Consider the following 57,671-nt stretch of genomic DNA (forward strand, 5'->3'; position numbering starts at 1 on the left):
GTTTAAATTTTAAGATTTATAATAAACAACTAATAAACAAATGTGATTTAATCCTTATTTTAGCTTCAGGAAGAGATACGGCCTTAATTATTCAAAATTTGAGGAAACAAGATATTGATAAGAAATGTTTTGGGTTATCTTGTAATGTGGATAGTAATCTGTTGAGTTATGGTGGACAGGCTATTGAAGGCTTTACTTTTATAAGTCCTAAAGATATTAGTACATCAAGTAATATTTATAAAAATCTTAATTATAATCTTGAAAAATATGGTAAGGATACAAGCATTATTACCATTGGAGCATATGAAGCTTATATGCTTATAAAAAAAGTTTATTGTAATGTACATAATGATACTTTTAAAAAAGAAGTGGATAAACAAAAAAGATTTATAATTCATAATCAGATTATAGAATTTAATGATTTTGGCGATTGCGTTGATAAGGAGTTTGTATTTAAAGTTAAAGGCGGTAGCTTTAGTAAAGTAGAGGATGGAATAGATGGAAAATAAACAGTTGAAAGATGTTAAAAGCACTGTTTTTAGGACTATAATTAAAAATGGATTAATGCTTGGTATTATGATTTTTACGATACTAATAATATTTGTATTTAGTGTAAGTTACCTTTTTATAGAGGATAGTGAAAAAAATATATCAAATGTTATGATAAATGATGTACATCAAAAAATTGAAAGGATTATTAGTGTTTCAAATTTTATTTTGGATATTGAGAGCAAGAAATATAGTTATGAGGAAAAAAATAGTTTAATTCAAAATACAATTACTATGGAAAATGATATATTAGGAGTGTTGATACTTGATAAGAAAGGTATAGTAACAAATGCTTTTTCTAGGGAGTTGAAAAACAGTTATTCTGAATTTAAAGATATAAATTTTAAAAGTTCAGATTTTATAGGTATAGATTTTAGTGGCAAAGAATATTATAAGCAAGTAATAAAAACTAAAAAAATATATATTACAAAGCCGTATGTACAATATTTAACGGGGAAACTATCTTTAAATATTGTAAGTCCTATAATTAAAAATAATAATATTGAAGGAATGAATGTTATTCTAGTAAATCCTGAAATAATTCAAAATAAAAAATTAAAAGATATAGAATATTATATTACTAAAGGTAATGGAAATATTATCTTTAAGAGCTTGAATGATGATAAGTATATAGAGAGTAGTATAGATATGCATACAATAGAACGATTGAAGAAAAAAGATGTAAGTATTATATTATATAAAAATCATATAAAAAATAAATATATGGTTAGTACAATTATGAAAATTGATATAGCGGATATTTATATCATAGTTGAGTATGATATATTTGGTAATAAAGATTTTTGGGTAGCTTTACTAGGAACATTAATATTTTATGCATTACTTATTATTATTATTACGTTTATACATTCTGCAAAAGCTTCTAATAATATTTCAAATGAAATAAGTATTTTCTCTAATGTAGTAGGAAGAATAGCCTCAGGAGACTATTATATTAATTGTTTAGAAAAATATAATTATAAAGAAACAAATGATATTATAGAAAGTTTGTCTAATATGGCGAATAAGATAAATGAAAGAGAACAAGAACTTCAAGCTTATAATGAAGAACTAAGGGCTGCAAATGATGAAATAAATTCAATGCTTAGTACTATAAGCAAAAATGAAAAAATGAAAAAAGATCAATATAAACAGATTATGTGGACGTTACTTAATCTTATTGAAATAAAGGATAAATATACAGCAGGACATTCTAAAAATGTTACATATTATACTAAAAAAATAGCTGAAAGAATGAATTTAGAACATAATTATCAAATAGATGTGGATAAAGTAGATGATGGAGCAATGCTTCATGATATTGGTAAAATAAGTATAAATGAGAATTTATTAAATAAGCCAGGTAAACTTACAGATGAAGAATTTGAAATAATAAAGACACATACAGAAAAAGGATATTATGCATTAAAAGATATAGAAAATTTAAAGGAAGAAAGAGAAATGGTTAAGCATCATCATGAAAGATATGATGGATGTGGTTATCCAGATGGATTAAAAGGAAAGGAAATACCACTTGGAGCAAGAATAATAGCGGTTGCAGATTCTTTTGATGCTATGGTATCTGATAGACCTTATAGAAAGGGAATGTCGCTAAATAAGGCATTAGAACAGCTGGAAAATAATAAAGGGACTCAGTTTGATGCTGATGTAGTAGATGTGTTTTTATCAATAATTAAAGAAAATAATGAAATTTATGATTCAACCAAAAAGTAAAAAGCTCAAAACTTTGAAAAAAGTTTTGAGTTTTTTATATTTATATAAGTTTAATCATAAATATTAATAATGGATTAATTTTAGGAGGTTATATTACGGAAAATAGGGATGGACTATTAAATTTACTTTTCAATGTGCCTAGTAATATTAAATCAAAAATATCACAATTTTCTCAAAATGAAGATGTTTTCAAGGGTAAAATAGAATTAATTATTTTATTTGGTGATAGAGATATTATTGTTAAAAAGAAAGTAGAGGATATTGGAGGGGTTTTTGAAAACTTAGGGTTTGGATATGGAATAGTTACTGTTGATGCAGACAATATATCTAAGATTGCAGCTATTGATGAAATACAATATATAGAACTTCCAAAGACGTTGTATACTTCGGATTTAAGTAGCAATAAGGAAATTTGTGCAGCTGAAGTATGGAATTTATATGGGATTACAGGCAAAGGGGTATTGGTGGGATTTATTGACTCAGGTATAGATTATCTTCATCCTGCTTTTAAAGATGAAGAAGGAAATACAAGAATAGAATATATATACGATCTTTCTTTAGGAGGACAGGTATGGGATAAAAACGATATAAACAGGGCGTTGAAATCCAACAATCCTTATAGCATAGTACCTCAAAGAGATTTTTTAGGACATGGAACCCATGTTGCTGGAATTGCTTGCGCTGGAGGAAATATAAACAAAAAGTACTATGGAACTGCTTATAAATCTAGTATTGCCATGGTTAAGATGACAGGAACAGGAAAAGTTAATTATGCTAAAAGTACACAGCTTATGAGGGGAATACGCTTTTTAATAAATAAAAGTAAAGAATTAAATCAATTTTTAGTTATAAGCTTAAGCTTCAGTACAAACAATGGTGCTCATAATGGGAGCAGTTTACTTGAACAATATATACAAACTATATGTAGTTTAGAAAGAATAAGCTTTGTAATTGCAGCGGGAAATGAAGGTGCAGTTGCTCATCATGCAAGCGATTTTCTAAAACAAAAACAAAAAATTACAATGAATATGGCAAGTGATGAAGATAGTTTGGTGTTGCAGATATATAAAGATTTTTTAACTGATATAAGTATAGAAATAAAAAGTCCTGAAGGATTTACAAGTGGAGTGATACCTTTAAAAATAGGTAAATACTATGAAGGAAAAATAGGATTAAATAGATATTTTATTTATAATAGTGGACCTAAGCCATTTGATATTAATGGAGAAATTATAGTGAGTTTAAATGTAGATACAGGTTTTTTAACTGCTGGAACATGGACCATAGTGCTGTATTCAACAGGGGAGACGCAGGGAAGATATGATATGTGGATGCCTATATCAGAGGGATTAAATAAGGAGACAAAATTTTTAAATCCAGATCCTTTTAATACATTAGGAATTCCAGCTACAGTTAAAAATGCCATATCTGTTGGAAGTTATAATTACCAAACAAACTCAGTATCAAGCTTTTCTGGTAGAGGAAAAAGAAATGGAGATAAACCTGATGTAATGGCTCCAGGAGAAAATATAGAATCAAGTATACCTGGAGGTAGATATGACAGACTATCTGGAACTTCAATGGCTGCTCCACAGGGAGCAGGAGCAGCTGCTTTATTGATGGAATGGGGAATGGTTTTAAGTAATGATCCATACATGTATGGAGATAGATTAAAATATTTTATGCTAAAGGGTGCAAAAAGAGAAAGAGAAGATGTTTTGTATCCAGGTCCAATATGGGGATATGGGAAGTTATGTGTGAGAGGGGGAATTGAGTTGGCTACTAGAAATAGACATATTCAGGGTATGAAAAAATATATGAGACAAGAGTGCAGTAAGTATTTTCAAAATGAAGGATATGGAAGCTATATAATAGAGTATGAAGGAGATATACTTTCAACTGTAACTGGTATGGCGGGGTGTATTTTAATATTAGATGAAAGATATGCTGTTGTTACCATTGAAAATGATAAAGCAATTGAATTTTTTCAGAGAACAAAAGAAATAGTTTATGTAGAAGAACCAACAATATATACATTAAATCAGGTATCACCTATAGATGCGGCTAATATATCAAAATTTCAAGATAATCCTATTCTTACTTTAAGAGGACAGGGAGTATTGGTTGGAATAGTTGATACAGGAATAGATTATTTGAATAAAGAGTTTATGTATGAAGATGATACTACTAGAATAGTGAATATATGGGATCAAACTATTAAAGAAGAAACGGGCCCTGAAGGCTTTGGTTTTGGAAAGGAATACTCAAGACAGGAGATAAATAAAGCTATTAAGGCTAATAAAAAAGGAGAAAATCCTTATTTAATAGTAAACAGTAAAGATGAAAATGGGCATGGAACTAGTATGACGGGAATAATAGGTGCTAGAGGAATAAACCCTGACATTATAGGAGCTGCTCCAGATTGTGAATTTGCCGTTGTAAAATTAAAAGAAGCTAAGAAAAATGCTTTATTAAGTGAAGGAATGAATGAAGCAAAGGTGCCGACATATTGTAGTTCTGAAATTACTTTAGCAGTTAAGTATTTATATAATATAGCAAGAAGCTTAAGAAAGCCTATGGTTATTTATATACCACTTGGAACTAATAAAGGAGCTCATGATGGAAGTTCTATATTAGAAAGATATATAGATGAAATATCAAGAACTAGAGGAGTTGTAGTAGTTACATGCTGTGGTAATGAAGGAGATGCAGATATCCATGCGTCAGGGGAATTTCAGAGAATAGGAGAAGAAAAAATAATAGAAATGCAAGTTGATCCGATGCAAAGAAATTTAAATTTTGAAATATGGTGCAGCAAACCTGATAAAGTTTCAATTGGAATAATATCACCATCTGGAGAAGTTATAGATAAGATTCCAGCGAAACTTGGAGAAGAAGAAATAATAAAGCTTGTTTTTGAAGGTAGTATTATAATTATTAGATATTTTTTACCAGAAGAAATTACAGGAGATGAACTAATAAAAATATCAATAACTAATATTAGAGGAGGAATTTGGAAATTTAAATTGATAGGTGATTTTATAGTGGATGGAAGATATGATGCATGGATTCCGCAAAGACAACTGTTAAAGGAGGGTACTAAATTTTTAGCTCCTTCTCAGAATATAACATTAACTATACCTTCTACAAGTAAAGGGGCTATATCCTGTGCATATTATAATCAAAGTACAGATGCAGTTGTTAGTAGATCAGGAAGAGGATTTACCAGAGATAAAAGAATAAAGCCTGATATTGCAGCAGGTGGGGTGAATGTTTTAACAACTGCAGTAGGTGGAGGCACTACCATAGTATCTGGAAGTAGCGCGTCTGCAGCAGTAACGGCAGGAGCGGTTGCTTTGATATTACAATGGGGAATAGTAGATGGAAATGATCCTACACTTTATTCTACAAAGGTAAAAACTTACCTTATAAGAGGAGCTAGACAGCGAAAAGGAGATATGTATCCTAATAGAAATTGGGGATATGGACTTCTGGATTTAGAAGGGGTATTTAAAGAAATAAGATAAATAGAGATAAACATATACTAATTAAAGACAAGTGGTATATGTTTATCTCTATTATGTCCATAATAATTTATGATAATATTATATTAATAGAATATTGCGCCTCAATATTCTTATACAGTGAAGCTTATAATTTAAAAGGGGAGAAAAGCAATATGAAAGGGAAAATATTAATCATAGAGGACGAAAGACAATTATCAGAAGTTATGGCTCTTTACTTGACAAAAGAAGGATATGAACTCGATTTTGCTTATGATGGAGAAGAAGGAGAAGACAAAATAGAAAGTGATTTTTATGATTTGGTTATATTGGATGTTATGATGCCTAAAAAGGATGGCTGGTCTCTTTTGAGAAGTATAAAAGCTAACCATGCAGATATATCTGTTATCTTAACTACTGCAAGAGGAGAAGAAGATGATAGAATATTTGGACTGGAATTAGGAGCAGATGATTATATGGTTAAGCCTTTGAGTATGAGAGAACTTGTTCTTAGAGTTAATTTAAGGCTTAATAGTAAGGTGACAAAAAATGAAAATAAAGTAATTATGGATAATCTTATTATAGAAGAAGAAAATAGAACTATTACAGAAGATAATAAGGTAATAAATTTAACCCCTAAAGAATTTGATCTTTTTATTTTTTTATTGAAGAATGCAAATCAGGTATTTAAAAGAGATCAGCTTTTGGATAAGGTTTGGGGTTATGATTTTATAGGAGATACTAGAACGGTAGATACGCATGTTAAAAAATTAAGAGAAAAAATTAAGTTTTCCAGTAAAAACTTAAAAACTGTTTGGGGTGTTGGTTATAAACTAGAATTAAAGAGTAAAAAAACAGGGAGATAAAAGAGTATGTTAATAAAAAAGAAAAGCAAAATAACAGCAAAACTTATAAAATATTTTTTAGTTATAATGATGAGTGTAGTTTCTGTAAGTTTTATTGTAAATAATATTTTTTTATCTAGATTTTATATGAATCAGCAGTATAGAAATTTGAAAGTAGCTTCTGAACAAATATATGATTCAATTAAAAATGATTCTTTTTATGAAAATATGGAAATAAACGCTGTATTAGTTACAAATAACTCAGTAGTTCCTTTAACTAAGGGAAAAAGAGGAATGTTGAGTAATATTGGAAAACATTACTTAAGTGATTTAAAAGAAAAAGGTATAATTAGCAATCCTAGAGGAGATAAGTATATATATTATAGACTAAAAACAGATATGGGAAATATTGTGGTTTTTAAGGATAACAAAGATTCATCTGAATATTTAAAAGCAATATATTTAACATTAATTTTTGTATTTTTATTATCTGTAATAGTATCTGTACCTTTAATTTCTTATTTTGGTAGTAAGATTACAAAACCTATATTAAAACTGCAATCAGCTTCTAAAAAAATAGCTGATGGTAATTTCAAAGTGGACTTAAACGTAAATACCAAAGATGAAATAGAGGAACTTTCTTTAAGCCTTAATGATATGTCACAGAAATTAGAAAAAAAATCTACTCTTCAAAGAGAATTCATAGCTAATGTTTCTCATGATTTTAAAACGCCTCTAAGTATAATAAGAAACTTGGCTGAAGTAATAAGGGATGGATTAGTTGATGAACAAAAATCAGTAGAATACTCTGATGACATAATTAAACAGACTGATAAATTAAATTTAATAGTAATAGATATTTTAAAGCTTTCTAAACTTCAAGATGGAAAACTAAAACCTGATTTATTAACTTTTAATTTAAAAGATTTTTTAGAGAAATGTAAGAATAATTTTACATCTTTAGCAGAGAAGAAAAATGTTAAATTAGTTTTAAATTCAATAAATTTAGATGTAACTGCTGATTCTAACATGCTCTTTAGAGTTTTACATAATCTTATAGACAATGCTATAAAATTTAGTAATGAAAACGGAAAAGTAGAAATAATATCTTTAAATGTATCTGACGGTGTAAAAATTTCTGTTAAAGATTACGGAATAGGTATAGAAAAGGATATGATTAATGATATCTGGGATAGATACTATAAAAATTCAAAAAGTGGAGGTATGGGACTAGGATTACCTATATGTAAAGAAATATTGGAACTACATAATTTTAAATATGGTGTTGAGAGTTATGTTAATGAATTTACTGAATTTTATTTTATAATCTCTAAATAAATGATGTTTTTTACAATATATAAAGCTAAGTTTAAAATAAATGTTATATTTTTAATATAAAGGCTTTGTTTAATAATCACTTTTTATATTTTTATTTCATATTATTATTAGTGAAGCAATTTTATTAAGGAGAATGAAAATGGCTAAAGGCAGAGTACAAATTAAAGCTTTTAGTGAGGATACGTACGTTCCAATTGAAGGTGCTGAGATAATAGTTAAACAAGAAAAGAAAGATAGCAGTAGACAAGTAAGGCAGTTGGTTAGTACTGATTCTTCAGGTGCTACAGAAGAAATAGAATTAGAAGCACCGCCTATAGACAATTCAATGAAACCATCAGAACAACTTCCATATAGTTTTTGCGATATAGATGTAAAAGTTAAAGGATATAGAGATATAATTGTAAAAGGTTGTCAAATATATCCTGATTCTTTAGCTGTTCAGGAATGTAGATTAGCTCCAATAATGCCTGAAAGGCAGGTTACTGAAAAAGAAATAATAGTTGTTGCACCGAATAGGCTTGTAGGAGATTATCCCGCAAAGATACCAGAAGATCCAAATAAACCTTTGCCAGAGCCAACAGGGGGAGTAGTTTTGGCAGAACCGGTAGTGCCGGAATTTATTGTAGTTCATGCAGGAGGACCAAATGACCCATCAGCACCTAATTATACTGTAAAATATAATGATTATATCAAAAATGTGGCTAGTTCAGAAATCTTTGCTACATGGCCAGAAACTACAATTAGAGCAAATGTATATTGTATTATTTCATTTACATTAAACAGGATATATACAGAATGGTATAGAGGAAAAGGTAAAAATTTCGATATAACTAATTCCACAGCATTTGACCATGCTTTTTCTTATGGAAGAAATATTTATTCAAATATAAGTAGAATAGTAGATAATATATTCTCAACATATATGAAAAGACCAGGGAGAAAACAACCATTACTTGCCCAATATTGTGATGGAGTACAAGTTCAGTGTCCAGGATGGCTTACGCAATGGGGAAGTAAATATTTAGGTGATAAGGGTGAAGTGCCATATGGAATACTAACTAATTTTTATGGACCAAATTTAGAATTAACAACTGCTAAAAAAGTATCTGGAATTCCTATGTCATATCCAGGATACGTTTTAAAACTAGGTTCTAGTGGACAGCCGGTCAGAACAGTACAAAGATATTTGAATAGAATTGCAGATAATTATCCAGCAATTTCTAAAGCTATTGTAGATGGAATATATGGAGAACAAACTAAAAAATCAGTAACTCAATTCCAAAAAATATTTTATCTAGCTCCAACAGGTGCTGTGAATTATACTACATGGTATAAAATTTCTGATGTATATGTAGGGGTAACTGGAATAGCAGAACTTAGAGGAGAAGAACTTAAACGCACAATAATAGAAAGGGGAAAAGAAAAAATAGAAAAAGTGAAAAAAACAGGAACTTTTGTACCACCTCCACCATATCCTAATATGTGTGTGCCTATAATAAAATATCCTCGAGACTGATAAAGAGACGGTTAATGAAATGACTAAACTAAAATAAATAAAAGTGCAATGCACTTTTATTTATTTTCAATAGGTCCATAGCTATCTTTATCATAGTGCATAAGTACTAATGTTAATTCTTCAGCATGTTCTTTTTCATCGGCTATAATTTCATAATAAGTTTGTTTTATATCCTTATATGGTGCCTCTAAAGCGTTTTGCTCATATAAAATCACAGCTTCAAGTTCACCTTTTATATCATTTCTTATGAAGTTTAATGTAAGTCCTTCAGAATATTTTCCATATACATTTAGCGGTTCTGCTTTCTTACTGAATTTTACATGGTCTGAAGCTCCTAAAAATTTTTTAAATTGAACAGGATCATATTTTCTAAGTAGTTCTAAAAACATACCATAATGTCTTTTTTCATCTTCCATAATATGATGCCATACTTCATTAATGTCTTTTATGTTTGAGTGAGCAATATGATAAGCATAACCATTTATTGCTATAATTTCACTTATCATAGCTTCTCTTATTTTATTTGTATAGAAGTAAGAATAACCTTGAGGCTGTCCTTCAGTTGTATAACTCATATATACACCTCCGTTTAAATATGTTTATAGTAATAATTTATTCGAAAATTAATAATTTTAACACAAATTCAATAAAATGCAATAAAACAAATATTCATGTCAACATTGCTATTAGTATAAAAAACGTAATAAAAAGAAGTATGATAAATCAAATAAGGATTAGTAATTTTATATAGGTAATTTAAAAATTGATATAAAATTTTTTCTGGGGTATAATATGTCAGTACAATATGTTGTGGGTGGAGGTATAAATAAATGCTATATGTTGTAAAAAGAGATGGCCGTGAAGTGCAAATTGATTCTATTAAGATTACCAATGCTATTAAGGGAGCAGCGGATGAAATAGCTTTTAATTTAAAAGAAAGCGAAGCTATTGAACTTACTCAAAGAGTAATAGAACAAATTGAAAATGAAAGATATGAAAAAATAACAGTAGAAGAAATACAAAACATTGTAGAAAATACTTTGATGAATACTGGATATGAAACTATAGGAAGAACATATTCTAATTATAGAAATGAAAGAACTAAGATTAGAGAGAAAAAATCAGGTTTAATGAAAGCTATAGAAAACATAGGCGTTGAAACGGATAGAGATAATGCTAATGTAGGTAATAATTTTAGTGCTAAGCTTCTTAGAATCGCTAGTGAATCTAATAAGTGGCATAATTTATCTATGATGCCTAAAAAGCTAGCTAAGCTTCATGAAAATGGAGATTTGTATTATCATGATTTAGATTCATATAATTTAACTACTAACTGTTTGAACATAGAAACAGGTAAAATACTAAAAAAAGGATTTAATACTGGATATGGAACAATTCTTCCAGCAAAGAGAATAGAATCTGCTGCAGAATTATCCTGTATATTACTTCAAAGTACTCAAAATGATATGTTCGGTGGTCAATCTCATGTAGATTTTGATAACGATATGGCTGAATTTGTAAGCATGACAAGAGTTGAAATAAGAAAAGAATACGAAGAGATTTTAAGTGGTACTAATAAAGAAATTGAAAAATTAGTTGAGAATAAACTGGAAAAAATAGTTCATCAATCAATGCAGGGAATAGTATATAATTTAAATACTATGCATTCTAGAGCAGGAAGTCAGGTGCCTTTTAGTTCGATTAATTTAGGAATTCCAAGAAGTGAAGATGCTGCTATGGTATGTAGGATATTCCTGGAAGAGTATAGAAAAGGTCTTGGAAAAGGAGAACAGCCTATATTCCCTAATATTATATTTAGAGTTAAAAATGGAGTAAATAGAGAAGAAAAAGATCCGTATTATTATTTATATGAACTTGCTTGTAGAGTTGCGAGTAAAAGAATGAATCCTATGTTTATGAACTTAGATGCAGACTTTAATAAAGAATACTATGACAAAGGGATTATTGGGGCAACTATGGGATGTAGAACATATACAATGTCAAATGTAAATGGTGAAGCAGGTCCAGGCGGACGTGGGAATATAGCACCTACTACAATTAATTTACCTCGTCTAGGAATATTAGCTAAAGGAAATATAGATAAATTCTTTTCATTACTAAATAGTAGATTAGATTTAACACGCGAAGCTTTACTACATAGATATCAAGTTCTTAAAAGATTAAAGGTTAAGGATTTACCTTTTGTAGCAGGAGAAAAATTAATGCGTGGTGCTGAAAATTTAGGTTTAAATGATTCTATAGAACCTATTTTAAGACAAGGAACTTGGGCAATTGGATTCATTGGTGTTGCAGAAACATTAACTGCATTGGTAGGCAAACACCATGGAGAAAGTAAAGAGGCTTATGAATTAGGTATAAAAATAGTATCTCATATACGAGAGTTTTGTGATAAGTATAAAGAAATAGATAAATTAAATTGGAGCTGTTATGCAACTCCAGCAGAAGGACTTTCAGGTAAGTTTGTTCTTCAAGATCAAAAAGTATTTGGAAAAATAAAAGGAGTTACAGATAAAGACTATTATACTAATAGTTATCATGTACCTGTATGTTATAAAATATCTATTAAAGATAAAATAGATATAGAAGCACCTTTTCATAAGATATGTAATGGAGGACATATAACTTATATAGAAATGGATGGATATCCAGAACAAGAATCTGTTAAAGCTATAATAGATTATGCATATAAGAATACAAATATAAGTTATATAGGTGTTAATTTTCACATGAAATATTGTAAAGAATGTGGAGAAACAATAGAAGTATCAGACCTAAAATGTCCTAAGTGTGGAAGTGTTAATATTCAAGGGATTTCTAGAGTTACAGGATATCTTTCATTAGATGAAAGATTTGGTGCAGGAAAAGTTGCGGAACGTTCAGATAGAACATCTCATAATGATGAAAAACATATTAATATATATGAGGTAGACAGTGAATAAGAATATTAATTAAGTAAGCTAAATTATTGAACAATAAAAATATTTTTGTTGTTCAATAATTTTTTATAGATAAAATATAAGTTTTTAAATTCTATAGAAAAAATTTTTAAATCTTAATCGTTTAAAAGATATAGTAGTGGAGGTGAAATTATGAAATTACAAGTTGCAGGTTTTTTAGATAACTCTATGGTAAATGGAAAAGGTCTTAGGAGTGTTATTTTTGTTTCAGGTTGTAATCATAATTGTGAAGGATGTCATAATAAAGAGATGCAAGCTTTTGATTATGGTGATAAAGTAGAAATAAATGAAATAATGGATAGAATAAAGCATAATATACCTTTAATAAAAGGAGTAACGTTTTCTGGAGGAGAACCATTTGAACAAGCAAAAGCACTTATATTTCTTGCACAAAATATAAAAGAACAAGGACTAAGCCTCTGGTGTTATACAGGTTATACCTTCGATAAAATGTTAGGAAGTAAAGATAACGATAAGTTAGAATTATTAAAATATGTAGATGTAATTGTGGACGGAAGATTTGAAAAAAATTTAACAGAAAACGCACCTAAATATGCAGGATCTAGCAACCAAAGAGTTATAAATGTACAAAAAAGCTTGAAATCTGGAAAAATTATTGAATTTAATGAATAATAAGGATTATAAGATGGCATGTGAAATTGCTTTTGAATAACACATAATTAATTATGTGTTATTCAAAAGCAATTTCACATGCCTATTCATATGTTGATATTAAAAATATTTTTATTAGATTGCATTTTGAGGTTCTAAAATCTTAACTTTATTTCTATCTTTAAGTTTTCCTTCGATTTTTAAGGTACTACTGTTCAGTCTTTCAGTATTTTCCATGGTTTCTATAAAATCTTCAATTTTATTTAAATCAAAAGATAGAGAAGGGACTTTATAATGCATTGGTATGATTATATGACTATTAATAGCGTTTGATACAATAGAGGCTTCTTTTGCATCTATTGTATAAATTCCTCCTATAGGAATAAGTAGCACATCTATATCGCCTATTTTGTTTATATCTTCAACGGAAAGTTCATGTCCTAAATCACCCAAATGACAAATCTTATATCCGTCAATTTCTAATACAAAAATTATATTTTCTCCTCGTTTAGTACCTTTTGAATGGTCGTGATAAGAAGGAATACCTTCAATAGGTATATCACATGCATAAAACAGACCAACTTTATCTAAAATTTCTGGATTACCTTTAATATTTTTTATATAATCATGATCAAAATGATGATGACTTATAGTTACTACATCAGCTTTGCCTTCAAAAATTTTATATCCAATAGAATTGTCATATGGATCAGTTAAAATTTTTCTTCCTTTTGAATCTTCAATTAAAAAAGATGCATGACCAAGCCACGTTATTTCCATATAATTCACTCCTTTTTTATAAATATTATATCATTATTATAAACAGTAGAAACTTTTATTATAGATAATCAAAAATTAACTTTATTGTAAACATTATTATGTATATAGTGTGATATAATAATATGAAAAATATTAATAAAAATATATAAATATGTATATAAACATATATTTACAATAATAAATGTTAAAAAATAGAATGAAATTTTTAAATAAATAGAACGTTTATGTATTTTTGTCGTATTAATATATGAGGAAATAATATAGATTAAAGGCAAAGTTTAATAATATTAAAAAATAATACTAAAATTATTGCAATGTTTATCCATGTAAAATAAAATAAAGATATGGATAGTGAGTTTAGGGGGAGATACTTTGAGGTGTGTAAAAAGAATTGTAATATTTATGGTTATGATGTTGTTTATTGGAGGAATGTCTAATTTAAAGGCATTTGGGATTACATATAATCAAATGCAAAGTAAATTTAATATAGATATAGATAAGGTATGGGATATAGAATTTAATGAAGATATAGATAGAAATTCTGTATTAGGACAAGATAATATTATAGTATTAGATGATGAAAATAATAATGTTAAAATCAAAGTTGGTTATAAGGACAGTAGAACAATATCTGTTTCACCTGTATATCATTATGAGTATGGCAAAACTTATATGTTGATAATAAGACAAGACATTAAATCTAAAAAGGGTAAAACAATGTTAAAACCCGTTAAAATGAAATTTACCATAAAATCTAAGGTTGAAAAACCAGTATCATCTAAAGAAAATGTAGTTGTATTAGATGCAGGACGTGCTGGAAATGATATTGGAGCTGAAGTTGGACCTTCTGGAATAAAAGGTAAGGATATTAATTTGGATGTTGCAATTAAAGCAGGAAAAATATTGGAAAGTAATGGTGTTAAAGTTGTTTATACTAGAAAAACGGATTATGTTTCATGGAGTAAGGATGATAGTATTGAAGCTAGAAGTAAGATAGTTAATGATGCTAATGCTGATGTGTTAGTAAGTATTCATTGTAATTCCTCAAATTCTAAAGATGCAAATGGAATAGAAACTTATTATTTAGAAAATGATTCGGAATCCAAGAAACTAGCTTCTTATATCCAAAATGACTTAGTGAGTAAAACTGGGCTTAGAAACAGAGGGATAATGAGCAGCAGATTTAAAACACTAAGTAAAGTAAATGCTACAGCAGTTTATTTAGATTTAGGGTTTATAACTAATCCAACTGAAGAAAAAGTTTTAAATAGTGAAGAGTTTAAAAAGAATAGTGCAGAGGCTATAGCAAATTTAGTACTAAAATATTTAGATGTAAAAAGAGAGAGGTACATAAAAGATATAAAAGATAAAACCGTTTTATTATTTAAAGGTGAAAAATATAATTTTCCACATGCAGTGACTGCTGTGATGAATGATAATACAAATAAAAATGTAAGTGTAAAATGGGACAAAAATTATATAAATACTTCCAAGGCAGGTACTTATACATATAAAGGAACTATAAACGGATATGATGATAAAGTTAGTTTAACGATAATAGTATCAGATGATAGTAGTGCACAAAAGCCTATTGATCCAAAACAAAAAGTAATTTGTATTGATTCTGCACGAGGAGGTAGCTATATAGGTGTAACAGGAGTAACTGGTGTAAAGGAAAAAGATATTAATTTGAAGGTTGGGCTTAAGGCTGGAAAAATATTAGAAGAAAAAGGTTACAAGGTTATTTATACAAGAAAAAGTGATTCTATGCCATGGTCTAAAGATAGAGATATAGAAATGAGAGATAAAATAGCAAATGATGGAGATGCTGATTTGTTCATAAGCATACATTGTTTGCAATCTACCCAAAATCCTTCTGCTACAGGAGTACAAGCTTATTATTTAAACAACGATAATATAAGTAAACAACTTGCAAATGATATACAAAGTGAACTTATTAAAAATACTGGAGCAAGAGATAGAGGTATACAAGGAAGGGACTTAAGAACATTAAAAAATCTTGAAGGAACAGGAATGTTTATATACCTAGGATTTTTAACAAATTCACAGGAAGAAAAACTTCTTAATAGTGAATCATACCAAGATAAGTGTGCTAAAGCTATAGCTGATGGTATAATAAATAATCTTAATTCTTCTACCAGTACAGATGTATCTATTAATTCGGTACAAGATATTACGGTTAATTTGCTTAAGGGACAAGAATATTTATTACCTAAAAAGGTTGATGCTTTAACTAGTGGAAATAGAAATGTTAAAACAGATGTTGTTTGGGCAGTGAATAATATAGATACCAGTAAGTTAGGAACTTATGTTATTCCAGGAAGAGTTAAAGGTTATAATAAGACAGTAACATTAGTTGCAATAGTTGGTTCTAATAGTTCAAATAAAAAATATAAAATATGTATTGATCCTGGGCATGGTGGATATGATTCAGGAGCTGTAGGAACAACGGGAATTAAGGAAAAAGATGTAGCTTTAGGGGTAAGTTTAAAACTTGGAGATATTCTTGTTAAGAATGGATTGGATGTTGTGTTTACTAGAACTAGTGATAATACTCCTTGGCCAGCTGATAAGAGCGCTGAGTTAAAAAAGCGATGTTCTATAGCGAACACTTCAAATGTAGATTATTTTGTATCTATTCATGCTAATAGTACAAATAATAGACAAATTACAGGAACGGAAGTACTGTATTATAGAGATAAAACAGATGGAATACCATTGGCTAGAAACATACAAGATGAAATGATAACTGCAACAGGAAATAATGATAGAGGATTAAAACCCAGAGGGATATATGTAACTAAATATACAAACGCACCGTCAGCTCTTGTTGAATTAGAATTTATAAGTAATCCTGAAAAGGAAAAAATGTTAAACACTTCAAGTTACCAACAAAAATGTGCTGAGGCAATTGCAAGAGGAATTTTAAAAACTGTAGAAAAATAAAGATAAGTGGAAGAGATAAGAGTGTTACAAAAGTATTGTAATATTCTATCTCTTCCTTTATTATTTTAAATAGTATATAATTTTAATGATTACGTATATTTTATATACATAAATTAACTTAATTTTAAGTTTTATACAAATAACAATATATAGTTATCAATGAAATTACTTTTATAATATAAGTTGTAATTAAATGATTATTACTATGAAAAAACTATAATTACTTATACCTGGAAATTAGTATATGTTAACTATAAGAAAGAGGTGGATTTATGAATACTAGCAAAAGAATTTTTCAATCCAATTCATTTGCAATGGTCTTATTGATTTTATACGCATTAGGGGGGAGACTTCTTATGCCTATTTTTAATAAGTTAAATTTATCACTTCCATATAGGATTGTATTACCTCAATTTATTTTATTATTGTTACCTACAATAATTTATTTTATCATAACTAAACGTTCGGTTGTACAAACTCTTAGATTGAAAAAAATAGGAATGAAAACTATATTGATAGTTGTTTTAATAGGACTTTTAGGGATGCCTGTGGCAGCATTTTTATCGTTAATAACCCAGTTTGTTTTTCCTAATAGAATAAGTGAAGTGGTTGCTGCATTAAATAATATACCTTTTATTATTAGAGTGGGAATAATTGCAGTTACTCCTGCTATTTGTGAGGAAATAACAATGAGAGGAGTTGTTTTAGCAGGATACGATAATGTCAATATAAAAACGGCTGCTGTGATGACTGGATTGTTTTTTGGTATACTCCATATGGATGGGAATCAATTTTTATATGCTTTTGCTTTGGGAATAATATTTGCATATTTAGTTAGAATAACAGATTCGATTTTTTCATCAATGGTATGTCATCTTACTATTAATGGTACACAATTACTGTTGCCAGAATTAATTAAATTGGCAAGCAAAGGTTCAAATGAAGAGATTAAGGCAGCACAAAAAGCAGGATTAGATTCTTTTACTATGATTGAAAAAATAAATGTTATATCTATTTATTTAATTTTAGCAATAATATGTATGGGGATTATAATACTTTTGATACAGAAACTTGTTAAAATACATGGAATTAAAGGAATAAAAGTATCACAAGAAAGAAAAAGTGTAAAAGTTATGAATGCACCAGCATATATAACTATTGTTCTATATGTTTTTATTATAGTAGGACAACTGATGCAAATATATAAAAAATAAACAAAGGAGGAATTTTATTATGTCTGATGCTGTAAAATTTTTTGAAGAAGGATATAATTGTGCAGAAGCAGTAATAAAAGCAGTTAATGAAGAGAAAAAGTTAAATATACCAGTAAGTGTAGGTACACCTTTTGGTAGTGGTATGTCTGTGGGAAGTACTTGTGGAGCTATTGCAGGAGCAATAATAGCTTTAGGGGCTATAAAAGGGAGAGAAACTTATATGGAACCTAATGAAGCAAGAAGCTCTTCAAAGGAAATATTAAAAAATATTAAAGAAAAATATGGAACTCTTGAATGTAAAGAATTAAAAAGGAAAGGGGTTTCATGCAAGGAAATTGTAAATTATGCGTATAATATTTTAAATGAATATATTTAGGTATATGTGGGAAATAAACAAGAAAATAAAAATATATAAAAAGTTATTATAGAAAAAATGGTGGTATGTTATGTAGAGGGGGATATTATATGAAAGGCAAAATTAATAATATGACTTATAAAGAACTTGAAAAATATATTAATAATAGTAAGAAAGATATACAGGGGTTAGTAGAGCAGTATAATAATATTATTGTTGAAAAACTAAAAGAAAATGATGAAACTAAAGAGGTACAGAAAAAAGCATATAATATTAGACGAATTTATAATTATGTAACTTGGGTGAATGATCAGATGAAAATGAATAATAACGTAAAAAGCAGAACCAATATTATTCCTAGAAGGGGAGAAATTTGGACGTGTGAATTAGGACAAAATGTAGGGTCAGAAGAAAATAAAATAAGACCAGTTATAGTAATTCAAAATGATACAGGAAATAGAAAATCACCTACAACAATTATTGCACCTATATCAAATAGACCCAAGAAAATAGCGGTACACATAGAACTTAGAGAAAACGATTATAAACTAGAAGAAGGAGAAGTAAATCAAATTAAGGGAACAATTTTAGGTGAACAAATAAAAGTTGTTTCAAAGGCAAGATTAGGTAGACATATTGCAACAGTAGATGATAAATTTATGAAGCTTTTAGATAATAAACTCAAAATTTCATTGAAATTGTAATAAGATATAAAAATTAAATAGAATTAAGTAAAAAATAAACGAAAATATATTGATTTAATTAAAGATTAATGATAAAATCTAAATGTTGTTAGTTATACATACCTAATTTAGATTAGGAGATTATATTTCATATTATAAAGTTATGATTATTAACATACCTAGCATAGGCTGGGAGATTATATAGCATAGTATAATATAATGAAAAGATTGGTTATAGCCAGTCTTTTTTTTATAGTAATATATGAGTAAATTTTACAAACATAAATTGACAATAAAAATTTGTTATAATATAATAGAAATTATTAAACAAACTTTGTAGCTAAATATTAATTAAAAATATTTGTTTGCATAAAAATCGATAATAAGTTGAATTTTAAAAGTGAATTAAAAAGCTAAGAACAGGAAAAGTATTTTAATTGTATGTTTAAAGAGAGTGGAGAATGCTGGGAATCCATAGCTAAGATTAGAAGAAAATCCCCTGGGAGCTGAAAGCTGAAAGGTCTTTTATACAAGTAAGCTTATCCGTGATTTCGCGTTAAGGAATAGAGTATAATAGTACTTGAAGTTTCACATAGGTGGTTTAGGTAGCTGCGTCCTTATGGACGGAGCTTTTTTAGTATTAATACAATGGTAAAAGCTTATAATTAAAAATTATATGCAAAAATTATATGCAAAAATTATATGCAAAAATTATATGCAAAAATTATAAAAAACAGTATAAATGTTAATAATGCTAATTAAAGTCAATAATAAATACACCAAATAGAGATTTAGTTTGTAAGTTTGATTAACTTTCAACTTTTAAATTTTATTTTATAGCAAAGGAGATAAAAATATGTATAAAAAAGTAGAAGCATCTACAAGTTTTGTAGATATGGAAAAAAATATTGCTAAATTTTGGAATGAAGAAAATGTTATTCAAAAAAGCTTTGATAGAAATCAAGATGGTGAATACTTTACTTTTTATGATGGACCTCCAACAGCAAATGGTAAACCTCATGTAGGACACATTCTTACTAGAGTTATGAAGGATCTTATTCCAAGATATAAGGTTATGAAGGGATATAAAGTTTTAAGAAAAGCAGGTTGGGATACTCATGGACTTCCTGTAGAACTTGAAATTGAAAAGAAACTTGGAATCTCAGGTAAACCTCAAATTGAAGAATATGGTGTGGAAAAATTTGTAAAAGAATGTAAGGAAAGTGTATTTAAATATACTAGTCTTTGGAAACAAATGTCTGAACAGTTAGGTTTCTGGGTTGATATGGATAATCCATATATAACTTACGAAAATAATTATATAGAATCAGTTTGGTGGGCATTAAAACAAATGTGGGAAAAAGACCTTTTATACAAAGGACACAGAGTAACACCTTATTGTCCAAGATGTGGAACTGCTTTATCTTCACATGAGGTTGCACAAGGATACAAAGATGTAAAAGAAGCAACTGCTTTTGTTAAGTTTAAAGTAAAAGGCGAAGAGAATAAATATATACTTGCATGGACGACAACTCCTTGGACATTACCAAGTAACGTATGTCTAACAATTAACAAAGCATATGATTATGTAGAAGTATTAAATAATGGAGAATACTTAATACTTGCAAAGGAACTTGTTGACAAGGTATTAGAAGGCGAATATGAAGTAGTAAGAGAGTTCAAAGGAGAAGATCTTCTTGGAACTGAATACGAACAGTTATTTAAATTTGAAGTTCCTGAGCAAAAAGCATTCTATGTAGTACATGGAGATTATGTAACTCTTACTGATGGTACAGGAATTGTACATACAGCACCAGCTTATGGTGAAGATGATGCTCAAACAGGAAAGAAAAATAACTTACCTCTTATTAATTTAGTTGATTTGGAAGGTAAATTTGTAGATTCAGTTGAACCATGGAAAGGAATGTTTGTTAAAAAAGCAGATCCTAAAATACTTGAATATATGAAAGAAAAAGGAATGCTTTATAAATCAGAGAAGTTTACTCATTCATATCCACATTGCTGGAGATGTAATACACCACTTCTTTACTATCCAAAGGATAGCTGGTTTGTAAGAATGACATCACTTAGAGATCAACTTGTTGCAAATAATAATAGTATAAATTGGTATCCAGATAACATAAGAACAGGAAGATTTGGTAAATTTGTTGAAAATGTTATTGATTGGGGTATATCAAGAGATAGATATTGGGGAACACCACTTCCAATATGGGAATGTGAATGTGGGCACAGAGAGTGTATAGGAAGTATTCAAGAACTTAAAGAAAAAGGAATAAATGTTCCAGATGGAATAGAACTTCATAAACCATATATAGATAATGTGAATTTAACTTGTCCACATTGTGGAAAAGAAATGACTAGAACAAGGGAAGTTATAGACTGCTGGTTTGATTCGGGTTCAATGCCATTTGCGCAACATCATTACCCATTTGAAAATAAAGAAGTTTTTGATAAAACTTTCCCAGCACAGTTTATATCAGAAGCGGTAGACCAAACAAGAGGATGGTTCTATACATTACTTGCAGTATCTACATCATTATTTGGTAGAAGTTCATATGAAAACTGCATAGTTTTAGGTCATGTTCTTGATAAACATGGACTTAAAATGTCAAAATCAAAAGGAAATGTAGTAGATCCATTTGAGGTTCTTGAAAATGAGGGAGCAGATGCTACAAGATGGCACTTCTACACTGCTAGTGCACCATGGCTTCCAACAAGATTTTCAGAAGATGATGTAAGAGATACTCAAAGAAAATTCTTAAGTACATTATGGAATGTATATTCATTCTATGTTTTATATGCTGATTTAGATAAATTTAATCCACTAGAATATAAGGACTTTGTATCTGAAAATGTAATGGATAAATGGATAATGTCTAAGCTTAATACATTGATTAAAGATGTAGAAGAACATTTAGACAATTACAGAATAACTCAAGCAGCGCTTGAATTACAAGACTTTGTTGATGAACTTTCAAACTGGTATGTAAGACGTAATAGATCAAGATTTTGGTCAGCAGAACTTACAAATGACAAGATTGGTTCATATACAACGCTTTACAGAGTACTTACAACAGTTGTTAAAGTTGCAGCACCATTTGTACCATTTATGACAGAAGAAATATATAAAAACTTAGTAGTGAACTTAGATAAAAATGCTATTGAAAGTATTCATTTATGTATGTGGCCTCAATATGATGCTTCAGCTATAGATTCTGAGCTTGAAAGAGAAATGGATTTAGCATATAAAATAGTTAAATTAGGACGTAGCGCTAGAAACTCAGCTAACATAAAGAACAGACAGCCTCTTTTAGAAATGCTTATTAGTACAAAATCTCTTCCAGAATATTATGGAGATATAATAAGAGATGAACTTAATATTAAAAAAGTTGAATTTGGTGCTGACCTCTCAAAGTATGTTAACTTTGAAATAAAACCAAATTTACCTGTATTAGGTAGAGCTTATGGAAAGCTTATTCCAGCAATAAGAAAAGCTATAAATGAAATGAATCAAATGGAATTAGCTCAAACTGTAAATAATGGAGAAGCTGTAACTATAAATGTTCAAGATACAGAAATAGAACTTAATAAAGATAATCTACTTGTAACAATGCAAGGGCTTGAAGGGTTTGCATTTGCAGGAGAAGGTGAAGTTGGAGTTGTTTTAGATACTCATATAACAGAAAAACTAAAAGAAGAAGGATATGTACGTGAAATTTTAAGCAAAATTCAAAATCTAAGAAAAGAAAGTGGATTTGAAGTTGCAGATAATATAAAACTTTACGTTGCAGGTAATGAAATACTTAAAGATGTAATTAAAAAATTCGAAGAACATATTAAGAAAGAAACATTATCTCTTGAAGTAGCTTATGACTTAGACAGAGAATATGATGACTTCAAGATAAATGGTGAACAAATTAAAATGGCTGTTGAAGTAATTAAATAATGATTTAATATAGAATGCTTTATAACGAGGCTATCTCTTTGGGATACCTCGTTTTTTATACCAAAAATTAAAATAGTAAGAAGTCGTAACTTGTGTTTTTAATACTTTATATTGTATAATAAAAAATAAAGTAAAATAAATTAAATAGGAGTCGGTAAGATGGCAACTTCAATAAAAGATGTCGCAAGAGAAGCAAACGTATCCATTGCTACAGTGTCAAGGGTTTTAAACAATGTAGATGTAGTTAATGAAGATACTAAAAAGAAGGTTTTAGAAGCAATAAAAAAATTGGATTATAGACCTAATATAGTAGCCAGAAGTTTAAAAACTCAAAAGACTAAAACAATAGGTATAATCATACCAGATATATCTAACCAAATCTATCCAGAAGTAGTTAGAGGAGCTGAAGATGTTGCTAATATTTATGAATATAACATAATACTTTGTAATACAGATTTAGATCCTCAAAAAGAAATGGAATATTTAAGAGTTCTTTCAGAAAAAATGGTAGATGGAGTTATATATATAAGTAATTCTTTAGAAGAAAACATAGTTAAAACTATAAAAAACATAAAAATGCCATTAGTTTTAATTGAAACTAATGGTAAGGATAAAGATTTCCCAAGCGTAATTATAGATAATAAGCAGGCAGCTAATGATGCAGTTAAGTATCTGATTAAAAAGAAAAACAAGAGAATTGCATGCATAAGTACAGATAAGGAAGCTGTGAATGCAAGTGCTCTTAGATATGCTGGCTACTTAGATGCTCTAAAAGAAAATCATATAGAATACAATGAAGAGATAGTTTCATTTTGTAAGATTTCACGTAAAGTAGAAGATGGATATGAAGCTATGAATTCAATTTTAGAAAAGACAAAAGATATAGATGCTGTATTTTGTGTTGATGATGAAATTGCAATGGGAGCAATTAATGCTTTAAGAGATAAAAATATTAAAGTTCCAGAAGAGATAGATGTTATGGGATTTAACAATACCTATGGAGCTGCAAATTTTTATCCTAAACTTACAACTATAGCACAACCGTTATATGATATGGGGTCTGTAGCAACCAGGATGCTTATAAAGAAAATAAATAATGAACCTTTAGAAGAAGAAATATTTGTTTTACCTTATGAAATTGTAGAGAGAGATTCGTGTAAATAAGAAATACATGTCGAAAAGACATGTATTTTTTTTAAACATTAATTGGAATAATATGGTATAATATAATACATATATAAGGTAAAAAATGTAAAAAGATATTGATTGTTTATGTGTTAGGAGGAATTGCCTATGTGTACTAGGGACAAGCTTCAGGAAGTAGCTGCTTATTTAATCAGTGTAAAAAATTTAAATAAGAAAAGTATTCGGCACGTATCGGAATATCAAAAGATATTTTGGGAAAAAGAGTTAAATGATGAGGGCTATACTATAAAAGGTAAAATAGATGATGATTGGTGGATTGAGATAGATAAAAATAATAAATTAGTATATGATGATTTTTTCAAATTATATTTAAAACTTCAAAAAAGAAGTGATAATTTAGAAATAGTATGGGGACAGGGGTTCCTTGCATGGTCAATACATAATAAAAAAATAGCCCATCCTCTATTTACAATTAGAATGGAATTAGAATTTGATGCTAAAAATGCAAAGTTTATATTAAAGCCATGTAGTAACAATATAAACTTAGAAATAGACATTCTTGAAGGGTTAGATATTCCTAATTTAGATAAAATAATAAAAATAAAAAATCATATTAGCCTTAAAAATTTTAAAGAACTGGAAGATATATTAAATTCTATTATACATTATTTAAGTCCCAATATTAATCCTAGTGGTGAAATTCAAAAAAATAGAGTGATATTAAAAGATATAAAAATAACTAAATATCCAGTAGTTTATAATGCATCCTCAATAATAGTTAGAAAAAACGATAATAGAATATGGGATACGGAATTAAAAAATATGATGTGCAAAATAAATGAAGGCTGTTTTATACCTGATGCGATTAAGGCTTTAGTTAATGATAAAAAACCTATTCAAAATTCTAAAACTATAGAAGAATGGGAAAATATTAGTAAAGAGCTATTATTTCCTTTACCTTATAATAAAGAACAGAGTAAAATTGTTAAAAGCTTAAGTGCTAATTTTGGAGTTGTGGTTCAAGGACCTCCAGGAACTGGAAAAAGTCATACTATAGTAAATTTAATTTGTCATCTTTTAGCTCATGGAAAAAGAGTTTTAGTAACAAGTGAAACGGGTAAAGCACTTAGAGTTTTAGCAGATAAGATACCTGATGAAATACGACCACTATGTATAAATATGATTGGAAATGATATGAATGCTTTAAAAGAACTTGATTATTCAATAAAAAAATTAACAGATAATTTAAATTGTAATGTAGAAAACGTAAAGAAAGAAAGTGATAAGTTAGAAAATGAATTAAAAGAAAGTAGGAAAAAACAAAAAGATCTATATAACAAGTTAAAAATATCCGAGGAAATTGAAAATGGAGATATAAATTATTACGGAAAAAAGTATAAATTATTAAATATAGCAAAGTGGGTTAAAGAAAATGAAGATCAATATTCTTGGATAGATGATGATGTAGAACCTAAACAAAAATGTCCAATAACTGATGCTAAATTTTCTAGGCTAATTTATTTATTAAGTAATATTAGAAAAAAAGAGATAATTGAATTTAAAAAAGTAGAAAACTTACTTTATAATATACCATCCTGTGATGAAATTGTTGATAAGATAGCTAGATTATCAGAATTAAAAAGTAATTATAAATATTATAAGAGTATGCTTAAGGAGTGGTGTGTATCTTATAATGTAGATTATGATTATGAACATATATTTAGGCTTTTAGAAAATGCAGAAAAGTTTTTAGTGGAAATTGAAGGTACATGGTTTGAAAATATTTTAAAGCCTTCTAAAAAAAGCGAAACAGTCAGAATTGTTCTTAAGAATATACTGATGAGATGTAATTTCTATATTAAGAAAATTTGTAGTATTAAGAAGGAAATTAACGGACATGAAGTTGAAATACCTAAAGATATAGATATTGTTATGTTGGCACAAAATTTTGATATAGTATATAAGCAATATGAACATAAAGGAAAAGTAAGTAAACTATTTAAGGTGATACACTCAGATTATAAAAATATTATTGAAGAATGTAAGGTCGATTGTAAACCTATAACAAATAAGGAACAAGCAAAAATAGTAAAGAAATATATTGAGCAGTGCTATGTAGAAAAAAATCTTAAAAATTTATGGAATAGAGCTATGAAGGAATATGAAGCACCTAAAATTAAAGAAGTTAATTTAGCAATTATTGCTCAATTAGAAGATGAAATGAATAAAATAGATATAATAATTAATTGGGATAAAGCTATTAAAAATAGAATAATTGTGGCTATGAGAAATATAGCTTTTTTAAGTGACATAAATTGGTATGATATAGAAACATATCAATATTTAAGAAATGGATTTTTAAGTATTAAGTATATAAATGAATATGAAAATATTAATACTTATATGTTAAGTTTACAAAAGGTTATTTCTAATATGGAAGGGTTTGAAGAAATTGTACAAGCTATTCGTTTAAATAGTGCTGTGAGTTTAAAGATAGCTTATAAAAAAGTAGATAAGTTTAAACAAATGACACCTAAAATTAAAGAAATAGCTTTATTGATATCCAAAGTAAACAAAGAGTGCCCTTTATTGGCTAAAAATATAATTGAAGATGAAGATAGATTAAATATGTTAAATAAATATAAGAATTTAAGTATGGCATGGAGGTGGAAACAGTTAGAGTGCATTTTAAGAAAAGCACATAAATATGAATTTGATGATTTAGAGAATGATATAGAAAAAGAAAAAGCTAGAGAAAATTCTTTGGTTTGTAAAATAGTATATAAAAAAGCATGGTATAACCAAATAAAGAGGATTGGAGAAACTGAAAGAAGAAGTTTATACGCATGGTTAGATGCTGTTAAAAGAATAGGAAAAGGAACAGGTAAACATTCTGTTATGTTTAGAAAGCTTGCACAAAGAGAAATGGAAAAATGTAAAGATATAATTCCAGCTTGGATTATGCCTATAAATAAAGTAATAGAAAATTTCAGTTTATCTAGTGATATGTTTGATGTAGTGATTATTGACGAAAGTAGTCAATGTAATATTTTTGGAATATCAGCATTACTTAGAGCTAAAAAAGCTGTTATAGTTGGAGATGATAAACAAATAAATCCTGAAGCAGTAGGAATTAATATGGATAAAATTCAATATCTTATTGATAGATATTTAAAGGATATACCTCACTCTGAATGGTTTGATATGCAAACAAGTCTTTATAATACTGCACTTAGAGTATTTCCTGATAGGATTATGTTGAAAGAACATTTTAGATGTGTACCTGAAATAATAGAATTCAGCAATAGGCTATGTTATTCAAATGAGATAATGCCTTTAAGAAGATTTAATAGTAATGAAAAATTAGGATTACCTATTAAAACTGTAAAAGTAGATGGAAAAAGAGACAAAACAAAGCCTATAAATATTAAAGAAGCTGAAGCCTTGGTTCAAAAGGTAGTTGAATGCTGCAAAAATCCTAAATATAAAGGTATGAGCATGGGGGTGATTTCTCTTTTGGGGGATGTTCAATCAGAGATTATAGAGAATATGCTAAGAGAGAAAATAGGTGATGAGGAAATGATAGAGCGAAAAATAATTTGCGGTAATTCATATTCATTTCAAGGTGCTGAAAGAGAGATAATGTTTTTATCAATGGTTATTGCACCAAATGTTAATTTTATAGCTTTAACAAAGGAAAATGATATACGAAGATTTAATGTAGCTGCAAGTAGAGCTAGAAATCAAATGTGGGTTTTCCATTCTGTTAATTTACAAGATTTAAATCCTAAGTGTGTAAGAACACAATTCCTAGAATACTGTATTAATTCTAATAAAATGAGTAGTAAAAAGATAGATTTGAAAAATATTTTTCAGTCACAGCTTCAAAAGGATGTTTATAGAATGTTGAAAGAAAAAGACTATGAAGTAAAACCTCAAGTGGTTATAGGTAAGCATAAAATTGATTTTGTAATAGAAGGATATAATAAAAAAATAGCAATTGAATGTGATGGGGATAAAACTGAGAAAATAGAAAGATGGGAAGAAGAATATGATAAACAAATATGCCTTCATAGAGTTGGATGGAAATTTTTAAGGATAAAGGGAAGTGAATTTTATAGAAATCCAGAAGAAACTATAAATAAGCTTTGTAAAAGAATTGAAAGTGAAGATATAGACAAGGGAATTGCGTAAAATTAAAATGTATATTATATGGAGGCAGTAAGATGGTTTGTTATACTATAGGACATTCTACAAGAAAAATAAAAGAATTTATCAGGATTATTAAAAAGTATAATATCAATTACGTTATAGATGTAAGAAATATATCTTATTGTAGTAATAAATTCACAGAAATTTTTAATAGAGATATTCTAAAAGATAAGCTTAAGGATAAAGATGTTAAATATGAATATATGGGTAAAGAACTAGGAATGTATCCAAAAGAATATAAAGAGTTTGATAAGGTTATAGAATGTGATTTATTTAAGAAAGGTATACACAATGTTTTAGATAAAATTAAAAAAGGGTATAATATAGCGATTATGTGTTCTGAAAGAAATCCATTTAATTGTCACAGGAGTATAGCTATAGGTTATATGTTAAATAAGAAAGGAATTGATATAGAACATATAATTGATGGTAATATTACTAAGAATCAAGTTCGTATAGAAGAAGAACTTTTTATAACCTATGAACCAAGATTAAAAAATGAGTTAGTACAAATTAGTATTCAGGATATATTGGATTGGGTGAATTATGATGATATAAGTGAAAAAGATATTAAGAAAAAAATAATAGAACAAGCTTATAGAATGAAATGGAAGAATATTAATAATAAAATTTACTAATAAAAGTGCGATGCACTTTTATTTTTTTGTGTTAAAATAGAAAGTATGTTTATTGTATGGAGGATAAGTATGGAGAATAAATCAAAGGCGGTAATATATATGCTGCTATCATCACTATGTTTTTCATTTATGAATGTAATCATAAAAATTTCAGGAAGTATTCCTATGTTTGAAAGAATATTTTTTATGAATGCAGCAACGATTATATTTGTATGTATTGCAGCTAGAAAAAATAAAAGAAGCTTGTTTGGACAAAAACAAAGTCGTAAGTATTTAGTTATTAGAGCTTTATTTGGATATTTAGGATTAATAACAAATTTTTATTCTATATCAAAATTATTATTGGCTGATTCATCTATATTGAATAAATTATCACCATTTTTTGTAATAATATTTGCCTTTATATTTTTAAAGGAAAAACTTAAAAAACAGCAGATACCTATCTTAATATTAGTATTTTTAGGTGCGGTGTTAGTAGTAAAACCTCAATTTAGCTTAGAGATGTTACCAGCTTTTTCAGGGGTTTTGTCAGCAGTTTTTGGAGGAGCGGCCTATACTCTATTAAGGTTTTTAGGAAACAAAGAAGATCTTTTAACTATACTTTTTTATTTTTCGCTGGTATCATTGGTAGGAACACTACCTATAATGGCAATGAATTTTAAAGTTCCAACTTTAATACAAGCTATTACACTTATAGCTATAGGTTTAGTTTGGATAGGTGGACAAAGCTATATGACTCTTGCATATAAGTTTGCTCCAGCAGGAGAAATATCTATATATAGTTATGCTACTATAGTATTTTCCACAGTTTTAGGATTTGTAGTTTTAAAAGAATATCCTGATATATTAAGTTTTATGGGAGGAACTTTAATAATAGCAGCTGGAACTATAAATTATTATTATGGGAGAAGAACAATTAATATATAAATTACTTTTTATTAGGAGGTAAATAATGAACAATAAATCAAAAGCAGTAGTATATATGATTATATCAGCATTTTGTTTTGCTTTAATGGCAGCAATGGTAAAGTTAGCAGGAAATGATATTCCAATATTTGAAAAAGTGTTTTGTAGAAACTTAGTAAGTTTATTTATTGCATTTGGAGCTGTGAAAAACACACAGGGAAATTTATTTGGTAAAATGAAAAATCAAAAATATTTAATGGCAAGATCATTATGTGGACTCGCAGGGATGATAACATATTTTTATTCTATAAATAAATTGAATCTTGCAGATTCAGCTATGCTTAATAAATTATCACCATTTTTTGTAACAATATTTGCGTGTATGTTTTTGAAAGAAAAATTATCAAAAATTCAAATTCCCGCTATGATAGTAGTGTTTATTGCCGCACTTTTAATTATAAAACCTAAATTTGATTTAAGTATACTTCCGGCAGTAGTAGGATTTATTTCTGCCATAATTGCAGGGGGGGCATATACTTTAGTAAGGGTTTTAAAGGATAAAGAAAATCCTTCAGTTATAGTGTTTTATTTTTCGTTTGTTTCAGTAATAGGTACTTTGCCATTTGTAATTATGAATTACAAAATTCCAAATAGAGCTGAACTTATTTGTTTAATTCTTACAGGAGTATTTGCAGCTATAGCACAATTTGCACTTACTATTGCATATAAATATGCACCAGCTTCTGAAATAGCAATATATAATTATACCAATATAGTATTTTCAGCTATAATAGGATTCTTTATTTTTAAAGAAATGCCAGATGTTTTAAGCATAATTGGCGGAAGTATTGTAATCCTTGTGGCTGTTGTTGTATTTATTTATAATAGAACACAAAATAAAATAATATATAAAGAGGCATTGAAATAGAATAATGTATTAATAAAAGGTGTAGATATTTGATTATCTACACCTTTTATTGTCTCGTCATATAAGAAAAGTACGTCGCACTTTTCTCAGAGTATGAATAAAAAAGTATTAATTGCTCAATAATACATAAATGTAGATATATGTTATAAGGGAGGAATTATATGAAAGTAGGAATACCAAAAGGGCTTTTATACTATAAATATCATCCTTTTATAGAAACTTTTTTGCAAGAAATTGGTGCTGAAATTGTTGTTTCTGATGATACAAACAAAACAATACTTAATGAAGGGGTCAAACATTGTGTAGATGAAGCTTGTTTACCTGTTAAAATTTTTCATGGACATGTAGCAAGTATTAAAGATAAGTGTGATTTAATGGTTGTACCTAGAATTATGCGTATTAGGGATAAAGAATATATTTGTCCTAAGTTCTGTGGATTGCCTGAGATGATAAAAAATAGTATAGATAATATGCCGGAAATTACAGAAATACCGTTATATATAAATTCTCGAAAAAGTGTAGACAGATGGGTAAAAAAAATAGGTCATAAGGTAACTAAAAATACAAATTTAATTAACACAGCATATCAAAAAGCAATAAAGATTCAACAAAATTTTCAAAGTGGAATAAATGATAGCGATTATAAAATGAAAATTGCTTTATTGGGTCATCCTTATAATATATATGATAAATATGTAAATATGAATATAGTAGATAAGCTTCATGAATTTGGAATAGGGGTTATAACAGAAGAATTTGTAGAAGAAGAGTTGGTAGATTCTGAAGTGAAAAAGCTTTTTAAAAGACCATTTTGGAGTTTTGCAAGGAATTCATATGGAGCAGGAGCTTATCTTGCATTAAACCAAAAGGTGGATGGAATTATTTATATTTCTTCTTTTGCATGTGGTATAGATTCTGTAGTTATAGAACTTATAAAAAACAGGGTTAATGATTTTCCATATCTTGTTTTAAAGATAGATGAGCAGACTGGAGAAGCTGGATTTAATACTAGAATAGAAGCTTTTATAGATATGTTGGAGAGGAGGCAATTATTTGAAAGTAACGTTTCCACACATGGGGAATATATATCTTGCAGCTAAAATATTTTTTGATGAAATTGGAATAGATTATGTTATTCCACCAATTAACAATAAAACAGCTCTTGAAATAGGGGTTGCTTGCTCTCCAGAAGAAATATGTTTACCTTTCAAAATTATGATGGGAAATTATCTGCAAAGTATAGAACAAGGTGCCGATACTATACTTTTGGTGGGAAGTTGTGGTCCTTGTAGGTTTGGAGAGTACTGTGAATTACAAATCAATATTTTAAAAAAAATGGGCCATAACTTAAAATTCATAGTAATGGATTATCCAAAGGATATAGGTATAAAAGAATTGATGAAAAGAGGAAGTTATTTAATATCGGGAAGTTCAAAGAGTAAATCAGAAAAAACAATAGCTGGATTAAGAGCACTTAAAGCTATGAATTTAATAGATAAAATAGAAGAAAGAGCACATTATCTTGCTGGATATGAGATAAATAGAGGGGAATGCAAAAAGTTACTTAATGAATGTAAAAGAGAAGTGTTTAACACAAATAAGCCTATTAAAGCAGTTAAACTTTTAGAAAAGTATAAAAAGAAAATAGAAAATGTAAAAATTAATAAGGAAAAAGATCCATTAAAAGTAGCTATAATAGGAGAGATATATACAGTAATAGATGAATTCCCAAATTTAAACATAGAAGAAAAGCTTATGGATTATGGGGTGGTTTCTAAGAGAAGGCTTACACCAACCTGGTGGCTTAGAGATGCAACAATGAAAATTTTAAAAGCAAATTCTATTGATTTAAGATTAGCATCAAAAGAATATTTACCTTACTATATTGGTGGGCATGCTAGAGAATGTATAGGAGAAGCAATTATAGCTCATAGAGAAAATTTAGATGGAGCTATTCAAATATTTCCTATGGGATGTATGCCTGAAATTATAACAAAATCAATATTGCCTTCTATATCAAAAGATAAGAATTTTCCTATAATGAGCCTTGTTGTGGATGAGATGACAGGAGAAGGCGGCTATGTTACAAGAATTGAAGCTTTTTTAGATTTATTAGAAAGGAGAAAAGAACATGTATTATATGGGAGTTGATGTAGGATCTGTAAGCACAGATATAGTTCTTATAGATAATTCAATGAAAATTGTAGATAAAATATATTTGAGAACAAAAGGAAGACCTATAAAAGCAGTACAAAATGGATTAAGGATGTTTAAAGATAAGTATGATACAAAACAAATAGAAGCTGTAGGAACTACAGGAAGTGGAAGACATATTGCTGCAGCTTTAGTAGGGGCAGATGCAGTGAAAAACGAAATTACAGCTCATGCAGTTGCTGCTCTTACTGTAGATAAAGATGTGAAAACTATAATAGAGATTGGGGGTCAGGATTCAAAAATAATAACCTTAAAAGGTGGAGTAGTAACAGATTTTGCTATGAATACAGTATGTGCAGCAGGAACTGGATCTTTTCTTGATAGGCAAGCTGAAAGACTGGAAATTCCAATAGAAAAATTTGGAGAGTATGCTTTAAAATCTACTGTTCCGGTTAGAATTGCTGGAAGATGTGCTGTTTTTGCTGAATCTGATATGATACATAAACAGCAGCTAGGATATAATGAATCTGATATAATTATGGGGCTATGTGAAGCACTTGTAAGAAATTATCTTAGCAATGTAGGAAAAGGAAAAGAAATTCAACAAAAAGTATTTTTTCAAGGAGGAGTTGCTGCTAATACAGGTATCAGAAAAGCTTTTGAAGATTCATTAGGCTTTAAAGTTTATATTCCAGAAAATTACGATGTTATGGGTGCTATAGGATCAGCTATTATAGCAGCAGAAGGTGTTAAAAAAAGAGGAAAAACTAGTTTTAAAGGATTTGATATTGCAGATAGAGAATTTGTGTCACAGAGCTTTGAATGTAAAGGATGTCCTAATAGATGCGAGGTTGTAAATATAAAAGATGGATCCTCCGTAGTAGGATGCTTTGGCGATAGATGTGGCAAATGGAGTGAAAAAATGATTATTTAGTAATGTTTTTCAATTACGTTTACTTTATGCTATAATCATATTTGAATGTATTATTATAACAGAGAGTTTTGGAGGGTTGCAGCATGAGTGAACGTGCACAAATGCCCAGATATGTTAAGATAGCTGTTGATGTAGCATCTAGAATATACAAAGGGGATTTGCAGGAGGGAGATAAACTCAGGGGACGATCAATTTTAGCAAGTGAGTATAATGTTTCTCCTGAAACTATAAGGAAAGCAATGAAATTGCTTGAAGACAAATATGTAGTAGAAGTAAATAAGGGTAGTGGTATTTTAGTACAATCTACAAAAAATTCTTATGAATTTATAGAAAGTTTTAAAGACAAAGAAAATATAGGTATATTAAGAAATAATATAAGAAAATTATTTGAAGAAAGAAAAAAAATAGAAAAACAAATACAAGAAATAAATGAAAAAATAATAGAGTATTCATACAAGTTTAAGAGTTTAGACTTAATTGAACCTATAGAACTTCAAATTCCTAGTGAATGTCATATTTTAGGTAAGACCATAGGTGAGTGTCAATTTTGGCACAATACTGGAGCCACGATAATAGGCGTTAAGAGAGAAGAAAAAATCCTTGTTTCCCCAGGACCTTATCTAGAATTTAGAGAAGGTGATAAGATTTTAATTGTTGGGGATGAAGGGGTAATGCAGAGAATTGAAAATTATTTATAAGTAAATACATAATATTAAAAAGAACCATAAATATAGAGGTACCAATTCTATATTTATGGTTCTTTTTAATATTATAAGCTTTAAGTGTCGTATAAATGAAATAAAAGTAAAAAATAACAAATACATTTGACGACAAGCAACTTATGTGATAAACTAAAGTTGCTTGCAAAAACAACTTATATAATAAATACGAGTTGTTTGTAAAAAAATAACAATAAAAATTAAATAGTTTGATATATTATGCTAGTGTCAAAATCACATAAAAACTACATGATAGTAAAATGAGGGTAATACATAAATAAGGGAGGAATTCTATGATAAAGTTACAAAATGTAAAGAAATATTTTAAAAATAATAAAGTATTAAAAGGTGTTGATTTAGAGATAAATAAAGGTGAATTAGTTGTATTAATTGGTCCTAGTGGATGTGGAAAAACAACTACACTAAAAATGCTCAATAAGTTAATAAAACCAACATCAGGTAAAATTTTAATAAATGGTGAGGACATAGGGAAAAAAGATACCATTGATCTTAGAAGAAATATAGGCTATGTAATACAACAAACAGGTTTATTTCCACATATGACTGTAGGAGATAATATAGGTTTAATACCTTTTTTAAAAAAATGGACAGAAGATAAAATAAAAACAAGAACTTTTGAATTATTAGAGTTAGTAGGTATGAATCCAGAAGAATATATAGATAGATATCCAAATGAATTAAGTGGTGGTCAACAACAAAGAATAGGTGTTGCAAGAGCCTTTGCTACAAATCCTGAAATCATATTAATGGATGAACCTTTCAGTGCACTAGATCCTATAACAAGAAATCAACTTCAAGATGAATTATTTAATTTACAGCAGAAATTAAAAAAGACAATAGTTTTTGTTACTCATGACATGGATGAAGCTTTAAAATTAGGAGATAGAATATGCATTATGAAGGATGGTGTGATTCTTCAGTATGATACTCCTGAAGAACTTCTCAAAAATCCTGCACATGGATTTGTAGAAGAGTTTATAGGTAAAAATAGAATTTGGAATCAGCCAGAGTTTATAAAAGCTGAAGATATAGTAATAGAAAATCCAGTTAAAACAATAGGAAATAGAACAATATTGCAAGCTACTGAGATAATGCAGCAAAGACACGTAGATAGTATATTGATTGTAGATAGAGATAATAAACTAGATGGTATAGCTACATTGAAGGACATAAGAAAAAATAGAGATAAAAAAGTAACGCTTAATGACATAATGGAAAAGGATGTTGTTTCAGTAAATAAAGATGACTCTATTGTAGATGTTCTTAAAGTTATGAATGAAAAACAGGTTGGATATATACCAGTTGTTGATAATAGTCAAAAATTAATTGGGCTTATAACTAGAAGTAGCCTTATTAGTGTATTAAGCGAACAGTTCTTAGAAGAAGAGGAGGTGGCGGTATAGTTATGAAAGGATTCTTTGAATATTTTATGAGTAGAAGTGACCAGGTAGGACATTTATTAATACAGCATATAGGACTTACATTAGTTGCAGTTTTAGTAGCAGCATTGGTAGGAGTACCTCTTGGAATATTGATAACTAAAAAGAAAAGATTATCGGGTCCTATAATTGGAGCAACTAATATAATACAAGCTGTTCCTAGTTTAGCACTATTAGGATTCTTAATTCCATTTCTTGGAATAGGAAGTGCTCCGGCCGTAATTATGGTGTTCTTATACTCGTTATTACCTATAGTAAAGAACACATATATAGGACTTAAAAATATAAATCCAGATATGATTGAAGCATCAAAAGGTATGGGACTTACATCAGGTCAAACTCTTAGAATGGTACAAATACCATTAGCTTTACCAGTTATAATGGCTGGTATAAGAATAGCAGCTGTTACAGCTGTTGGTCTTATGACCATAGCAGCTTTTATAGGAGCAGGTGGACTTGGATATATGGTATTTACTGGAGTTCAAACAGTTAATAATAATATGGTTTTAGCAGGAGCAATACCTGCATGTATTCTTGCATTAATAATGGATTTTATTATTGGGAAAATAGAGAATGCGGTTGTTCCAGAAGGTATAAAATCAAAGAGTGCAAGAGTAAATAGTACAAAAATAAAAAGAAGAAGTTTTAGAAGAAGAGGTAATGGATTCAAAAAAACAGCAATAGCTACATCAGTGATTTTATGTATTGTTATGTTTACTGGAATAGCAGCAACTGAAAATATAAGCAGTAAAGATACAATTGTAATTGGTTCTAAAAATTATAACGAACAATTAATATTAGGTAATGTTTTAGCGGTGTTAATAGAAGAAAATACAGATTTAAAAGTAGAGAAAAAATTAAATTTAGGTGGTTCAAGTGTTACATGGGAAGCTTTAAAATCAGGAGATCTTGATATGTATATTGATTATACGGGAACAGGATTTGTAAGTATTATGAAAAGAGATTCTATAAATGATGCTGAAAAGGTATATGAAATTGTAAAAGATTACTTTAATAAGGAATATGATGTATCATGGTTAAAACCATTAGGTTTTAACAATACGTATGCTTTGGCAGTGAGAAAGGATACAGTTGAAAAATATAATATAGAGACTTTTTCAGATATTGCTAAAGTAAGTGATAAACTATTGCTAGGATGTACTATGGAATTTAGTGAGAGAGATGATGGCTATAAAGGATTACAGCATGCGTATAACATGAACTTTAAAGATGTAAAGGGAATAGATGGTGGACTAAGATATCAAGCCATAAATAATAAAGAATGTGATGTGGTGGATGCTTTTTCAACAGATGGACTTTTAAATGCTTTTAACCTACAAGTTTTAAAAGATGATAAAAACTTTTTCCCGCCGTATTATGCAGTACCTTTAGTTAGAAATGATACGCTTAAACTTCATCCTGAATTAAAGGAGTTGTTAAATAAATTAGAAGGAACACTAAATGATGAAGAAATGAGAAAGCTTAATTATAAAGTAGATAAAGAAGATAAAAGACCAGAAGATGTTGCAAGAGAATTTTTAAAAGATAAAGGGCTTATAAAATAAAGAATAAAAATTAATGTTTTGTTTGCAATAAAATTTGCATTTTAGATTTGGAGTTCTTAATTATGTGATTTTCTCAATTGTTTAATCTTCTAAATTAAAAAGATAAATTACAAAAGCCCTAAAATTATAAATATAATTTTAGGGCTAAACTTTTAAACTAGATTTTTTCTAACAACAAAACCAGTCAATGAATGAACAAGGATTACAACAACAATCATCACAACAGCAGTCATCACAGCAATTGTTACAACAATCGTTACAACAGCAATCATCACAACAATCATCACAGCAATTATTGCAACAGCAATCACAAGATTTATGATGTTTATGATGTTTGTGGTGCTTAGGATGTTTTTTGCAATCACAGCAATCACAACAGTCACAGCATTTATTACAACCGCAATTATTTAGAAAACCACAACAATTATTTAAGAATCCGCAACTATTTCCGCAACTATTTCCACAACCATATCCATAACTACGTCCACGACCACAGCCACATTTTATAAAAAATAGTAAAAGTATTACAGCGGCTCTTCCCATACTAAAATCACCTCCATGAATAAAGAAATAAAGCTTGTCTGATGAAAAAGGGAGGGTGGATTTAATATATTATATTAATTAAAACATAAAATTGTTAATATAATATATTTATTTTATATTGACATAGTAAGAATATATGGTATAATCGAACGTAATAAATTAATCAGAATTATTTGATATTAATGTTTATATATATTGATTTGGAGGAAAAATAAATGGGAAAACTTGTTGGAAAGGGAATGGCAGAACAATTTTATTTTTATTTTAGCTTGAGCTTTTATTTTAGCGCTAGCTTTTTGACATACAAAAAAATAAAAAATTCTGTTTCTAATGAGTTATGTACTATATAAAATTAATATATTAATTTTTAGTGAATATAAATTTTATATATTGATAAAAATATTAAAAAAGACTCATTATGAGTCTTCTTTTTTTATAAAAAAATAATAAATTAGGGGGCTATTTTATGATAATTGTTATGAAAACAGAAGCATCAAAGGAAAGTGTTAAAAAATTAAGAGAACAATTAAAACAAAAAGGTATTATTGTTAATGTTTGGGAGGGGCATAAATACTGTGTACTTGGATTGCTTGGTGATACAAGTTCAATTAATCCAAGTCAAATAGAAGCAAACCAAGAGGTAGAAAAAGTATTACATGTACAAGAACCATATAAAAAAGCAAATAGGCTTTTCCATCCTGAGGAAACTATAGTATCTGTTAGAGATAGACTTATTGGAGGAGATAAACTTGCTATAATAGCTGGACCGTGTTCGGTTGAAAGTGAGGAACAAATAATAGGAATTGCAGAAAAAATTAAAAAATCAGGAGCTAATTTTCTAAGAGGAGGAGCTTTTAAACCAAGAACATCTCCATATAGTTTCCAAGGATTAAAAGAAGAAGGATTAGAAATATTGAAGGCAGCAAGAGAAAAAACAGGATTACCTATAGTTACTGAAATTATGTCACCAAACTTAGTAGAAAGATTTGTTGAGGATGTTGATGTAATACAAGTAGGAGCAAGAAATATGCAAAATTTTGATCTTTTAAAAGAGCTTGGAAAAACTAAAAAGCCTATTTTGTTGAAAAGAGGTTTATCAGCAACTATTGAGGAACTTTTAATGTCAGCAGAATACATAATGGCTGGAGGAAATGAAAATGTAATTCTTTGTGAAAGAGGAATTAGAACCTTTGAAACATATACAAGAAATACATTGGATTTAAGTGCTGTTCCTGTAATAAAAAAATTAAGTCATTTACCGGTAATCATTGATCCAAGTCATGCTGGAGGAATGTGGTGGCTTGTAGAACCTTTAGCTAAAGCTGCAATTGCAGTTGGAGCAGATGGGCTTATGATAGAAGTTCATAATGATCCTGTAAATGCAAAAAGTGATGGAGCTCAATCTTTAAAGCCAGAAAGATTTGATTCATTAATGGAAACTTTAAGAGGGGTTGCAGAAGCTGTGGATAAAGAACTCTAATGGAGGGATGCATGTGGAAAACTTAAATATTAATATTACTATTGTTGGATTAGGACTAATTGGAGGGTCTTTCGCCATGGCACTAAAGGAATTAAATCCTAAAAATATATATGCTGTGGATATAGATGAAGCTGCTTTATGCAAAGCAGAAAATATGAAAATTATAGATAAAGGCTATACGAATGCAGAAATTCCATTAAAGTGTTCTGACTTAGTAATAATATGCTTGTATCCTAAGTTAGTTAAAAAGTTCATTAAAGATAATATTGAAAATTTTAAACATAAAGCTATCATTACAGATGTTACAGGAATTAAAAAAGTGATGATATATGAAATAAATGAAACGCTAAGAAAGGACTTGGATTTTGTATTTGGGCACCCAATGGCAGGACGTGAACAGAAGGGACTTGAATATTCTTCAAAACAGGTATTTAAAGGAGCAAATTATATAATAACACCAACTGAAAGAAATCAAGAGAAAAATGTAAAATTTATAGAAGATGTAGTATATGGTATAGGCTTTAAGAATATAACAAAAATTACTCCTGAACAGCATGATAAGATTATAGGATTTACAAGTCAACTGCCTCATGTTATAGCTGTTTCTTTGGTTAATAGCGATAATTTAAATTTAAATACAGGAAAATTTACAGGAGACAGTTATAGAGAACTTACAAGAATTGCTCAGATAAATTCTCAGTTGTGGACAGAACTTTTTATGGATAATAGTGAAAATTTGGTTAAAGAGATTGAAATTTTTGAGAAAAATATTAATGCTGTGAAAAATGCTATAATAAATCAGGATAACGACTTACTTATGACACTTTTAGAAAAGGCAAGCGTGAAAAGAAAGGGGATGTCCTAATTTGAAGGAACTTAGAGTAAATCTTTGTGAAAATAGCTATGCCATTTATATAAAAAAAGGATTATTTAATTATATAGGTGAAGAAATAAAAAAAATATATAATAACAAAAAAGTAGTTATAATAACAGATGAAAATGTGGATAAATTTTATGGAAAAATAATAAAGAGTAACTTGGAAAAAAATGATTTTAATGTGTATAAAATAGTGCTTAAACCAGGTGAAAAAACTAAGTCGGTAGATGAACTATTAAAAATTTATGATAAATTATTAGATTTCGGGGTTACAAGAGAAGATTTAATAATTACTCTTGGTGGAGGAGTAATTGGAGACTTGGGCGGATTTGCAGCAGCTACACTCTTTAGAGGAATTCATTTTGTGCAAGTACCAACTTCACTTTTAGCTCAAATAGATAGCAGTATAGGTGGTAAAGTTGCAGTAGATTTACCAAGAGGTAAAAATTTAGTAGGAAGTTTTTATCATCCCAAGGCTGTATTTATAGACCCTAATATGCTAAAAACATTGGAAAAAAGATTTTTATACGATGGAATGGCAGAAGTAATAAAGTATGGATGTATAAGGGATAAAAAGTTGTTTAATGATTTATTGAAATACAATTCAGAAGAAGAATTGTTTAATAACTTAGAAGACATAATATATACTTGCTGTAGTATAAAAAAAGAAATTGTTGAAAAGGATGAAAAAGATACTGGAGAGAGAATGATTTTAAATTTTGGACATACCATAGGCCATGCTATAGAGAAGTATTTTAATTTTGAAAAATATACTCATGGAGAAGCGGTAGCTCTTGGAATGTATGAGATAACTAAAAAAAGCGAAAAAATGGGTATAACAGATAAAGGAGCACTACAGCTTTTAAAGAAAATACTTGTTCAATACCAATTAGAATATGAAATTAATTTAGAGAATAAGGAAAAAATATTAGAAGCTATATCTTTAGATAAGAAAAATAAAGGAGAATTTATGAATGTAGTTCTTCTTAAAAAAATAGGAGAAGGATTTATTAAAGAGATAAAAAGAGAAGAAATGATTAACTTTATTTAATAACTCAACTTTCGCATTTGAAAAGTAAAAGCTGGGATAAATTATTTATCTTCGCTTAAGCTTAATTTTAAATTGCGAAAGTTGAATTAATTAAAAAATACTGGGGAGGTAGCTAATAACATGGATTGTGTGAAGATAACACCTTCAAATTTAGAAGGTACAGTAAAAATACCACCTTCAAAAAGTTTAGCACATAGAGCGGTGATTTGTGCTGGGTTGGCTGAAGGAGAAAGTATTATAGACAATATTGTATTTTCAGATGATATTACTGCTACTACTAATGCTATGAAAAATTTAGGGGTTATTGTAAATAGACAAAATTTAATGGAAATAGATAAGAACGAAGATAATAGAGAAACCTTAAAAGTTAAAGGAAGAAAAGACTTGAAACTATTAAAAGATAGTATTGATTGTATAGAATCAGGGTCTACTTTAAGATTTTTAATTCCTATAGCTTTGTTAACAGAAGAAGAAGTAACATTTAAAGGAAGAGGAAAACTTGTATCTCGTCCTTTAGATATATATTATGAAATATTTCAAAAGCAGGATATAAGATATAAAAATAATAATGGAGAGCTTCCATTGAAGGCAAAAGGCAAGCTTAAGCCTGATGTTTTTGAATTAAAGGGTAATGTTAGTTCTCAATTTATAAGTGGTCTTTTATTTGTACTTCCACTTTTAGATAACGATTCTAAAATAATAATGACAACAGAGTTGGAATCAAAAGGATACGTTGATTTAACAATAGATATGTTATATAAATTTGGAGTGGAAATAGAAAATAAAGATTATAAACAGTTTTATATTAAAGGAAATCAAAAATATGAAAATAGAAATTATAGAGTTGAGGGGGATTTTTCTCAAGCTGCTTTTTGGATCGTAGCTGGTATATTAGGGTCTAATATAAAATGTGAAGATTTAAGTATTGACTCCCTTCAAGGAGATAAGGCTATATTGGATATAGTAAAGAAAATGGGAGCGAATATTTCAATAACTGATGAACATATTGAAGTTAAAAATTCAAAAACAAAAGGAATTGTTATTGATGCTTCGGAATGTCCTGATATTATTCCAGTACTTACAGTACTTGCAGCGGTAAGTGAAGGTACTACAAAAGTAATTAATGCTGAAAGGCTTCGTATAAAAGAGTGTGATAGATTAAAAGCTATAGCTGAAGAATTAAATAAGATAGGAGCAGACGTAAAAGAGTTAGAGGACAGCTTAATAATTAAAGGTAAAGAAAGTTTGAGAGGTGGAACAGTTGATAGCTGGAATGATCATAGAATAGCAATGGCGATGGCTGTAGCTTCAGTAAAATGTAAAGAACCTCTTACAATAACTAATAGCAATGCTGTTAAAAAATCTTATCCACAGTTTTGGAATGATTTTTCAATGTTAGGAGGAAAGATAGATGAGTGGAGTATGGGGCAATAATATAAAACTATCCATTTTTGGTGAATCTCATGGCAAGGGTATAGGAATAACTATAGATGGTTTGAAACCAGGTATAGAAATAAATCTAGAAGATATAAATAAGGAAATGAAAAGAAGGGCACCAGGAAAAAATAAATTGTCCACTCCAAGAAAAGAAAAGGATGAGTTTGAAATTTTAAGTGGATATTTTAATAATAAAACTACTGGTACTCCACTATGTGCATTTATTAAGAATAGTAATCAACACTCAAAAGATTACGAAAAAACAAAGAATTTTATGCGTCCAGGGCATGCGGATTATACTGGTAAAATTAGATACGATGGTTTTAATGATTATAGAGGAGGAGGACATTTTTCAGGTAGACTTACTGCTCCTCTTGTTTTTGCTGGTGCTGTAGCAAAACAGATTTTAAAGAAGAAAGGTATTATAATTGGGAGTCATATAAAGAGCATAGGAAATATAGAAGAAGGGTATTTTGATGAAGTTAATATAAATCAACAAATATTAGAAGAACTTAAAAATAAAGAATTTGCTGTTATGGATGATAAAAAAGGATTAGAAATGCAAAAAAAAATATTAAGAGCTAAGGAGAACATGGATTCTGTTGGAGGCGTGATTGAATGTGCTGTTTTAGATTTGCCCCAAGGGATAGGATCACCGTTTTTTTATTCAATAGAAAGTGTGCTATCGCATCTTTTATTTTCAGTACCAGCTGTAAAAGGTGTGGAATTTGGAGCAGGTTTTAATATTGCGCAAATGAAAGGTTCAGAAGCTAATGATGAATTTTACATAGAGAATAATAATGTAAAAACTTATACCAATAATAATGGAGGAATTTTAGGCGGAATAACAAATGGAATGCCTTTAATTTTTAGGGCAGCATTTAAGCCAACACCATCTATTGGAAAATCTCAAAGAACAATAAACGTTGAAACAAATGAAAATACTACAATTGAAGTAGAGGGTAGACACGATCCTTGTATTGTTCAAAGAGCTGTACCAGTTGTTGAAGCAGTAGCAGCAATAGGGATTTTAGAATGTATTGAGAGTTAAGAATTAAGCTTTGCTTAATTCATTTTTTCAATTGTTAATTGTTAAATCTTCATTGTTAACTGTAATTAGGAGGGCAAAGTATGAATGAACTAGAAAAATTAAGAGAAGAAATAAATCAAATAGATAAACAGTTAACAGAGCTGTTTGAGAAAAGAATGAATACAGTATTAAAGGTTGCTCAGTATAAAAAAGAAAACAATATTCCTATACTAAATAAAAATAGAGAAGAACAGGTTATAAATAGAAACAATTCATATTTAGAAAACAAAGATTTTGAAACAGCTACAGCTGAGTTTTTTAAAGATGTTATGAGCATTAGTAGAAGACTTCAGGCAAAAAATTTATATGAATTTAATTATGAGGAAAATAATAATTCTAATTTAGAATATGAATTATATAAAAAGTTATATAGTCTTCCTAAAAAAGATAATGTAAAGGTTGGGTTTCAAGGGGTTAATGGTTCTTTCAGTGAACAAGCTTTACAGAAGTATTTTGGAGATAAAGTAAGTACATATAATGTAGCTGAATTTGAAGATGTGTTTAAAGCTTTGCAAAATAGTGAAATCGATTATGGTATTCTTCCTATAGAGAACTCTTCAACAGGGGGAATATCAGAAATATATGATTTCTTGCGAAAATATGGTTTTTTTATTGTTGGTGAAACCTGTGTAGAGGTTAATCATAATTTATTAGGTGTAAAGGGAGCTAAATGTGAGGATATAATGGAAGTTTATTCACATCCCCAAGCATTTGAACAGTCTAAGGAATTTTTGCACCAATATTCACAGTGGAAACTTATACCTCATTATAATACAGCAATAAGTGCTAAATATGTAAAAGATAAAGCGTGCAAAAGTATGGGGGCTATAGGAAGTAAAAAAGCTGCAGAATTATATGATTTAGAAATAATTGAAAGTGATATAAATTACAATACTAATAATTATACTAGATTTATAATAATAGGTAAAAATTTAGAGTTTCAAGAAAATCATAATAAAATTAGTATTACGCTTTCTCTTCCACACAAAGCAGGAGAATTATATAATATTTTAAGTGTTTTTGCTGAAAATAATTTAAGTATGTTAAAAATAGAATCACGACCTATTTTAAACAAACCTTGGGAGTATTTCTTTTATATAGATTTTAAAGGTAACTTAAGTGAAAAAGGTGTAAAAGAAGCAATTAAATTAATAAATAATAATAGCCATGAGTTTAAATTGCTTGGAAATTATAAAGCTTATTTAATAGAAGAATAGTTATGTTTAATAAAAAAGAAGGTGAATTATTTGAAAGAGCTGTATGGATTATTAGGAGAAAAGCTTGGTCATAGTTTTTCTCCTAAGATACATTTTTCTATATTTGAAAAGTTAAATTTGGAAGGTTATTATCATTTGTTTGAAGTGAAAAATAAAAAGTTAAAAGAAGCAGTTGATGGATTTAAAGCTCTTAATGTAAAAGGGGTAAATGTTACTATACCTTATAAAGTTAAGATAATTAAATATTTAGATGAAACTTCAAGGGAAGCAAAAGCTATTGGTGCTGTAAATACATTATGCTTTAAACAAGACAAGATAATTGGGTATAATACTGATTATTACGGATTTGGAATGATGCTTGAGAAATTTAATGTGGATGTTAAAAATAAAAATGTAGTTATATTAGGAACTGGAGGTGCTGCAAAAGCAGTTGTTCAATATATTTTGGATAATGGAGCAAGAAATATCATATTTGTAAGCAGAGATATAAATAAAGTAACAAAGCAATTTAATAAATTTAAAATAATACAATATGATCAAATAAAATATTTAAGTGAACAGGATATTGTTATAAATTGTACGCCAGTAGGAATGTATCCACAAGTTGAAAATTCTCCTATGGATAAAGAGATGATATCAAAGTTTAAGACGGCTGTGGATTTAATTTATAATCCTCAAGAAACATTGTTTTTAAAACAGGCAAGAGATCAAGGATTAAAAGCTATAAATGGATTATATATGCTTGTTGGTCAAGCGGTAAAAGCACAAGAGTTGTGGAATGATTTAAAAATAGATGCTAAGATTGTGGATAAAATTTATCAAGGGGTTGAAAAAGGTAAATGAAGTTAAATAAAAACATAGTATTAATAGGAATGCCTGGATGTGGAAAAAGTACTATAGGAAAAGAGCTAGCTAAAGAATTTAATATGAATTTTTGTGATATAGATGAGTATATAGTTGAAAAAACAGGGGAAAGTATTCCTGAGATTTTTAAAAATGGAGAGGCACAATTTAGACAAATTGAAAGTGAAGCTGTCAATGAAGTGAGCAAAAGATATCCTCAAATTATAGCCACTGGTGGTGGTGTGGTTAAAAATTCTGAAAATATAAAAGTGTTACAATATAATGGAATTATTATTTTTATCAACAGATCTATCCAAAAGATATTCACAGATGTGGATATCTTTAGCCGTCCATTGTTGATAAGTGGAAAAGAAAAGTTATATAAACTTTATGATGAAAGATATCATTTATATGAAAAGTATTGTGATTATGAAGTAATAAATGATGGAAGTGTTAAAGACGCCAAGGAAAAAATTATATCACATTTAAAAGAATTTTAAAATATAAAAAATATAATTTGTAAGAAAGGGATGGAATCTTGAGAATATTAATAGTAAATGGTCCTAATATTAATATGCTGGGTATAAGAGAAAAACATATATATGGAAGCAACACTTATGAAGAGATGTGTGAACATTTGAAAGAAAAAGGTGCAGAGCTAAATCAGGAAATCGATATAGTTCAAAGTAATATAGAAGGAGAAATAATAGAGTATATACAGGGGGCATATAATAAATATGATTCAATTATAATAAATCCAGGAGCATATACTCACTACAGTATAGCGATTTATGATGCTTTAATGGCTGTAAGCATTCCAACAATAGAGGTACATATAAGCAACATTCATTCAAGAGAAGAATTTAGACATAAATCTGTTACAGCATCAGCATGTATTGGACAGATTTGTGGATTTGGTATTTATGGATATGTAATGGCTATGAAAGGACTAATTGATATGAAAAAGAATAATAAAATATAGCAAAAAGCTAGTAGGATTTTTTACTAGCTTTTTTGTTGTAGAAAATTATAAAATTTTTAGTTTTTTACTCACTTAAAAACTTAATCATATTTTCTAATACTTCTATTCTTGCTCTAACTTCTTCATAGTCTAAGTAATTTTCACCATATTGATATTTCATAGATTCTTTAAATTCAGCTAATTCTTCTTTAAGTAAAGCTACTTTTATTTCATTATTGCTCATAGTATATTCTCCTTTATTTTATAGGTAGTTCATATATATATTCATATTTTACAATAAAACTAAAGTTTATTGAATACAGTATGTGAATATTTTAAGAAAAGTGCGACGCAATATTATTATATGGTGTCATTACTTTGTAACCTTTATGTATCTTTATTGTAACCAATAAAAACTTTATAAGGTATATATTATAAATATAGGAAATAATAATGACAATAAAGGAAAGGAATGTAATAAATGAAGAGAATAATGTGTTTAGGATTAATTGGACTTTTAGGTTTAGGAAATGTTTCTTATGCATCTGCACAGGGAGTTATTCCATCAGCAAAAATTACACAGAGTAATTTATCACTAGTAAAGAAGAATAATGTAAAGATTGCAACAAAGGCATTAAAAGATAAAAATGAAGCTATAGAATATGATTTAAAGATTCCAATAATTAGTGGATTAAAAGATAAAAAAATACAAGATAAGTTAAATAAGCTTTTTAATAATGAAATTATGAAGTTTAAAAATGAATTAGAAAAAGGAGCCAAAAGCGATCTAGAAGATTTTAAAAAGGAAGGTTGTACATTTCATCCCTATGTTGCTAAGGTAGAATATAAAGTATCATATAATAAAAATAATATATTAAGTATTTGTATAACATATGGTCAATATACTGGTGGAGCTCATGGAATGAGTTATAAAAAGTCTTATAATATTGATCTTAATACTGGAAATGAAGCTACTTTAAAAAATTTTTTCTGTGATGGAGAGAATTATAAACAAATTATTCGTAATGAAATTAAAAGACAAATAAAATTAGATGAAGACAGATATTTTAAAGGATATGATGAAGTAATAGATACTCTTTCTGATTCACAAGATTTTTATATTGAAGATGGAAAAATAGTAGTGTATTATGGACAATATGAAATTGCACCATTTGCAGCAGGAATTCCAGAGTTTAAGATTCCATTTTCACTATTTAAAAAAGGTGTAAAAACTAATATAGATGTAAAACAAAGTCCTATAAAAGTAGAAACAAAAAAAATAAGCACTAAAAATGAAGCTTTTATTGGTAGATTTGAAATTCCTGTACTATGTGGGATTAACAATAAAAAAGTAGAAGAAATAAACAAAAAAATTGAAAATGATGTTATGAACTTTAAAAAAGATATTGAAGATATGGCAAAAGAGTATTCAAAAGATGCAAAAAAAGAAGGTTGGAAAATTAGACCATATGATGCTTCAACATATTATCAAGTTTTTTATAAGGAAAATAATATTTTAAGTATTTCTGTTACTTTTGGTGAATATACTGGTGGAGCACATGGATATTGTGAGATGAAAACATACAATGTAGATCTTGAAACTGGAAAAGAAATAGCTTTAAAGGATATATTTAAAGATGGAACGAATTATAAAGATATTATAAATAAAGAAATAAAAAAACAAAGAGCTGCTGCTGCAAAACAACTAAAAGAAGATGTGGAAAAAAATGGTGAAGAATATTCAGAAGAGAATGCTCTATATTTTCAATTTAAGGGTATTTCAGAAAAACAATCGTTCTATATTCAACAAGGTAGTATCGTAATATATTTTGGACTATATGAAATTGCACCATATTCATCAGGAATTCCAGAATTTAAAATTTCACTTTCTCAATTTAAAGATAAAGTAAAAGATGAGTTTTTAAGTTTAAAAGAATAAAAGTTTAAAATAAAGAATCTTTTCTCAGAGTAGAAAAGGTTCTTTTGTTAGTATTAATTAAAGTTTACCTAAAGAGAAGTAAAGTATATAATAAACTTAATTATAAATATGGAGGCAATTAATATGGATAAGGTATATAAAGCTTATTACAAATCACCTATTGGGGTTATAGAAATAAAGGGAACAGAAAAAGGAATTCTCTCAGTGATTTGCAGCGAAAAAATTGAGAGCTTTGGAGATGTTCCGTTGCCATTAAAAGAAGCATATGCTCAGCTTGATGAATACTTTAAAGGTAAGCGAAAAGAATTTTCACTTAATTTATTAATGGAAGGTACAGAGTTCCAAAAAAAAGTTTGGAATGAACTTGCTAAAATTTCTTATGCTAAAACTGTATCATATAAATATATTGCTGAAGCTATAGGAGATGGTAAGGCTTGTAGAGCTGTAGGAAGTGCAAATGGTAAAAATAAGTTTTGGATAATACTACCTTGTCATAGAGTAATTGGTTCAAATGGTAAGTTAACGGGATATGCAGGAGGGATATGGAGAAAAGAATGGTTATTGAATCATGAAAAACAATTTTCTTAAAAGTTAGGAGCGTACTTATGAAAATGTTTGTATTCTTCATGGAAATAGTTGATGAAATAAATAATGATTTTAGAATAAGAATTACAGAAGACAAAAAACAAGGGTTATATACTGAAATTGTGTTTAATCCAAATAAAAAGGAATTAAGATTTTTGTCAGAGGATAAGCTAGAAACATATTTAAAGCAAAACGAATACCAATTAAGAAAAATACTACATAATAAAAGAAAAAATACTTTTTATAAAGGATTTAAACTTAAATTTGCCCTTAGAGATGAAAAAGATGTAGCAGCTTTTAATGATAGAAGTAAGATTGTTGTGTTGGATAAAAGAAATGGAAGCAATGAAAGTTATGTAGTTGATAAAGGTGAAGAAATAATACACAAAATATATACTGATGGAAGTTTTATGGAAAAATTAGATATAGGGGCTTACGCTGTATTAGTTGAGGATTTAGAAGGAAAATATAAAATTTATTCACAAAAGACCGAAGCGAAAAGTAGTAGTTTAATTGAACTTATGGCTGCAATTAGGGGATTAAAAGTTTTAAAATCTATAGAAAAGGTAAGAATTATAACTGACAGTCAATATGTTAGAAAAGGACTTACAGAATGGATTGTAAATTGGAAAATAAACAATTGGAATACAGCAAATGGAGAAAAGGCGAAAAATATTGAATACTGGAATGAATTTGATGAACTTACTAAAAACAAATATATTGAATTTGAATGGGTAAAAGGACATAGTGGACATTTTGAAAATAGTCTCTGTGATATATATGCAAGAGAAAAAGCTAAAAATAATTAGAGTGAAAGAATTATTTTTATTAAATTCATTCACTCACTTTTTCTGATTAAATATTTATTTGGGTTCTTTTTCATCTATTTCATTTTCATTTAGTAAACCAGTATTAATAGCTGAAATAGATGAATGTGGAGTTCTAGTTCCAAGAACATCTGTATTTATGTTGTTATAAAAATTTTCAAGAGTATATCCGTTTTTGCATAAGTAATCTTCTAAGTTATTTAATTTATTTTTAGAATTGTTTATTTGAACCATTTTTATCACCTCTAACTTTAGTATTTGTATAAATCAGAAATATATTCCACATAACAAAGATAATTTGTTAATTATGAATAATAAAAACAATTATGGTTATAATAACGAACGGGAATGTATCAAGTTTAAATATATATAACAAACGCATATGGAGTTTTTAGTATTATTGACATGAATTAACAGTTGTGATAACATTAATGTGTTATATTGGAAGTCAGTTATGTTAAGTAATTAGGAGTAAGTAATTTTAAAACTTAACACAACTAAAAATGTTTTAGGAGGAATTTTAGATGAAACAAGGAACAGTTAAATGGTTCAATTCAGAAAGAGGATTTGGATTCATATCAGTAGACGGAGGAGAAGACATATTTGTACATTTCTCAGCTATACAAGGGGATGGATTCAAAACATTAGAAGAAGGTCAAAAAGTTGAATTCGAAATTACAACTGGAGAAAGAGGACCTCAAGCAGCTAATGTAGTTAAACTATAATCCATATTCAAGTAGATTATTTCGAATATAGATGAGTTTATGAAGTGATATTCAAGTCGAGTATCACTTTTTTGTTTGCAAAAAACAATATCAATTTTTATGGGAAATGCATTGTGAAATTTTAAAATGATAATAATTCTATAAATGAATATTTATAATAAATATACAGTTTATTTATATGAATATGCTACAATTTGTTAATATTTATTGACAAAAATGCAGGGTGAATTTATAATTATTGCATAATAGGCAAAGCTATATGTTGTGCCTAAGCAAAGAGGGGGAAGCGTTTTGGTTAAAGTCAATATTATTATTATTATTATGTTTATAATCTATTTATTAGCTATGATGGCTATAGGATTAGTATTTTATTTTAGAACTAAAAATTTATCAGATTATGTATTAGGTGGAAGACAATTAAATGGATGGGTTACTTCTATGAGTGCTCAAGCATCTGATATGAGTGGATGGCTTTTAATGGGATTACCTGGAGCAGCATATCTATCTGGAATGGGAGCTATATGGATTGCAATTGGACTTGCAATTGGAACCTACCTTAATTGGAAAGTAGTAGCTAAACGTCTTAGAATTTATACTAAGTTATCTGGAGATGCATTGACTCTTCCGGATTATTTTGAAAACAGATTTAAGGATAAATCTAAAATATTAAGAATAATTTCAGCAGTATTTATTCTTATATTCTTTTTATTTTATACTTCATCGGGATTTGTAGCAGGTGGAAAACTATTTAGTACAGTTTTTGGAATATCATACATAAAAGCTTTAACAATAGGTGCAATTGTTATTGTAGTATATACTTTCCTTGGAGGATTTATGGCAGTTTGTTGGACTGATTTTTTTCAAGGAATAATGATGTTTATTGCAGTTGTAGCAGTTCCTGTTATAGTAATTAATAATTTAGGTGGAGTTAATACTACTATAGATGCAATTAAAAATGTCAATCCTAATCTTTTAAATGCGATTAATAATTTAGATGGTAGTACGATTTCGGTTGTGGGAATTATATCGTCACTTGCTTGGGGGTTGGGGTATTTTGGACAACCTCATATATTAGCACGATTCATGGCTATAAAATCTTCACAAGAAGTAAAGAAAGCTAGAGTAATTGCAATGACATGGGTTGTAATATCTTTATCAGCAGCAGTTATAATTGGAATGTTGGGAATTATATATTTGAAAACGCCTTTAGTAGGAAATGATAGTGAAAAGGTGTTTATGATAATGGTAAATCAAATGTTTAATCCTATAATTGGAGGGTTTTTATTGGCAGCAGTTTTAGCCGCAGTTATGAGTACAGCAGATTCTCAGCTTTTAGTTACAGCATCTTCAATTACAGAAGATTTTTATAAAGTATTATTTAGAAAAAATGCAAGTGACAAAGAGCTCGTGTGGGTAAGTAGAATAGCTGTTGCAATTGTTGCAGTTATTGCATATACATTGGCATTAAACGAAAATAGTTCGGTTTTAGGAATCGTTGCTTATGCATGGGCTGGTTTTGGAGCAACTTTTGGACCAACAATAATATTATCTTTATTTTGGGGTAGAATGACTAAAAAAGGTGCTTTTGCAGGAATGGTTTCAGGTGGATTAACAGTTATAATTTGGAAACAATTAACTGGAGGAATATTTGAACTTTATGAAATAGTTCCAGGAATTATAGTTTCTTTGATTGCAATATTTATTTTCAGTTTATTAGATAACGAACCAAATGAAGAAATTAAAAAAGAGTTTTCACAAGTTTGTATAGAAAGCAAAAATAAATAAGAGTTTGCTAAAAATACGCATGTAATATTTTACATGCGTATTTTTATAGTAAAAATTAGTTGCATTAACAACTAAAATAGCATATAATACAATATAGTTGCATGTGCAACAAATATAAATAAGATAGGAGGAGATATTGGTTTGAATTATTCTAACAAGTCAATTGGCAAGAATATTTCTATTTTACATAGATTTTCTCAAGCTTATATTGTAAGAAAACTTAGAGAATATAATATTGGAAGTGGTCAATATCCTTTTTTAATTACATTATTAAAAAATGATGGAATAAGTCAAGAAGAAGTAAGTCATATGCTTCATATAGACAAAGGAACTACAGCTAGAGCTATAAAAAAGCTGGAAGAACAAGGATATGTATATAGAATAGTAGACGAAGAAGATAAAAGAGTTTATAAGGTTTATGTTACAGAAAAGGCACAAGATGTAAAAAAGAGCTTGTTTAAGGCATTAGAAGCTTGGAGAGATGTACTTATGAAAAATTTTAATGAAGATGAAAAAAAGAAAACAGTTCAAATTTTAGAGAAAATGACTGAAAATGTGATTTTATATACCAAAGAGAATGATTAATACTAAAAGGGGAAATTAAATGAATAATAGAAGTGTAAAACTTGGAAATGAAGATGTAAAAAAACTTTTAATAGACTTATCTTTACCTGCAATGATAGGTATGATAGTAAATGCTTTATATAATATAGTCGATACTATGTTTATTGGTAATGGTGTTGGAACTATAGCAATAGGAGCGCTTGCAATAGCTTTTCCAATTCAAATGATAATAATGGCTTTTGGTCAAATGATAGGTATAGGGGCGGCTGCTTCTGTGTCAATAAATTTAGGAAAAGGTGATGTGGAAAAAGCAGATAATGTAGCAGGAAATTCATTTTTTGCAGTCGTTTTATTAAGTACATTAATTATGATTATAGGGCTTGTGTTTTTAGAACCACTGCTTGAAATTTTTGGGGCTACAAAAAATATTTTGCCTTATGCAAAGGATTATATTTCAGTAATATTTTTAGGCAGTATATTTTTATCCGTTTCAATGTCTGGTAATAATCTTATTAGGGCAGAAGGAAATGCTAAAGTAGCGATGTTTTCTATGCTTATAGGTACAGGGTTAAACATTATTTTAGATCCTATTTTTATTTATATATTTAAATTAGGAATCAAAGGTGCTGCTATAGCAACAATTATATCCCAATTTGCATCTTTTATTTTTGTTATTAGCTATTTACGTAGTGGAAAAAGTATATTAAAAATAAAATTCCATAATTTAAAACCTGATATTAGCATTTTGAAAGAAATATTTGCTATTGGATCAGCTGCTTTTGGAAGACAGGTGGCAGGAAGTATTGTTGCAATAGTAATAAATAATTCTTTGAAATTTTATGGTACTGAGTTGGATATAGCTATTTTAGGAACAGTTAATAAAGTTATTATGTTCTTGTATATGCCTTTATTTGGTATAGTACAGGGAATGCAGCCAATAGTTGGTTTTAACTATGGAGCTAAAAAGATGAAAAGAGTTAAAGAAACTGTTAAGCTATCTCTTATAGCAGCTACTACTTTAGCTGGAATAGGATTTATAGTTTCACAAACTTTATCTGTTCCTATAATGGGTGCATTTAGTAGCGATAATGATTTTATAATAAATGGAGCAGAGGTGTTGAGAGTTGTTGTACTAATGGTTCCGGTAGTAGGGATTCAAATTGTAGGAGCATCACTGTTTCAGGCATTAGGTAAGGCAATGCCATCATTAATATTATCATTGCTTAGACAGGTTATATTATTTATACCTTTAGTAATTATATTACCACGTTTTATGGGGCTTCCAGGAATTTGGAGAGCTTTTCCTATAGCGGATTTTGGTGCAACTGTGGTTACTGCAATTTTTATGATAAATGAAATGAAAAAAATAAGCTTACAAGATGAAAAATTAAAAAAGTTAGAATTAGAGTGTAGAGAGTAATAAATATCTACACTTTTTTATTTTGGGAATAGGTGAATTTTAATGAAAAATAAAACATAATCAATGGAAAGTTTACTTAAAAATATTTAAAAAAATTAAATTCAATACAATTTAATTAAAAATATTCTAGAAATTTCGACAATGTTTTGCTATAATAGTGTCATGGTTTAATATTTGAAATATTTAAACTATATTTTGTTCTATATATTAAATATTTTGCTAATTAAAACTTAAATAAAAATATTCTAGATGTTTGGATGGCTTTTATTATGATGAGCTTAAATTGATCATATCCACATTCGCTTTAAACATTAAAAATTTACACAGATTTTAATGTGATTTTTAAAATTTAAAAAATAAATTTTATTTAAGGGGGAAGAAGAGTGAAGAAAGTTAAGATAATAACAGCAGAAGAAGCCGCTAATTTAGTTGAAAATGATGACACCCTTGTTACAAGTGGATTTGTTGGTAATTGTAATCCAGAAGCATTAAGTAAAGCTATAGAAAAGAAATTTTTAGAGACTGGTTATCCTAAAAATTTAACATTTTTCTATCCAGCATCTCAAGGGGACAGAAGTGGTAAAACAGGTGGAGACCATTATGCTCATGAAGGTTTGGTTAAAAGAGTAATAGCAGGTCATTATGCTACCGCTCCAAAATTAGGGGAACTCTGTCTTGCAAATAAATGTGAAGCATATAATTTACCACAAGGGGCTTTAGTGTATTTACTTAGAGATATCGCTGGTCATAGACCGGGTACAATTACTCATGTTGGTTTAGATACTTTCGTTGATCCAAGAAATGGTGGAGGTAAAATAAACGAGAAAACAACAGAGGATTTAGTAGAAGTTATAGAAGTGAATGGTGAAGAAAAACTTTTCTACAAAGCATTCACTGTAAATGTTGCTTTCATTAGAGGAACTTATGCAGATGAATATGGAAATATAACTCTTGAAAAAGAAGTAGCTACTACTGAAGTTACATCTATAGCACAGGCTGTTAAAAATAATGGTGGTAAAGTAATTGTTCAAGTTGAAAAGGTTGTCAAAAGTGGTACATTAGATCCTAGATTAGTAAAAATACCAGGAATTTATGTTCATGCTGTTGTAGTTGCTGATCCAGAAAATCATGAACAAACTCTGGGAAGAGAGTTTAATCCAGCACTTTGTGGAATAGCAAGAGAATCAGTAGGTGGAGAAATAGAGATTAGTCCACTAACTGCTAAAAAAGTTATAGCAAGAAGAGCTGCTATGGAATTAAGAGAAGATACAGCTGTTAATTTAGGAGTAGGAGCACCTGAGTATATTGCTCAAGTTGCAAACGAAGAAGAAATTGGAGATTATATGACTTTAACTGTTGAGTCAGGTGCAATAGGAGGTATTCCTCAAGGAGGACCTAGATTTGGGTCAGCTTTAAATCCTGATGCTATTATTGATCAACCATATCAATTCGATTTCTATGATGGTGGTGGCCTTGATATGGCATTTTTAGGATTAGCGGAATGTGATGAGAATGGTAACATTAATGTAAGTAGATTTGGTCCTAAATTACCAGGTTGTGGTGGTTTCATTAATATAACACAAAATGCTAAAAAAGTATTCTTCTGTGGTACTTTTACAGCAAAAGGTTTAAAAGTAAAAATTCAAGATAGTAAGGTAATAATAGTAGAAGAAGGTAAGAAGACTAAGTTTATAAAAAAAGTTGAACAGGTTACATTTAGTGGAGGGTATGCAAATAAAAATGGACAACCTGTACTATATATAACAGAAAGATGTGTATTTGAATTAAGACAAGATGGACTTTATTTAATAGAAGTTGCACCTGGAATTGATATTCAAACACAAATTGTTGACTTAATGGAATTTGCTCCTAAGATTGATGGAGAAGTAAAGATTATGGATGAAAGATTGTTCAGAGAAGAAAATGTGGGATTAAAAAATAATAAATAATTAAATGAGTTTATAAAAACTAAAGATAAGATTGAACAGATGAAAAAATGATATTATCACATTGCTTATGCATGATGATGTTATTTCTTTTAAAAAATAGGTAAGACCATCTTACCTATAGGTATAAAAGGATGTTATTTTCACAAGGTAAGACCAACGTATCCTATAAAAATTAAAGTTTCAGGAGAAACTAGTTACAAAAGTTTTTATAGAAAACTAATTATTAATTTTAAAAGTTTGATAATTAGTTTTCTAATAACAATGAAGACGTAAGAAAAATTATTCATAAGTAAGGAGAAAATGCGATGTATACAATGGGTATTGACGTTGGTTCTGCATCCTCAAAAGTTGTAATACTTGAAGATGGAAAAGAGATTGTCGCTGCAGAAGTAATTCAGGTTGGAACAGGTTCTACAGGACCTAAGCGTGCTTTAGAACAAGCTCTTTCAAAATCAGGTCTTGAATTAGAAGATATGGCTAAAATAGTTGCTACAGGTTATGGAAGATTTGCGTCAGAAGAAGCAGATAAACAAATCAGTGAAATAAGCTGCCATGCTAAAGGAATCTTCTTTTTAGTGCCTACAGCAAGAACGATTATTGATATTGGAGGTCAGGATGCTAAGGCAATCAGACTCGACAATAGAGGTGGAGTTAAGCAGTTCTTCATGAATGATA

Annotated in this window: 48 protein-coding genes (2 of these 48 running past the window's edge); 43 read left to right on the forward strand and 5 right to left on the reverse strand. The window is 28.6% G+C overall.

What is annotated here, in order from left to right:
• From OW763_RS11545 to OW763_RS11570, 6 genes are all read left to right on the forward strand, one after another.
• Positions 1-509, forward strand: partial view of an ABC transporter substrate-binding protein gene (locus OW763_RS11545; RefSeq protein WP_268041294.1) — the 3' end only. It extends 595 nt beyond the left edge of the window; 509 of the gene's 1,104 nt are visible here — the last part of the coding sequence; the start codon falls outside the window, past its left edge; it ends in the stop codon at positions 507-509.
• Positions 499-2,283 carry an HD domain-containing phosphohydrolase gene (locus OW763_RS11550; RefSeq protein WP_268041295.1) on the forward strand — a complete coding sequence of 595 codons (1,785 nt, stop codon included), beginning with the start codon at positions 499-501 and terminating at the stop codon, positions 2,281-2,283. The genes OW763_RS11545 and OW763_RS11550 overlap by 11 nt, the downstream gene beginning before the upstream one ends.
• A 92-nt stretch (positions 2,284-2,375) precedes the next feature.
• Positions 2,376-5,810, forward strand: coding sequence for a S8 family serine peptidase (locus OW763_RS11555; RefSeq protein ID WP_268041348.1), 3,435 nt, complete (start codon positions 2,376-2,378; stop codon positions 5,808-5,810).
• Between the two features lie 152 nt (positions 5,811-5,962).
• Positions 5,963-6,652 (forward strand): response regulator transcription factor, encoded by a 690-nt coding sequence (locus OW763_RS11560; protein WP_268041296.1) that lies wholly within the window; start codon positions 5,963-5,965, stop codon positions 6,650-6,652.
• Between the two features lie 6 nt (positions 6,653-6,658).
• Positions 6,659-7,969 carry a sensor histidine kinase gene (locus OW763_RS11565; protein ID WP_268041297.1) on the forward strand — a complete coding sequence of 437 codons (1,311 nt, stop codon included), beginning with the start codon at positions 6,659-6,661 and terminating at the stop codon, positions 7,967-7,969.
• Between the two features lie 139 nt (positions 7,970-8,108).
• On the forward strand, positions 8,109-9,485 hold the full coding sequence (locus tag OW763_RS11570) for a peptidoglycan-binding protein (protein ID WP_268041298.1): 1,377 nt from the start codon (positions 8,109-8,111) through the stop codon (positions 9,483-9,485).
• A gap of 56 nt (positions 9,486-9,541) precedes the next feature.
• Here the strand turns inward: OW763_RS11570 and OW763_RS11575 are convergent, their stop codons facing one another.
• Entirely contained in the window at positions 9,542-10,060 is a 519-nt protein-coding gene (locus OW763_RS11575; RefSeq protein WP_268041299.1) for a ferritin family protein, read from the reverse strand.
• A gap of 255 nt (positions 10,061-10,315) precedes the next feature.
• Between OW763_RS11575 and OW763_RS11580 the strand changes: the two genes are divergently transcribed.
• Both OW763_RS11580 and nrdG read left to right on the forward strand, forming a co-directional pair.
• Positions 10,316-12,445, forward strand: coding sequence for an anaerobic ribonucleoside triphosphate reductase (locus tag OW763_RS11580; protein ID WP_268041300.1), 2,130 nt, complete (start codon positions 10,316-10,318; stop codon positions 12,443-12,445).
• Positions 12,446-12,595: 150 nt separating this feature from the next.
• Positions 12,596-13,096 (forward strand): anaerobic ribonucleoside-triphosphate reductase activating protein, encoded by a 501-nt coding sequence (gene nrdG / locus OW763_RS11585; RefSeq protein ID WP_268041301.1) that lies wholly within the window; start codon positions 12,596-12,598, stop codon positions 13,094-13,096.
• A 114-nt stretch (positions 13,097-13,210) separates the two neighbouring features.
• Here the strand turns inward: nrdG and OW763_RS11590 are convergent, their stop codons facing one another.
• Positions 13,211-13,855: an MBL fold metallo-hydrolase gene (locus OW763_RS11590; protein ID WP_268041302.1), complete on the reverse strand. Its 645-nt coding sequence runs from the start codon at positions 13,853-13,855 to the stop codon at positions 13,211-13,213.
• A 372-nt stretch (positions 13,856-14,227) separates the two neighbouring features.
• Here OW763_RS11590 and OW763_RS11595 point away from each other — a divergent pair, with 372 nt between their 5' ends.
• The 16 genes from OW763_RS11595 to OW763_RS11670 all read left to right on the forward strand — a co-directional run bounded on the left by OW763_RS11595 (position 14,228) and on the right by OW763_RS11670 (position 37,703).
• The gene (locus OW763_RS11595) at positions 14,228-16,822 is read left to right on the forward strand and encodes an N-acetylmuramoyl-L-alanine amidase (protein WP_268041303.1); all 2,595 of its coding nucleotides are present in this window, start codon (positions 14,228-14,230) and stop codon (positions 16,820-16,822) included.
• A gap of 272 nt (positions 16,823-17,094) precedes the next feature.
• The gene (locus OW763_RS11600; RefSeq protein WP_268041304.1) at positions 17,095-18,036 is read left to right on the forward strand and encodes a CPBP family intramembrane glutamic endopeptidase; all 942 of its coding nucleotides are present in this window, start codon (positions 17,095-17,097) and stop codon (positions 18,034-18,036) included.
• Between the two features lie 19 nt (positions 18,037-18,055).
• Entirely contained in the window at positions 18,056-18,412 is a 357-nt protein-coding gene (locus tag OW763_RS11605; protein ID WP_268041305.1) for a C-GCAxxG-C-C family (seleno)protein, read from the forward strand.
• 89 nt (positions 18,413-18,501) lie between these two features.
• Entirely contained in the window at positions 18,502-19,095 is a 594-nt protein-coding gene (locus OW763_RS11610; RefSeq protein ID WP_268041306.1) for a type II toxin-antitoxin system PemK/MazF family toxin, read from the forward strand.
• Between the two features lie 835 nt (positions 19,096-19,930).
• Positions 19,931-23,041, forward strand: a complete 3,111-nt coding sequence (gene ileS, locus OW763_RS11615; protein ID WP_268041307.1) for an isoleucine--tRNA ligase — start codon at positions 19,931-19,933, stop codon at positions 23,039-23,041.
• Positions 23,042-23,200: 159 nt separating this feature from the next.
• On the forward strand, positions 23,201-24,205 hold the full coding sequence (locus OW763_RS11620; RefSeq protein ID WP_268041308.1) for a LacI family DNA-binding transcriptional regulator: 1,005 nt from the start codon (positions 23,201-23,203) through the stop codon (positions 24,203-24,205).
• 129 nt (positions 24,206-24,334) lie between these two features.
• On the forward strand, positions 24,335-28,381 hold the full coding sequence (locus OW763_RS11625) for an AAA domain-containing protein (protein ID WP_268041309.1): 4,047 nt from the start codon (positions 24,335-24,337) through the stop codon (positions 28,379-28,381).
• A 32-nt stretch (positions 28,382-28,413) separates the two neighbouring features.
• Positions 28,414-29,037 carry a DUF488 domain-containing protein gene (locus OW763_RS11630; protein WP_268041310.1) on the forward strand — a complete coding sequence of 208 codons (624 nt, stop codon included), beginning with the start codon at positions 28,414-28,416 and terminating at the stop codon, positions 29,035-29,037.
• Positions 29,038-29,106: 69 nt separating this feature from the next.
• Positions 29,107-29,964, forward strand: a complete 858-nt coding sequence (locus tag OW763_RS11635) for a DMT family transporter (RefSeq protein ID WP_268041311.1) — start codon at positions 29,107-29,109, stop codon at positions 29,962-29,964.
• A 25-nt stretch (positions 29,965-29,989) separates the two neighbouring features.
• Entirely contained in the window at positions 29,990-30,871 is an 882-nt protein-coding gene (locus tag OW763_RS11640) for a DMT family transporter (RefSeq protein WP_268041312.1), read from the forward strand.
• Positions 30,872-31,032: 161 nt separating this feature from the next.
• A complete protein-coding gene (locus OW763_RS11645) occupies positions 31,033-31,971 on the forward strand; it encodes an acyl-CoA dehydratase activase-related protein (protein ID WP_268041313.1) in 939 nt (312 codons plus the stop codon).
• Complete coding sequence (locus OW763_RS11650) at positions 31,925-33,022, forward strand: acyl-CoA dehydratase activase-related protein (protein WP_268041314.1); 1,098 nt, start codon at positions 31,925-31,927, stop codon at positions 33,020-33,022. The genes OW763_RS11645 and OW763_RS11650 overlap by 47 nt, the downstream gene beginning before the upstream one ends.
• Positions 33,003-33,959 carry an acyl-CoA dehydratase activase gene (locus OW763_RS11655; RefSeq protein WP_268041315.1) on the forward strand — a complete coding sequence of 319 codons (957 nt, stop codon included), beginning with the start codon at positions 33,003-33,005 and terminating at the stop codon, positions 33,957-33,959. Before OW763_RS11650 ends, OW763_RS11655 begins: the two co-directional genes overlap by 20 nt.
• 83 nt (positions 33,960-34,042) lie before the next feature.
• The gene (locus OW763_RS11660; protein ID WP_268041316.1) at positions 34,043-34,657 is read left to right on the forward strand and encodes a GntR family transcriptional regulator; all 615 of its coding nucleotides are present in this window, start codon (positions 34,043-34,045) and stop codon (positions 34,655-34,657) included.
• A gap of 314 nt (positions 34,658-34,971) precedes the next feature.
• Entirely contained in the window at positions 34,972-36,102 is a 1,131-nt protein-coding gene (locus OW763_RS11665; RefSeq protein ID WP_268041317.1) for a betaine/proline/choline family ABC transporter ATP-binding protein, read from the forward strand.
• A gap of 2 nt (positions 36,103-36,104) precedes the next feature.
• Positions 36,105-37,703, forward strand: coding sequence for an ABC transporter permease/substrate-binding protein (locus OW763_RS11670; protein ID WP_268041318.1), 1,599 nt, complete (start codon positions 36,105-36,107; stop codon positions 37,701-37,703).
• A 168-nt stretch (positions 37,704-37,871) separates the two neighbouring features.
• Here the strand turns inward: OW763_RS11670 and OW763_RS11675 are convergent, their stop codons facing one another.
• Positions 37,872-38,246: a hypothetical protein gene (locus tag OW763_RS11675; RefSeq protein ID WP_268041319.1), complete on the reverse strand. Its 375-nt coding sequence runs from the start codon at positions 38,244-38,246 to the stop codon at positions 37,872-37,874.
• Positions 38,247-38,461: 215 nt separating this feature from the next.
• Between OW763_RS11675 and OW763_RS11680 the strand changes: the two genes are divergently transcribed.
• The 10 genes from OW763_RS11680 to aroQ all read left to right on the forward strand — a co-directional run bounded on the left by OW763_RS11680 (position 38,462) and on the right by aroQ (position 47,223).
• Positions 38,462-38,596 carry a hypothetical protein gene (locus OW763_RS11680; RefSeq protein WP_268041320.1) on the forward strand — a complete coding sequence of 45 codons (135 nt, stop codon included), beginning with the start codon at positions 38,462-38,464 and terminating at the stop codon, positions 38,594-38,596.
• A 116-nt stretch (positions 38,597-38,712) separates the two neighbouring features.
• A complete protein-coding gene (gene aroF, locus OW763_RS11685; protein WP_268041321.1) occupies positions 38,713-39,726 on the forward strand; it encodes a 3-deoxy-7-phosphoheptulonate synthase in 1,014 nt (337 codons plus the stop codon).
• A 28-nt stretch (positions 39,727-39,754) separates the two neighbouring features.
• A complete protein-coding gene (locus OW763_RS11690) occupies positions 39,755-40,591 on the forward strand; it encodes a prephenate dehydrogenase (RefSeq protein ID WP_268041349.1) in 837 nt (278 codons plus the stop codon).
• A gap of 1 nt (position 40,592) precedes the next feature.
• On the forward strand, positions 40,593-41,654 hold the full coding sequence (gene aroB, locus OW763_RS11695) for a 3-dehydroquinate synthase (RefSeq protein ID WP_268041322.1): 1,062 nt from the start codon (positions 40,593-40,595) through the stop codon (positions 41,652-41,654).
• Between the two features lie 120 nt (positions 41,655-41,774).
• The gene (gene aroA / locus OW763_RS11700) at positions 41,775-43,088 is read left to right on the forward strand and encodes a 3-phosphoshikimate 1-carboxyvinyltransferase (protein ID WP_268041323.1); all 1,314 of its coding nucleotides are present in this window, start codon (positions 41,775-41,777) and stop codon (positions 43,086-43,088) included.
• The gene (gene aroC / locus OW763_RS11705; protein ID WP_268041324.1) at positions 43,066-44,142 is read left to right on the forward strand and encodes a chorismate synthase; all 1,077 of its coding nucleotides are present in this window, start codon (positions 43,066-43,068) and stop codon (positions 44,140-44,142) included. The genes aroA and aroC overlap by 23 nt, the downstream gene beginning before the upstream one ends.
• An 80-nt stretch (positions 44,143-44,222) precedes the next feature.
• Positions 44,223-45,398: a prephenate dehydratase gene (gene pheA, locus OW763_RS11710; RefSeq protein WP_268041325.1), complete on the forward strand. Its 1,176-nt coding sequence runs from the start codon at positions 44,223-44,225 to the stop codon at positions 45,396-45,398.
• A gap of 30 nt (positions 45,399-45,428) precedes the next feature.
• Positions 45,429-46,241 carry a shikimate dehydrogenase gene (gene aroE / locus OW763_RS11715; RefSeq protein ID WP_268041326.1) on the forward strand — a complete coding sequence of 271 codons (813 nt, stop codon included), beginning with the start codon at positions 45,429-45,431 and terminating at the stop codon, positions 46,239-46,241.
• On the forward strand, positions 46,238-46,741 hold the full coding sequence (locus OW763_RS11720) for a shikimate kinase (RefSeq protein WP_268041327.1): 504 nt from the start codon (positions 46,238-46,240) through the stop codon (positions 46,739-46,741). The genes aroE and OW763_RS11720 overlap by 4 nt, the downstream gene beginning before the upstream one ends.
• Before the next feature lie 38 nt (positions 46,742-46,779).
• Positions 46,780-47,223, forward strand: a complete 444-nt coding sequence (aroQ, locus tag OW763_RS11725; RefSeq protein ID WP_268041328.1) for a type II 3-dehydroquinate dehydratase — start codon at positions 46,780-46,782, stop codon at positions 47,221-47,223.
• A 64-nt stretch (positions 47,224-47,287) separates the two neighbouring features.
• Here aroQ and OW763_RS11730 read toward each other — a convergent pair whose 3' ends face one another.
• Positions 47,288-47,446 (reverse strand): hypothetical protein, encoded by a 159-nt coding sequence (locus tag OW763_RS11730; protein WP_268041329.1) that lies wholly within the window; start codon positions 47,444-47,446, stop codon positions 47,288-47,290.
• A gap of 237 nt (positions 47,447-47,683) precedes the next feature.
• Between OW763_RS11730 and OW763_RS11735 the strand changes: the two genes are divergently transcribed.
• From OW763_RS11735 to OW763_RS11745, 3 genes are all read left to right on the forward strand, one after another.
• Positions 47,684-49,141 (forward strand): PdaC/SigV domain-containing protein, encoded by a 1,458-nt coding sequence (locus OW763_RS11735; RefSeq protein WP_268041330.1) that lies wholly within the window; start codon positions 47,684-47,686, stop codon positions 49,139-49,141.
• A gap of 123 nt (positions 49,142-49,264) precedes the next feature.
• Positions 49,265-49,729: a methylated-DNA--[protein]-cysteine S-methyltransferase gene (locus OW763_RS11740; RefSeq protein ID WP_268041331.1), complete on the forward strand. Its 465-nt coding sequence runs from the start codon at positions 49,265-49,267 to the stop codon at positions 49,727-49,729.
• Between the two features lie 17 nt (positions 49,730-49,746).
• Complete coding sequence (locus OW763_RS11745) at positions 49,747-50,535, forward strand: ribonuclease H family protein (RefSeq protein WP_268041332.1); 789 nt, start codon at positions 49,747-49,749, stop codon at positions 50,533-50,535.
• 54 nt (positions 50,536-50,589) lie between these two features.
• Here OW763_RS11745 and OW763_RS11750 read toward each other — a convergent pair whose 3' ends face one another.
• On the reverse strand, positions 50,590-50,787 hold the full coding sequence (locus tag OW763_RS11750) for a hypothetical protein (RefSeq protein ID WP_268041333.1): 198 nt from the start codon (positions 50,785-50,787) through the stop codon (positions 50,590-50,592).
• Positions 50,788-51,077: 290 nt separating this feature from the next.
• On the opposite strand from OW763_RS11750, the gene OW763_RS11755 reads away from it, so the two are divergent.
• The 6 genes from OW763_RS11755 to OW763_RS11780 form a co-directional block, all read left to right on the forward strand.
• Complete coding sequence (locus OW763_RS11755; protein ID WP_268041334.1) at positions 51,078-51,278, forward strand: cold-shock protein; 201 nt, start codon at positions 51,078-51,080, stop codon at positions 51,276-51,278.
• Positions 51,279-51,599: 321 nt separating this feature from the next.
• Positions 51,600-53,063: a sodium/proline symporter PutP gene (putP, locus tag OW763_RS11760; RefSeq protein WP_268041350.1), complete on the forward strand. Its 1,464-nt coding sequence runs from the start codon at positions 51,600-51,602 to the stop codon at positions 53,061-53,063.
• Positions 53,064-53,204: 141 nt separating this feature from the next.
• Complete coding sequence (locus OW763_RS11765; RefSeq protein ID WP_268041335.1) at positions 53,205-53,648, forward strand: MarR family winged helix-turn-helix transcriptional regulator; 444 nt, start codon at positions 53,205-53,207, stop codon at positions 53,646-53,648.
• Between the two features lie 19 nt (positions 53,649-53,667).
• Complete coding sequence (locus OW763_RS11770; RefSeq protein WP_268041336.1) at positions 53,668-55,047, forward strand: MATE family efflux transporter; 1,380 nt, start codon at positions 53,668-53,670, stop codon at positions 55,045-55,047.
• Positions 55,048-55,430: 383 nt separating this feature from the next.
• A complete protein-coding gene (locus OW763_RS11775; RefSeq protein ID WP_268041337.1) occupies positions 55,431-56,996 on the forward strand; it encodes an acyl CoA:acetate/3-ketoacid CoA transferase in 1,566 nt (521 codons plus the stop codon).
• A 305-nt stretch (positions 56,997-57,301) separates the two neighbouring features.
• Positions 57,302-57,671, forward strand: partial view of an acyl-CoA dehydratase activase gene (locus OW763_RS11780; RefSeq protein ID WP_268041338.1) — the 5' end (the start) only. 413 nt of this gene lie beyond the right edge of the window; 370 of the gene's 783 nt are visible here — the first part of the coding sequence; it begins with the start codon at positions 57,302-57,304; its stop codon lies beyond the right edge, outside the window.

Origin of the sequence: Clostridium aestuarii (assembly GCF_026735135.1) — a bacterium.
In the GTDB taxonomy this organism is placed as follows: Bacteria; Bacillota; Clostridia; order Clostridiales; family Clostridiaceae; genus Clostridium_H; species Clostridium_H aestuarii.

Excerpts from the sequence above, each read along its gene's own strand:
- OW763_RS11610 (WP_268041306.1), top strand. The coding sequence starts at position 18,502 with ATGAAAGGCAAAATTAATAATATGACTTATAAAGAACTTGAAAAATAT.
- OW763_RS11750 (WP_268041333.1), bottom strand. The coding sequence starts at position 50,787 with ATGGTTCAAATAAACAATTCTAAAAATAAATTAAATAACTTAGAAGAT.
- OW763_RS11670 (WP_268041318.1), top strand. The coding sequence starts at position 36,105 with ATGAAAGGATTCTTTGAATATTTTATGAGTAGAAGTGACCAGGTAGGA.
- aroA (WP_268041323.1), top strand. The coding sequence starts at position 41,775 with ATGGATTGTGTGAAGATAACACCTTCAAATTTAGAAGGTACAGTAAAA.
- OW763_RS11635 (WP_268041311.1), top strand. The coding sequence starts at position 29,107 with ATGGAGAATAAATCAAAGGCGGTAATATATATGCTGCTATCATCACTA.
- OW763_RS11565 (WP_268041297.1), top strand. The coding sequence starts at position 6,659 with ATGTTAATAAAAAAGAAAAGCAAAATAACAGCAAAACTTATAAAATAT.
- OW763_RS11590 (WP_268041302.1), bottom strand. The coding sequence starts at position 13,855 with ATGGAAATAACGTGGCTTGGTCATGCATCTTTTTTAATTGAAGATTCA.
- OW763_RS11740 (WP_268041331.1), top strand. The coding sequence starts at position 49,265 with ATGGATAAGGTATATAAAGCTTATTACAAATCACCTATTGGGGTTATA.
- OW763_RS11605 (WP_268041305.1), top strand. The coding sequence starts at position 18,056 with ATGTCTGATGCTGTAAAATTTTTTGAAGAAGGATATAATTGTGCAGAA.
- OW763_RS11575 (WP_268041299.1), bottom strand. The coding sequence starts at position 10,060 with ATGAGTTATACAACTGAAGGACAGCCTCAAGGTTATTCTTACTTCTAT.
- OW763_RS11660 (WP_268041316.1), top strand. The coding sequence starts at position 34,043 with ATGAGTGAACGTGCACAAATGCCCAGATATGTTAAGATAGCTGTTGAT.
- OW763_RS11625 (WP_268041309.1), top strand. The coding sequence starts at position 24,335 with ATGTGTACTAGGGACAAGCTTCAGGAAGTAGCTGCTTATTTAATCAGT.
- OW763_RS11620 (WP_268041308.1), top strand. The coding sequence starts at position 23,201 with ATGGCAACTTCAATAAAAGATGTCGCAAGAGAAGCAAACGTATCCATT.
- OW763_RS11645 (WP_268041313.1), top strand. The coding sequence starts at position 31,033 with ATGAAAGTAGGAATACCAAAAGGGCTTTTATACTATAAATATCATCCT.
- nrdG (WP_268041301.1), top strand. The coding sequence starts at position 12,596 with ATGAAATTACAAGTTGCAGGTTTTTTAGATAACTCTATGGTAAATGGA.
- OW763_RS11755 (WP_268041334.1), top strand. The coding sequence starts at position 51,078 with ATGAAACAAGGAACAGTTAAATGGTTCAATTCAGAAAGAGGATTTGGA.
- OW763_RS11630 (WP_268041310.1), top strand. The coding sequence starts at position 28,414 with ATGGTTTGTTATACTATAGGACATTCTACAAGAAAAATAAAAGAATTT.
- OW763_RS11600 (WP_268041304.1), top strand. The coding sequence starts at position 17,095 with ATGAATACTAGCAAAAGAATTTTTCAATCCAATTCATTTGCAATGGTC.
- pheA (WP_268041325.1), top strand. The coding sequence starts at position 44,223 with ATGAATGAACTAGAAAAATTAAGAGAAGAAATAAATCAAATAGATAAA.
- OW763_RS11655 (WP_268041315.1), top strand. The coding sequence starts at position 33,003 with ATGTATTATATGGGAGTTGATGTAGGATCTGTAAGCACAGATATAGTT.
- OW763_RS11770 (WP_268041336.1), top strand. The coding sequence starts at position 53,668 with ATGAATAATAGAAGTGTAAAACTTGGAAATGAAGATGTAAAAAAACTT.
- OW763_RS11720 (WP_268041327.1), top strand. The coding sequence starts at position 46,238 with ATGAAGTTAAATAAAAACATAGTATTAATAGGAATGCCTGGATGTGGA.
- aroC (WP_268041324.1), top strand. The coding sequence starts at position 43,066 with ATGAGTGGAGTATGGGGCAATAATATAAAACTATCCATTTTTGGTGAA.
- OW763_RS11675 (WP_268041319.1), bottom strand. The coding sequence starts at position 38,246 with ATGGGAAGAGCCGCTGTAATACTTTTACTATTTTTTATAAAATGTGGC.
- OW763_RS11735 (WP_268041330.1), top strand. The coding sequence starts at position 47,684 with ATGAAGAGAATAATGTGTTTAGGATTAATTGGACTTTTAGGTTTAGGA.
- OW763_RS11550 (WP_268041295.1), top strand. The coding sequence starts at position 499 with ATGGAAAATAAACAGTTGAAAGATGTTAAAAGCACTGTTTTTAGGACT.
- OW763_RS11570 (WP_268041298.1), top strand. The coding sequence starts at position 8,109 with ATGGCTAAAGGCAGAGTACAAATTAAAGCTTTTAGTGAGGATACGTAC.
- OW763_RS11745 (WP_268041332.1), top strand. The coding sequence starts at position 49,747 with ATGAAAATGTTTGTATTCTTCATGGAAATAGTTGATGAAATAAATAAT.
- OW763_RS11560 (WP_268041296.1), top strand. The coding sequence starts at position 5,963 with ATGAAAGGGAAAATATTAATCATAGAGGACGAAAGACAATTATCAGAA.
- OW763_RS11730 (WP_268041329.1), bottom strand. The coding sequence starts at position 47,446 with ATGAGCAATAATGAAATAAAAGTAGCTTTACTTAAAGAAGAATTAGCT.
- putP (WP_268041350.1), top strand. The coding sequence starts at position 51,600 with ATGTTTATAATCTATTTATTAGCTATGATGGCTATAGGATTAGTATTT.
- aroF (WP_268041321.1), top strand. The coding sequence starts at position 38,713 with ATGATAATTGTTATGAAAACAGAAGCATCAAAGGAAAGTGTTAAAAAA.
- OW763_RS11680 (WP_268041320.1), top strand. The coding sequence starts at position 38,462 with ATGGGAAAACTTGTTGGAAAGGGAATGGCAGAACAATTTTATTTTTAT.
- OW763_RS11665 (WP_268041317.1), top strand. The coding sequence starts at position 34,972 with ATGATAAAGTTACAAAATGTAAAGAAATATTTTAAAAATAATAAAGTA.
- OW763_RS11640 (WP_268041312.1), top strand. The coding sequence starts at position 29,990 with ATGAACAATAAATCAAAAGCAGTAGTATATATGATTATATCAGCATTT.
- ileS (WP_268041307.1), top strand. The coding sequence starts at position 19,931 with ATGTATAAAAAAGTAGAAGCATCTACAAGTTTTGTAGATATGGAAAAA.
- OW763_RS11580 (WP_268041300.1), top strand. The coding sequence starts at position 10,316 with ATGCTATATGTTGTAAAAAGAGATGGCCGTGAAGTGCAAATTGATTCT.